The following is a 57132-nucleotide window of genomic DNA, read 5'->3' on the forward strand; positions in this document are numbered from 1 at the left end:
GGGGGAGAAGGGAAAAGCCCGGCGAGTGACATGGCCCTGTGGGAGCGGTCTCGACCGCGAAACGCGCTCGTACGACGCTCCCTTTCCCTGCGGGAGGCTTTCAGGCCACCTTTTCCCGCTGGGAAAAGGGCAGGGTCTGGGCGCTGGCCGCCAACTGGCGGGCGGCGATCAGATCGGGGTAGTCGTCGAGCTCGGCCTGCAGCCGGCGCTGCTCGCCGTAGCTCTCGATGGCGCGGCGAAAACGCATGCGCCGCTGGTCCTTGAGCTGACGCCGGGTCTTGGCGTCGAGGGCGTGGAGGTCGTCAGGTTGCCAGGACATGTGAGGGCTCCCGGTGCGTTCAGGGGAGCCCAGTCTGGCGCGGCGCGGATGACCGAACGAGGACGGCGCGATGACGATCCAGTGAAACCGGCCGAGCGTGCCTCAGCTCTCCTCGTGGGCCTTCACCGACTTGGGCGACAGGCGCAGGCTGCGCAGGCTGCGCTTGACGCTCTTGAGGTGGTTGACCAGACTCGGTCCGCGCGCCATGGCCACGCCCATGGCCAGCACGTCGATCACCACCAGGTGGGCGATGCGCGAGGTCAGCGGGGTGTAGATCTCGGTGTCTTCCTGCACGTCGATCGCCAGGTTGATGGTCGCCAGCTCGGCCAGCGGGGTCTGGCTCGGGCACAGGGTGATCAGGGTCGCGCCGGACTCGCGCACCACGTTGGCGGTGATCAGCAGGTCCTTGGAGCGGCCGGACTGCGAGATGCAGATGGCCACGTCGGTGGGTTTGAGGGTCACCGCCGACATCGCCTGCATGTGCGGGTCGGAATAGGCCGCGGCGTTGAGCAGCAGGCGGAAGAACTTGTGCTGGGCGTCGGTGGCCACCGCGCCGGAGGCGCCGAAGCCGTAGAACTCCACCCGCTCGGCCCGCGCGCAGGCGGCGATGGCCCGTTCCAGCGCTTCCGGCTCGAGGCGCTCGCGCACCTCGATCAGGGTGTGCAGGGTGGTGTCGAAGATCTTCAGCGCCACGTCCATCACCGAGTCGTCCTCGCTGATGGCGAACTGGCCGAAGCTGGCGCCGGCGGCCAGGCTCTGCGCCAGCTTGAGCTTGAGGTCCTGGAAACCCATGCAGCCGATCGCCCGGCAGAACCGCACGATCGTCGGTTCGCTCACTCCAACGGCATGAGCCAGATCGGCCATGGAGCTGTGCATGACGGCCGCCGGATCGAGCAGCACGTGGTCCGCCACTTTCAATTCGGACTTGCGCAGCGCCGGTCGGGATTGGGCGATGTGTTGCAGGAGATTCACAGTCTGGACTCGCTATGATCGTTCGTGGCAGGTTGCCGAAACGGCTACTCCAATACCTGTCAGCGGATTGTAGTGGGCTTGTAGTTATACTACATGCCTGCGCCAGCGCCCACCCACGCTTCCGAGGAGTGACGCATATGTCGATTTCCTGCGACATGCTGGTGTTTGGCGGCACCGGCGACCTGACCCTGCACAAGCTGTTGCCGGCGCTTTACCACCTGCACCGCGAAGGCCGCCTGCACGAGGACGTGCGCATCTACGGCGTGGCCCGCAGCGAGCTCGACCGCGAAGGCTACGTGGCCCTGGCCGAGCGCCATTGCCGGGCGCAGGTGGCGCGCGCCGACTTCGATGCCGACATCTGGCGCAGCTTCGCCGCCCGCCTCGACTACTTCACCCTGGATGCCTCGCAGCGCGGCGAGTTCGTCCGCCTGGCGCACTACATCGGCGCCGCCGAGGACCGTGTGCGGGTCTACTACCTGGCCACCGCGCCGAGTCTGTTCAAGGACATCGCCGCCAACCTGGAGGCCTCGGGGCTGGCCGGCCAGGATGCGCGCATCGTCATCGAGAAGCCGATCGGCCACTCGCTGGAGTCGGCGCTGGACATCAACGACGCCATCGGCCAGGTGTTTCCCGAGCAGCGCATCTACCGGATCGATCACTACCTGGGCAAGGAGACGGTGCAGAACCTCATGGCGCTGCGCTTCGCCAACGCGCTGTTCGAACCGATCTGGCGCAGCGCGCACATCGACCACGTGGAGATCACCGTGGCCGAGACGCTCGGGGTGGAGAACCGTGGCGGCTACTACGACCACGCCGGGGCCATGCGCGACATGCTGCAGAACCACCTGCTGCAGCTGCTGTGCCTGGTGGCGATGGAGGCGCCGGTGCGCTTCGACGCCAAGTCGGTGCGCGGTGAGAAGGTCAAGGTGCTGGAGGCGCTCAAGCCGCTCACCGGCATGGACGTGCAGGACAAGACCGTGCGCGGCCAGTACGTCGCCGGCCAGGTCGGCGGCCACGACGTGCCGGCCTACTACTTCGAGCAGGACGTGGACAACGACAGCGACACCGAGACCTTCGTCGCGGTGAAGGCCGAGATCGACAACTGGCGCTGGGCCGGCGTGCCCTTCTACCTGCGCACCGGCAAGCGCATGGCACGCAAGCGCTCGGAGATCGTCGTGCACTTCAAGCCGGTGCCGCACAGCCTGTTCCTCAACGGCCAGCCCAACCGCCTGGTCATCCGCCTGCAGCCGGAGGAGTGCATCAGCCTGCAGATGATGGCCAAGGCGCCGGGCAAGGGCATGCGCCTGGAGCCGGTGGAACTGGACCTCAACCTGGCCCAGGCCTTCCACCACAGCCGCCGCTGGGACGCCTACGAGCGCCTGCTGCTGGATGTCATCGAAGGCGACTCGACGCTGTTCATGCGCCGCGACGAGGTCGAGGCCGCCTGGCGCTGGGTCGACCCGATCCTCAGGGGCTGGCAGGAGTACTACCGCAAGCCGCGGCCCTACCCGGCCGGCACCGACGGCCCGGAGCAGGCCCACCAGCTCATCGAGCGCGGCGGACGGCGCTGGCGCGTGTAGGCCGCCAGCGAGCGCGCCGCCGCCTCGTCCGCCTCAATCCGTGAGTGCGCCATGCGCACCGCGATTCCACCCATGACGGGCCGGCCGGTGCGCACGGCGCCCCCTACGATCATGCGATGACAGGTGGGTTGGCTTGAGCGCAGCGAAGCCAATACGGCCATTATTTCCCACACACTTGTGAAAATAATCGAGAAATCCAAAATTTATTTTTTGGCATTTACCCATCAGGGCGATTCCTATATGAACCATTACCCCTCAATCAACTAACCTGCAAACTCTCGGTCACGTCAGTTAAATAAAACCGCCTCCGATCGGCAACCGATCACGCCAACCTCATGCTGCAAATACAAATCCAAAAAAAATCCCACGGGCCGAATTTCGATTATTTCCGAATCGCCGCAATCGCCCATGACAAAGGCGATACAGCCGGATCGGCGATGCCATGACAGGCCTGCAAGCCACGCCGGCCGGGAACTTTTGCGCCGCCGCCCGGCCTGACCCGGATACCCGTCATGACAACGGAATTAACTCTCAACCGAATCGCATGTTTCCTATCAAATCAACTTCGAATAACAACCGCTGTAACTCGGCCGTAACTTCAAACAAATCTCGCCGATATCTCTGGATCCGAACTCCCAGCGGGTTGATATGATTTTCCCGATGTGTTTACTCTGAAAAGAGCCCGTCACCACAGGAATCTGTTTTGAGTTCTGAAACCGTCAGACTCCGTCGCCCGAACGACGGCGACGGCTACAACCTCCACCAGCTGGTAGCCCGCTGCCAGCCCCTCGATACCAACTCGGTCTACTGCAACCTGCTGCAGTGTTCCGACTTCGCCGATACCGCGATCGCCGCGGAAAACCGTCACGGCGAACTGGTTGGTTTCATCTCCGGCTACTGCCCGCCCGCCCGCCCGGACACGCTGTTCGTCTGGCAGGTCGCGGTCGACGCCTCGATGCGCGGCCAGGGCCTGGCCCTGCGCATGCTGCTGGCACTGGTCGAGCGCGCCGCGGCCAACGGCGTGCGCTACCTGGAGACCACCATCTCGCCGGACAACGCCGCGTCCCAGGCGCTGTTCAAGAGGGCCTTCGCCCGCCTCGGCGCCGGCTACCGCACCCGTGTGCTGTTCTCCCGCGCGCGGCATTTCGCCGGGCGACACGAGGACGAGGTGCTGTACCGCGCCGGTCCGCTGGTGTCCGTCCATTCCCGAGAAGAACAACTCCAGGAGTCCGCATGACCGCCTTTCACCAGTTCGAACAGAACGAATCCGCCGTGCGCAGCTACTGCCGCGCCTTCCCCGTTGTGTTCAAGCAGGCGCGCGGCGCCGAGCTGATCAGCCGCGACGGCCGGCACTACATCGATTTTCTCGCCGGCGCCGGCACCCTGAACTACGGGCACAACCACCCGCGGCTCAAGCAGGCGCTGATCGACTACATCGCCACCGACGGCGTGACCCACGGCCTGGACCTGTACACCGAGGCCAAGGAGCGCTTCCTCGAGACCTTCAACCGGCTGATCCTCGAGCCGCGCGGCATGGGCGACTACCTGATGCAGTTCACCGGGCCGACCGGCACCAACGCGGTGGAGGCGGCGATGAAGCTGGCGCGCAAGGTCACCGGGCGCCGTAACATCATCAGCTTCACCAACGGCTTCCACGGCTGCAGCATCGGCGCCCTGGCGGCCACCGGCAACGGCCACCACCGCGGTGGCGCCGGCATCGGCCTCTCCGACGTCAGCCGCATGCCGTACGCCAACTACTTCGGCGACAAGGCCAACACCATCGCGATGATGGACAAGCTGCTGTCCGACCCCTCCAGCGGCATCGACAAGCCGGCCGCGGTGATCGTCGAGACGGTGCAGGGCGAAGGCGGCCTCAACGTCGCCTCGGCCGAATGGCTGAAGAAGCTCGAGAAGCTCTGCCGCCAGCACGACATGCTGCTGATCGTCGACGACATCCAGGCCGGCTGCGGCCGCACCGGGAGCTTCTTCAGCTTCGAGGAGATGGGCATCAGGCCCGACATCGTCACCCTCTCCAAGTCGCTGTCCGGCTACGGCCTGCCGTTCGCCATGGTGCTGCTGCGCCAGGAGCTGGACCAGTGGAAACCGGGCGAGCACAACGGCACCTTCCGCGGCAACAACCACGCCTTCGTCACCGCGGCCGCGGCGCTCGAGCACTTCTGGCGGGACGACGAATTCGCCGCCAGCGTGCGCGCCAAGGGCAAGCTGATCGCCTACCGCATGCAGAAGATCGTCCGTCGCCACGGTCCCGACTCGCTGCAGGTCAAGGGCCGCGGAATGATGCTCGGCATCGGCTGCCCGGACGGCGAGACCGCCGAGGCCGTGTGCCGCCACGCCTTCGCCAAGGGCCTGGTGATCGAGACCAGCGGCCCGCACAGCGAGGTGGTCAAGTGCCTGTGCCCGCTGATCATCGGCGAAGACCAGATCGCCAAGGCCATGGACATCCTCGACGGCGCCTTCGCCGCCGTGATGGGTGAAGACCAGGCCACCAGCCAAGCCTGCTGAAGAGGAGAAACCAGCATGATCGTACGTACCCTGGCCGAATGCGAGCAGACCGACCGCAAGGTCGTCACCGAGACCTGGGACAGCACCCGCATGCTGCTCAAGGACGACAAGGTGGGTTACTCGTTCCACATCACCACCATCTACGCCGGCACCGAGACGCACATCCACTACCAGAACCACTTCGAAGCGGTGTACTGCATCAGCGGCAACGGCGAGATCGAGACCCTCGCCGACGGCAGGATCTACAAGATCGAACCCGGCACGCTCTACGTGCTCGACCAGCACGACGAGCACCTGCTGCGCGGCGGCAGCGAGGACATGAAGCTGGCCTGCGTGTTCAACCCGCCGCTCAACGGCAAGGAAGTGCACGACGAAAGCGGCGTCTACCCGCTCGAGGCCGAGGCGATCGCCTGAACTTCGCCACCGGGGCGAACCCGCCCCGGCCCACAAGAGACAAGCCGGCAACAGACCGGACGGAGGACACAGGAGTGACCACGCAAGACGTCGACCTTTACCCCTCGCGCCAGCAGGGCACGCCCGGCTGGCAGGAGCGCCTCGACCCGGTGCTGTACCGCCGGGACTTCGAGAACGCGCCGATCGAACAGGCGCAGCTCGAGCATTTCGAGCGCAACGGCTACCTGGTCGTGAAGGACCTGTTCAGCGCCGAGGAAGTCGCGCTGTTCCGTGCCGAACTCGAGCGCATGCGCCAGGACGAGGCCGTGGTGCATTCCGGGAAGACCATCCGCGAGCCGCAGAGCCACGCGGTGCGCTCGGTGTTCGAAATCCACCGCGACAATCCGCTGTTCGCCCGGGTCGCGCGTGACGAGCGGATCGCGGGCATCGCCCGCTTCATCCTCGGCGGCGACCTCTATGTCCACCAGTCGCGGATGAACTTCAAGCCCGGTTTCACCGGCAAGGAGTTCTACTGGCACTCGGATTTCGAGACCTGGCACGTCGAGGACGGCATGCCGCGGATGCGCGCGCTGTCCTGCTCGATCCTGCTGACCGACAACGAGCCCCACAACGGCCCGCTGATGCTGATGCCCGGCTCGCACCGGCACTATGTGCGCTGCGTCGGCGAGACGCCGGAGAACCACTACCGGCAGTCGCTGCGAAAGCAGGAGTACGGCGTGCCGGACGACGCCAGCCTGGCCGAGCTGGCCCGCCGCTTCGGCATCGACACCGCGGTGGCGCCGGCCGGTAGCGCGGTGTTCTTCGACTGCAATACGATGCACGGCTCCAACAGCAACATCACGCCATGTGCCCGCAGCAACCTGTTCTACGTCTACAACCACGTGGACAACGCCCTGCAGGCGCCTTTCTGCGAGCGCGCGCCGCGCCCGGCCTTCGTCGCCGAGCGCAAGGACTTCTCGCCGCTCGAGATCCAGCCGGAACAGTATCTCTGATCCGCACGCGGGCCCACGCAACGGGCCCGCTCACGCTCCGGGCCTGCGCCCGGCACAGGGACGGTCCACACACCTCCATGACGGAACGCTGGGAAGACAGATGCATACCGTGGAAAAGATCGGCGGCACGTCCATGAGCCGCTTCCAAGAAGTACTGGACAACCTCCTGCTCGGCGACCGCCAGGGCACCGCGCTCTACCAGCGGGTGTTCGTCGTGTCTGCCTACAGCGGCATGACCAACCTGCTGCTGGAACACAAGAAGACCGGCGAGCCGGGCGTCTACCAGCGCTTCGCCGACGCCAGCCACGAGGACGCCTGGCTCGACGCCCTGGAAGGCGTGCGTGCGCGCATGCTGGAAAAGAATGCCGAGCTGTTCGAAGGCGAATTCGAGCGCCAGCAGGCCAACCAGTTCATCGGCAAGCGCATCGACGACGCCTGCGACTGCATGCGCAGCCTGCAGCGCCTGTGCGCCTATGGCCACTTCCAGCTCAGCGAGCACCTGATGAAGGTGCGCGAGATGCTCGCCTCGCTGGGCGAGGCGCACAGCGCCTTCAACACCGTGCTGGCGCTCAGGCACAAGGGCGTCAGCGCCCGCCTGGTGGACCTCACCGGCTGGCACATGGACGCCCCGCTGCCGTTCGACGAGATGATCGCCAAAAGCTTCGAGGACGTTGACCTCTCCCGCGAGCTGGCCGTCGCCACCGGCTACACGCACTGCGCCGAAGGCCTGATGAACACCTTCGACCGCGGCTACAGCGAGATCACCTTCGCCCAGATCGCCGCCACCACCGGTGCGCGCGAGGCGATCATCCACAAGGAATTCCACCTTTCCAGCGCCGATCCGAACCTTGTCGGCGCCGACAAGGTGGTGACCATCGGCCGCACCAACTACGACGTCGCCGACCAATTGTCGAACCTCGGCATGGAGGCGATCCATCCGAAGGCGGCCAAGACCCTGCGCCGCGCCGGCATCGAACTGCGCATCAAGAATGCCTTCGAGCCGGAGCACGCCGGCACCCTGATCAGCCAGGACTACCGGAGCGAGAAGCCCTGCGTGGAAATCATCGCCGGGCGCAAGGACGTCTTCGGCATCGAGGTGTTCGACCAGGAGATGCTCGGCGACGTGGCCTACGACATCGAGATCACCAAGCTGCTCAAGCAGCTCAAGCTGTACGTGGTGAACAAGGACTCCGACGCCAACAGCATCACCTACTACGCCTCCGGCTCGCGCAAGCTGATCACCCGCGCCGCGCGGCTGATCGAGGAGCGCTACCCGGCCGCCGAGGTCACGGTGCACAACGTCGCCATCGTCTCGGCGATCGGCTCGGACCTGAAGGTCAAGGGCATCCTGGCCAAGACGGTGGCGGCACTGGCCGAGGCCGGCATCAGCATCCAGGCGATCCACCAGTCGATCCGCCAGGTGGAGATGCAGTGCGTGGTCAACGAGGAGGACTACGCCGACGCCGTGGCCGCGCTGCATCGCGCCCTCATCGAGCCGGAGAACCACGGCGACGTGATCGCCGCCGCCTGAGCCGTGGCGATCTCGACCGCGCAACGCGCCCGCACGCCGCTTGCTTCTCACTGTGGGAGGCGCGCCCTCGCGGCAACAAAGACGGAAGCGCTCGCCCCGAAGTCGAGCCTCCCAGCCCTCATCCGGCCCTGCGGGCCACCTTCTCCCGCAGGGAGAAGGGAAAGGTCCGACGAGCGGCATGGCCCTGTGGGAGCGGTCTCGACCGCAACGCGCCCGCACGCCGCTTGCTTCTCACTGTGGGAGAAGTGAAAGGCATGGCGCGGCCTGTGATCTCGACGCCGGAGCTGACCCCTGCCTGCGACCTGGCGGGCGTCGTTCGTGGTCAAGACCGCTCACCCACCTCGCTTGGGTCGAGATGCTCAGCCCAGCCCGCCTGCGGTCTGCAACGGCGGCGTCGGGCAATCGAGCACCTCGGCGACGGCGCGGAACAGCTCCGCTTCGGCCACCGTGAGCTGCCCGTCTTCGGCGATACAGGCGGCCATCGCCTTGAGCAGCCGCGGCTTCTGTAGCGGCTTGAGTCGGCCCAGCCGGCGCAGGGCCTGCTCCAGCGGACGCAGGCCGACCTCGGCACGCCTGGGCAGCGATCCCGCGGTGCCTGGCAACAGCGCCATGGCGGTCTCGAAAGCCCGAGCCGCCGCCCCCTCGTCGGCGTGTCCGGCATGCGCCAGCACCGCCATCAGCACCCTCGCCTCGCCGCACAGCGCGGCCAGTTCCTCGGTCCCGTGCAGCGGCCTGGGCCCGGCCAGGTTTCGCTCGACGATGCGCAGCAGGCACCACTCCATCAGGCTCACCCGCCCGTCCGCGCGAATCAGCGTCGCCATCTGCCGGCGCAGTTCGAGCATCTGCCGGCGATCCAGCTGCTTGAGCGCCGGGATCGCCAGCTCCAGCAAAGGCAGGCGCTGAGACGCCTCCAGCCCCGCCACTTGCCCCTCGTGCGCCCGCAGTGCCGCGCGGACCTCGTCCGGCAATCCCGCGCCGAGCATCTCCAGCTGGCGCCGGCGCTCGTCCAGCTCCGGCGCCAGCAGCAGCGCGTACACCAGCGCCTGCGCGCCGGTACGCTCATGCGCGGCGCCATGCAGCGCCGTAGGCAGGCCGCCGAGCACCTGCCGGGCGGCCCGCAGCTGGGCCTGCCCGGGGTTGCCGACGGCGGCCAGCGCCTGCTCCAGCGAGCCCGGGCCGAGCGCCGCGACGCCCGGCGGCAGGGGCGTGGCAAGCGTGGATGCAGCGGGCTCGCCCTCCGCCCGGGACGCGATGAAGCGTCCGTCCCAGCCCGGCTCGAGCCGACGGATGCGTTCCGCCAGTGCCGGATGGGTCGCCATCCAGCCTTCCAGCGCCAGGGAGACGCCCTGGCCGAAGTACATATGGCTGAACTCCGCGGCGTTCGCGGCGGCGAGGTGTGAGCCGGGCAGATGCCCGCCGATCTTCTTCAGCGCCCCGCCGATGCCGGCGGCATTGCGCGTGTACTGCACTGCCGCCGCGTCGGCGAGGAATTCGCGCTGGCGGCTCACCGCCGCCTTGATCAGGTTGCCGAAGAAGGTGCCGGCGTAGCCGATCACCCACAGCACCGCGCCCATCAGCACGATCACCCCGAGCCCGCTGGAGCGCCCGCCGCGCGAGCGCCCCTGCAGGCCGCGCAACAGCAGGCGGCCGGTCAGCCCGAGCAGCAGGATGCCGTGCAGCACCGACACCAGCCGCGTATTCAGGCGCATGTCGCCGTGGAAGATGTGGCTGAACTCGTGCGCCACCACGCCCTGCAGCTCGTCGCGCGAGAGCCGCTCCAACGCCCCGCGGGTGACGCCGATGACCGCGTCCTGTGGCGTCAGGCCGGCGGCGAAGGCGTTGATCGCCGGCTCGTCGAGCACATACACCGGCGGCACCGCGATGCCGCTGGCGATGGCCATTTCCTCCACCACGTTGAGCAGGCGCCGTTCGGACAGGTCGCGCGGCTCGAGGTTGATCAGCCGGCCGCCCAGGCGCTCGGCCACCACCCGCCCGCCGCGGCGCAGCACCCACCCCTTGTACAGGCCACCCAGCAGCACCACGCCGATCACCAGCGCCGCCACCTTGGCCACCAGCGCCCAGTCGACCAGCGGCGCGCCGCCGAGCCCGGCCAGCGCGGCGCTGTCCGAGAAACGCAGGATCAATGTCAGGGCCAGGCTGGCCAGCGCGATCAGCGCGGCCACGGCGAGCAGCAGGAGCAGCACCAGGCGGGCGCTGAGGCGGCGCGCCCGGTCCTGGTGTTCGAAGAAGTCCATGCGGTAACGGCGGATGTCAGAAGGCGACGCGCGGCGCGGCCTGGATCGCCGCGCTGTCGTCGAATTGCAGCAGCGAGGCGTCATCCGGATGGCCGAAGCGTTTCGCCAGCAGCACCGGCGGGAAGCTCTGGCGGTAGGTGTTGTAGGCCATCACCGCGTCATTGAAGGCCTGTCGGGCGAAAGCCACGCGGTTCTCCGTACTGCCCAGTTCTTCGCTGAGCTGCTGGATGTTCTGCGAGGCCTTGAGGTCCGGGTAGGCTTCCAGCGTCACGTTGAGCCGGCCGAGAGCACCCTGCAGCCGTCCCTCGGCGCCGGCCAGCTGCGCCATGCGCCCGGCATCGCCCGGCTGTACGGCGGCGGCCGCGAGGTCGACGGACGCTTGGTTGCGCGCCGCGACCACCGCCTCCAGGGTTTCCCGCTCGTGGGCGAGGTAGGCCCTGGTGGTTTCCACCAGGTTCGGAATCAGGTCGTAGCGGCGCTTGAGCTGCACCTCGATCTGCGCGAAGGCGTTGCGGTAGCGGTTGCGCAGGGTCACCAGGCGGTTGAAGACGGCGATCAGGTAGATCACCAGCGCGGCCAGAACGGCCAGGAAGACGAGCGTGCCGAACATGCGATGTCCCTATCAGATGAGGAAGAGTGATGGCGTGATGGTAGCGAAAAGCCTGCCGGCTGCTGTGACGGCGTCGTGCCCCTGCGACAAGCTGGCCCGGGTAGTAGCGGCGCCGTGCCGGTATTATCACGCGTTTTTCGTACGGGCTTTTCGCTGCCATGACGTCCCTTTCCCGTCCCGAACTGCTGTGCCCCGCCGGCACGCTGAAGGCCATGCGCTACGCCTTCGCCTACGGCGCCGACGCGGTCTATGCCGGCCAGCCGCGCTACAGCCTGCGGGTGCGCAACAACGAGTTCGATCACGCCAACCTGGCGCTCGGCATCGCCGAGGCGCACGCCTCCGGCAAGCGCTTCTACGTGGTGGTCAACATCGCGCCGCATAACGCCAAGCTGCGCACCTTCCTCGACGACCTGCGGCCGGTGGTGGAGATGGGCCCCGACGCGCTGATCATGTCCGATCCGGGGGCGATCATGCTGGTGCGCGAGCACTTTCCGGACATGCCGGTGCACCTCTCGGTACAGGCCAACGCGGTGAACTGGGCGAGCGTCGAGTTCTGGCGGCGCCAGGGCCTGACGCGGGTGATCCTCTCGCGCGAGCTGTCGCTGGAGGAGATTGGCGAGATTCGCCGGCAGGTGCCGGACATGGAACTCGAGGTGTTCGTCCATGGCGCGTTGTGTATGGCCTATTCCGGACGCTGCCTGCTGTCCGGCTACCTCAACCGCCGCGACCCGAACCAGGGCACCTGCACCAACGCCTGCCGCTGGGAGTACCAGGCCCACGAAGGCCGGGAGAACGCGCTTGGCGAGATCGTCCGCGGCTGCGGCGGCCCGATCCCGACCCTCGGCGAGGGCGCGCCCACCGGGCGCCTGTTCCTGCTCGAGGAGACCAGTCGCCCGGGCCAGCCGATGGAGGCCTTCGAGGACGAGCACGGCACCTATATCATGAACTCCAAGGACCTGCGCGCCGTCCAGCACGTCGAGCGGCTGACGCGCATGGGCGTGCACTCGCTGAAGATCGAGGGCCGCACCAAGAGCCACTTCTACGTCGCCCGCACGGCGCAGACCTACCGCCGCGCGATCGACGACGCGCTGGCCGGCCGGCCGTTCGACCGCAGCCTCATGGATCGCCTCGAATCGCTGGCCAACCGCGGCTATACCGAAGGCTTCCTGCGCCGCCACGTGCACGACGAATACCAGAACTACGCGCACGGCTCGTCCGTCTCCAGCCGCCAGCAGTTCGTCGGCGAACTCACCGGCGCGCGCCGCGGCGCGCTGGCCGAGGTGCAGGTGAAGAACCGCTTCGCCCTGGGCGATCGGCTGGAGCTGATGACGCCGCCGGGGAACCTCGAATTCCGCCTGGAGCGGCTGGAAGACGGCGCCGGCCGCGCCATCGAGCTGGCGCCGGGCGACGGCCACCGGGTCTACCTGCCGGTCGCCGAAGACGTTGGGCTGTCCCACGCGCTGCTGATGCGGGAGCTGCCAGGAGGCTGATGGGCGGGGCCCCTTAGCCGTAGGGTGGGCTTCAGCCCACCAGCGCCCATCACCCGGTGGGCTGAAGCCCACCCTACGTGGAGCCTGACGGCGAGGCTGGTCCCTTTGTGCCCCCCGCCGGGAGAAGGTGGCCCGCAGGCACGGATGAGGGAAGCGCGCTAGCCGAGCAGCGCGACGAAGCGCTCCGCCTCCACCGGCGGGCTGAGCAGGTAGCCTTGGATCTCGTCGCAGCCCTCGGCTTCGAGGAAGGCCCGCTGCGCCGCGGTCTCCACGCCTTCGGCGACCACCTTCAACCCCAGGCCGTGGGCCAGGGCGATGATGGCGCGGACGATGGCGCCGTCCTCCCCGGCCTGGCCAAGCTCGGCGATGAACGAGCGGTCGATCTTCACGTAGTCCATCGGGAAGCGCTTGAGGTAGCTGAGCGAGGAATAGCCGGTGCCGAAGTCGTCGATCGCCAGGCTCACGCCCAGCTCGCGCAGCTGCCGGCAGGTGCTGATGGCGTTGTCGACGTCGTCCAGCAGCTGGCTCTCGGTCAGCTCCAGCTCCAGCAGGCGCGGCGGCAGGCCGGTCTCCTCCAGCACCTGGCGCACCAGGCTGACCAGATTGCCCTGGCGCAGCTGCCTGACCGACAGGTTGACCGACACGCGGATCTCGCCGATGCCTTCCTGCAGCCAGCGCCGCGCCTGGCTGCAGGCCTTGCGCAGCACGCGCTCGCCGAGCGGGATCACCAGCCCGGTGTCCTCGGCCAGCGGGATGAATTCGCCGGGCGCCACCAGGCCGCGCTGCGGATGGCGCCAGCGCACCAGCGCCTCGGCCGCCTCCAGCCGGCCGTCGGCCAGGCCCATGCGCGGCTGGTAGAAGACTTCCAGCTGGTCTTCCTCCAGCGCCTTGCGCAGTTCGTTCTCCAGCTTCAGCGAAGCCAGCCCGCCGACCTGCAGGCGCTCGGTATAGAACTGCAGGGTGTTGCCGCCGAGGTACTTGGCGTGCTGCATGGCCATGCTCGCCTGGCGCAGCAGCGCCGCCTCGTCGCTGGCGTTGTCCGGCATCAGCGTGGCGCCGATGGAGGCGCCGACCACCAGCTCGTTGCCGCCGACCAGCACCGGCTTGCGGATGACCTGCAGCAGGCGGCTGCCGAGCCGCGCCAGGTTCGACAGGCTGCCATAGCCGTCGAACACCACCACGAACTCGTCGCCGGACAGCCGCGCCAGGGTATCGGCGTCCGGCAGCTCACGGACCATGCGCGCGGCGATCTCCCTGAGCAGCCCGTCCCCGACTTCGTGGCCGAGGCTCTCGTTGAGGTTCTTGAAGCGGTCCAGGTCGATGTACAGCACGGCGACGCTGCGGGCGCTGCGCCGCGCGCGCTGGCAGGCCTGGTAGAGCCGCTCGCGCAGCAGGGCGCGGTTGGCCAGGCCGGTCAGCTCGTCGTACTGGCTGAGGTAGCGCAGGCGCTCCTCGACCTGGCGGCGCACCGTCAGGTCGGCGATGAAGCCGACGATGTGGGCGATGCGCCCCTGGGCATCGTTCACCGCGCGCAGCTGCAGCCACTGCGGGTAGCGCTCGCCGTTCTTGCGCGTCTCGGCCTGCTCGCTCTGCCAGCTGCCGTCACCTTCCAGCGCCTCGCGCATGGCGTCGTACTGCTGCTGCGAGAGGTCTGAACCGAACAGCCGGGTCGCCGGCTGGCCCAGCAGCTCCTCGCGGGCATAGCCGGACAGCGCGCAGCAGGCCTCGTTGACCGCCAGCACGCGATAGCCGGCGTCGAGGATGACGATGCCCTCGCCGGCGGCCTCGAACACCGTGGCGGCGAGCTTCTGCTGTTCGTCCTGCTGGCGCAGCGCGGTGATGTCGCGGCGCGTGCCGATCATCCGCCGGACACGGCCGTCCGGGCCGCGCTCGATGGCCTGGCCGCGGTCCTCGATCCACCGCCAGCGGCCGTCGGCGCCGCGCGCGCGGTACTGTACCGCGTAGGTATCGGTGTGGCCCTTGAGGTGCGCGACCAGCGCCCGGCGCACCGGCTCGAGGTCGTCGATGTGGACTTCCGGCCGCGCGCTGCCGGATAACGCGTCGCGGTGGTCGAAGCCGAACACCATCCCCAGCCGCGAGCGGTGCACCTCGCGCTTCTCCAGGTCCCAGTCCCACAGGCCGAGGTCGCTGGCCTCCAGCGCCAGGTTCAGCCGCGCCTCGCTCTGCGCCAGCTCGGCGGTGCGTTCGGCGACCCGCTGTTCGAGGCCGTCGTAGGCTTGGCGCAGCTCGCTCTCGGCACGCCGGCGCTGCTCGACTTCGCGTCCGAGCTCGAGATTGAGCGCCTCGGCGTCGCGGCTCGCCTGGCGCAGCCGCTCGATCAGCCGGCCGTTCTGCAGGCGCTGCTCGAGCCCGTCGCCGAACAGCCGGCTGATCTGCCAGGCGATGAGGCTGAGGGTAGCCAGGACGATCAGCGCCAGGATGCCCCAGCCGCGCTCCAGCGGCACGTCGCTGGCGCTCAGGGCCAGGCCGGCCGGCAGCAGGCAGGGCACGGCGAAGCTGAAGAAGGCCGGCAGGCTGACGGCGTAGGCGACGCTGGTGGCCAGCACCATCGAGCCGATCAGCCCGTAGACCAGCACCTGGGTGAAGAAACCGCCCGCCGGCACCAGCCAGACGCAGGCGTAGGCCAGGGCCAGCGCCAAGGCGGCGCTGTTGAGCATGAAATGACGACGCCAGCAGGGAGCGGCCTGGCGGCCGACCGGCGCCTGTTCGAGCAGGCGCACCTGATGCAGGCGCAGGCCGGCGAACAGGACGAGCCACAGCAGCCACCAGAGCAGGTGCGAGGTCGGCGACACGTCCCAGAGCAGCACCACGCAGGCGAGGCCGGTGAAGATCGTCAGCAGGGCCGGCACCCGTGAGCCCCGGAACAGCAGGCGGGTGCATTCGGCATCCCGCGCGAGGGCCGTGTCGGGCACCTCGTCGGACCTGTCCGAGCACATCGGGGAAACGGTTACCGGGTCGATCATCTGGGCCATTGTTCTTGTCGTGAACCCCGGCGATCACGACAGCCGGGCAGGTACGAAGCGGCAGGGCGCTGGCGATGATGGCATGACACTGGCCCCATGCCCCCAATAAAAGCCCATCGCCAGCGCCAGGGCAAGCGCCGCCTGGCTACCCGGCGGCCCTGGCCTCAGCCGTCGAAGCCACGGCGCGCCGCGCGCAGTACCCGCTGCAACGCCTCCGGCCGGGCGCCGACAACGCCCACCGCGGCCACGTAGTGCCCCTCGACGCGGAAGATCTCGACCGCCTCCGCCGGCTCGCCGGACGGCAGGAGTCTCACCCTCCGACCGCCGAGAACGGCCTGCCTGGCCGCATCCAGCGCACGGGTGGCGCCGTCCGCCCGGCCGCCGTCGAGGCGTATCAGACCGAACGGATGGCCCTCGGCATCGACCACCGCGATGGCCACCGCCCAGTCGTTGCGCTCGGCCTCGGCGCGCGCCGCGCGCAGCACCGCTTCGGCGTCGCGTAGTCCGAAGTCGAACGGATCGCGGCGCGGCGGCGGCCCGGCGTAGATCGCCGCCTCCACGTCCCACAGCCCGGCCAGCAGTCGACGTCCCATGGGCGCTGCGCCTCGCGTCCCGGCCGCCCGCTCAGTTGCGCACCAGGCACTGCTCGGTGACGTCCTCCACCCGGGTGACCCCGAGCAGCGCCATGTCCCGTTGCAGTTCGGCGGCGAGCAGCCCGATGGCGTGGCTCACCCCCGCTTCGCCGGCGTAGGCCGCGGCATAGTTGAACGGCCGGCCGATGAACACCATGCGCGCGCCCAGCGCCAGCGCCTTGAGCACGTCGGTGCCGCGCCGGAAGCCGCTGTCGACCATCACCGGCAGGTCGCCCACCGCCGCCACCACGCCCGGCAGCGCGCGCAGCGCCGAGACGCTGCAGTCGAGCTGGCGGCCGCCATGGTTGGAGACGATCAGCGCGTCGGCGCCGAAGTCGCGGGCCTTGCGCGCGTCGTCCGGATGGAGGATGCCCTTGACCACCAGCTTGCCGGGCCACAGCCGGCGCACCAGTTCCAGGTAGCTCCAGTTCAGGTGGCTGCGTCCGGAGAAGTCGCGCTTGACGTTGCGCGAGATCACCGCGATCCCGCGGGTAGCGTAGTTGTTCTCGAAGTGCGGCAAGCCATGATTGACCAGCGTGCGCAGGAAGGTGCCGAACAGCCAGCGCGGGCGTATCAGGCCGTCCCAGGCCAGGCGCAGGCTGGGCCGCAACGGCGAGTAGAAGCCCGAGCGGGTGTTGTTGTCGCTGTTCGGCGGCACCGGGTAGTCGACGGTGATCACCAGCTTGTCGAAGCCGGCGTTGCGCACCCGCTCGATCAGCGCCTCGATGCCGGCGTGATCGCCCGGCAGGTAGGCCTGGAACCAGTCGGTCTGGCCCTGGTTGAGCACGTCTTCCATGCGGATCAGCGAGCTGCCGCTGAGGATCATCGGGATGCCGGCCTTGGCCGCCGCCTGCGCCTGCACCAGGTCGCCGCGATAGGCCGACAGCGCGCTGATGCCCATCGGCGCGACGCCGATCGGCAGCGCGTAGCGCTGGCCGAACAGTTCGGTTTCCAGTGAGATCTTCGACACGTCCACCAGCGCGCGCGGCAGGAAGGCGTAGTCGTCGAAGGCGCTGCGGTTGGCGCGGGCGGTGTGCCCGTCTTCCGCCACGTTGGCGATGTATCCGTAGATCGGGCGTGGCAGCAGGCGCCTGGCCGCGCGATCGAGATCGTGCAGGTTCAAGATCGACGCCAAGCGTCGAGAATGCTTACCTGGCATGTCCTGGGGGTCCTACGACTGGGGTTGGGAATGGCGGATCGGCCAGGCTTCGGGGTTGACCAGGTCGCGCGGGCGCTCGCCCTGCAGGGCCTGGCACAGGTTCTCGACCGCGCAGTAGGCCATGGCTTCGCGGGTCTCGTGGGTCGCCGAGCCGATGTGCGGCAGGGTCACCACGTTGTCCATGCGCAGCAGCGGCGAGTCGGGCGAGACCGGCTCCTGCTCGAACACGTCGAGCCCGGCGCCGGCGATCAGTCCCTCTTCCAATGCGCGGATCAGCCCGGCTTCGTCGACCACCTTGCCGCGGGCGATGTTGACCAGGAAGGCCGAGCGCTTCATCGCCCGGCACTGTTCGTAGCCGAGCAGGTGCTCGGTCTCGGCGGTCAGCGGCACGGTGAGGCAGACGAAGTCGGACTCGCCCAGCAGTTGCTCGAAGCTGCGCCGCTCGATGCCCCACTCGGCCTCCAGCTCGGGCTTGGGTGAGGCGTTGCTATAGAGCACGCGCATGTTGAAGCCCAGCGCGCGGCGGGCGATGGCCCGGCCGATGCGGCCGAGCCCGACCAGGCCGAGGGTCTTGCCGTGCACGTTGCTGCCGAAGTGCGGCTCGCCGACGTGCTGGGTCCAGCGGCCCTCGCGAACCATGTTGGCCAGCTCCACCAGGCGCCGGGCGCTGGCCATGACCAGCATGAAGGCGGTGTCGGCGGTGGTCTCGGTGAGCACGTCCGGGGTATTGGTCAGCAGGATGCCGCGGCGGCTGAGCTCGGCCACCGGGAAGTTGTCGTAACCCACCGAGATGGTGGCGATGGCTTCCAGCCGCGGCGCCTCGTCGAGCATCGCCGGGGTGACCACCAGCTTGCCGCCGATCAGCCCGTGCGCCTGGCGCAGCGCGGCGGCGACCGCCTCGGCATGCTGCTCGGGCTCCTCGAAATATTCCACGTCGAACTGCTCGCGCAGGCGCTGCAGCTGCGGCTCCTTCAGGCGGCGCAGGGCGACGATGCGTTTCCTTTCCATCGGTTCGCCTCCGTCAGCCACGTTTCAGGCCGGGCATGTCGAAGCCGGCCTGGTCGAGCACGGCGAACAGGTCCTGGCGCTGCTGCGCGTTCAGCTCCACCAGCGGCGGACGCACCCGTGCCCACTGCTCGATATCGCTGTAGCGGGCGGCCGCGGCTTTCAGCGCGGGAATCATCGGGAAGCGTTCGAACAGCTTGCGGGTAGCCGTCAGCGCGGCCTGCTGCGCGTCGGCATCGGAGGCCTGCCAGGTTTTCGCCAGGGCGGCGATCGGCCCCGGGTTGACGTTGGCGGTGGCGCTGATGCAGCCGGCGCCGCCGGCGCGCAGGGTCTGCAGCAGGAAGTGCTCGCTGCCGGCGTAGACCTGGAAGCCGTCGGCGGCGAACTGCTCGATCATCGCCTGGGTGTTGCTCCAGTCGCCGGAGCTGTCCTTCACCCCGACCACGTTCTGCGGATAGGCCTTGAGCAGGCGCTCGATCAGTGCCAGCGACAGCGGCACCTGGGACACCGGCGGGATGTGGTAGAGGTAGATGCGCAGGCGCGCGTCGCCGACCCGCTCGATCACCTCGCTGAAGTAGCGGAACAGGCCCTCGTCGGAGACGCCCTTGTAGTAGAACGGCGGCAGCATGAGCACGCCTTCCACGCCCAGGGCCACCGCGTGGCGGGTCAGCGCCACGGCATCGGGCAGCGCGCAGGCGCCGGTGCCCGGCATCAGCCGTGCGGCCGGGATGCCGCCCTCGACCAGGGCGTCGAGCAGCTGGATCTTTTCCTCGACCGACAGCGAGTTGGCCTCGGAATTGGTACCGAACACGGCCAGCCCGACGTCGTTGTCCAGCAGCCAGCGGCACTGTGCGACGAAGTGCTCCCTGTCCGGCGCGAGCTCCGCGGTGAAGGGGGTGATCACCGGGGACCAGACGCGACCCGTGGCTTGACTCATGTTGTTCTCCTTTTTCTCTGTTGTCCGGCAGCCGCCAGGCTGCCGGGGCGTGATTGCTTTCAGGCCAGCTGGGTGCCGCGGCGGAAGGGCGCCAGCAGCCAGCGGAACACCGGCGTCGCCTGCAGCACCGAGAATACCGCAAGGCACAGCAGTACCACCGCGATCGGGCTGGACAGGAAGATACGGTAGTCGCCGTCACCGATCAGCATCGACTGGTGGAAACCGTTCTCCATGACCGGCCCCAGGATCAGGCCGATGACCATCGGCGCCGGCGACACCCCGGCCTTGTTCAGCCAGTAGCCGAACAGGCCGAAACCGAGCATCAGGCCGACCTCGAACAGGCTGTTGTTGATCGCGTAGGCGCCGATAATGCAGAGCGCGATGATGGCACAGGCGATGAAGCCGTCGGGAATGCGCGTCACCATCACGCTGGCCTTGGTGAACATCAGGCCGACCACCAGCAGGCCGATGTTGGCGAAGATCACCGCCCAGATCAGCGTGTAGGTGACGTCGCCGTAGTCGGTGAGCAGGTTCGGGCCGGGCAGGATGCCCTGCACCATCAGCGCGCCAAGCAGGATGGCGGTCGCCGAGCTGCCGGGAATGCCGAGGGCGATGGTGGGAATCAACGCACCGCCGACCACCGCGTTGTTCGCCGATTCGGGCGCCGCGACGCCGGCCGGATCGCCCTGGCCGAAGCGGCTCTTGTCCTTGGCGAAGCGCTTGGCCTCGTTGTAGGCGAACCAGCTGGCCGTGTCGCCGCCGGTGCCGGGGATCAGCCCGACCACGATGCCGATGCCGCTGGAGCGCAGGATGTTCGGCATCAACGACTTCAGCTCGGCGAGCTTGGGAATCAGCCGGTCGGTGATGCGGCTGGCGACCTTGGCCGGGGCGTTGGAGTTCTCCACCAGCGACAGCGCCTGGGGAATCGAGAACAGCCCGATCAGCGCCACCGTGAAGCTGATGCCGGAGAACAGGTTGATGTTGTCGAAGGTCATCCGCGGCGTGCCGGTGGTCAGGTCCATGCCCACCGTGCTCACCAGCAGCCCGACGCCGCCCGAGAACAGCCCGTTGATCACCGAGCCCTGGGCCAGCGAGCCGATGATGGTGATGCCGAGCACGGCGATGGCGAACAGCTCGATAGGCCCGAACTGCACCACCAGACTGCCGAGCAGCGGCGCCGCTATGAGCAGTGCCACGCCGCTGATCAGGCCGCCGACGAAGGAGGCGAACAGCGAGATGCCGAGCGCCTTGCCCGCCTGGCCCTGCTGCGACATGGGGAAGCCGTCGAGCACGGTGGCGGCGGCCGAGGGCGTGCCAGGCGTGCGCAGCAGGATGGCGGCGATCGAACCGCCGTAGGACGCGCCGACGTAGAGCGAGGCGAGCATGCTCAGGCCAGTCGCGGTGTCCATGCTAAAGGTCAGCGGCAACAGCAGCGCCAGCGCCATGGTGGCCGACAGGCCCGGCATGGCGCCGACGAACAGGCCGAGAAGCGTACCGCCGAGAATCGCGGCGATGTTGTACAGGGTGAACACATTGGTCAGCCCCGTCATGACGATCGAACTTTCCACGGAGAAGGCCTCGCCGAAAGATGGAAGAGGCGGCGATCAGGAGATCGCCGGCGGAAGCAGCGGAACGGGAAGGCCCAGGAACTGGACGAACACCACGCACACCACGGCGACCAGCACCACCGTGGCGATCAGCGCGAAGCGCACCGACACCGTGCGGATCACCAGCAGCGCCGCGGCCATGAACAGCACCGTCGACGCCAGGTACCCGAGCGTGTTGATGGTCGCGACGTAGGCGATCGCCAGGGCGAAGACCGCCGCGGTCGCCAGGTAGCGCGGGCGGATCGCCACCGGCTCGCCGTCTTCGGCGGCAGGCGCCGCCGCGGCGTCACTGGCCGGGCGACGCCGCAGCAGTTCCGAGGCGACCATCGCCAGCGACAGCAGCGCCACCGTCACCGAGTAGATCAGCGGCATCTCGGCCGCCGCTTGCGGGTACTTCAGCGCATTGACGAAAAACAACGCGGCCAGGGCGATGCCGAAGAGTCCCAGCAGCAATCTGTTCGTGTTCATGGTCGCCTCCCCTTGGTGTTCGGCGGATTGCTTCACTGTTGCTTCGTGCCCACTTCCTTCCAGATGCCCTGGAATTCCTTCTCCATGTTCTCGAACATCTTGCCGTAGGCGTCACCGGTGACGATGTCGATGTTCAGGGCGCGCTTCTTCGCGTCGGCGAGGAAGGCCTGGTCGTCGCGCAGCGCTTCGAAGGCGGCGATCAACTGGTCGCGGGCCTCGTCCGGGATGCCGGCCGGGGCGCTGTAGCCGCGCGAGGAGCCGGCGACCACATCGATGCCCTTCTCCTTGAGCGTCGGTACGTCCGGCAGGCTGTCGATGCGCTTGTCGGAGAACACCGCCAGCGCCTTCAAGGTGCCGTTCTGCACCTGGCTGTAGACGGTGCCTACATTGTTGAAGCTGACGTCGATCTTGTTGCCCATGGCCGCGGTGGCGGAGGGGCCGTCGCCCTGGAACGGCACCTTCTTGAACGACAGGCCGGTGGCCTTCTCGATCAGCAGGGTGGTGAAGTAGTCGTCGCCGCCCATGCCGGAGTTGCCCACGGTGACGCGCCCGGGCTTTTCCTTGGCCGCGGCGAGCAGATCCTCGATGGTGTTGTAGGGGCTGTCCTTGGCGACCACGGCGATGCCCGGGTCGGTGACCACGTTGGCGATCGGGGTCAGCTCCCTGATGTTGTAGGTGATGGCGTCGTTCATGATGTAGTTGGTCATCAGCATCGGCGTGTTGGTGATGCTGATGACCGAGCCATCCTTCTTCGACTGCTTGGCCAGACGGGTCCAGGCGATCGCCCCGGTGGCGCCGGGGATGTATTCGTTGACGAAGTTGACCCCGAGCTTCTTGCTCACGTAGGGCTGCACCAGCTGCGCCAGCACGTCGCTGCCGCCGCCCGGCTTGAAGCCCTGCAGCACGGTGACGTCCTCGCCGGCGACGTATTCGGCCTGGGCATTGATGGACAGGGATAGCGCCGTTGCGGCGGCCAGGACGGCAGCGGTCAGTTTCTTGTTGGTTTTCATTTTCTCACTCCACGCTTTCTTGTTGGATTTATGGCGTCCGGCGAACCGGACCGGGACGTGTCGGGGAGCCGTGACGCAGGCGCCGCGGACTCCCCGGGTGGTACGGCGATTCTTGCGTTCAGCGGTCCTTCTGCACGGTCAGCCAGGCGCCGCCGTTGGCGGCGATCGAGTAGCGCGCCACGGCCTGCTCGTCGAAGTCGAAGCCCAGGCCCGGGGTCTGGTGCAGCTTGATGTAGCCGTCCTCCTGCTCCAGCTGGCGGTCGATCAGGCGGCGGAAGTTGAGCACCTGGTCGTCCCAGAAGAACTCCACGTAGCGCGCGTTCGGCGTGGCGGCCACCAGCGGCGCGTGCACGTCGTGGAACCAGTGCGGGTACATCGGCACGCCGTAGCCGGCGGCCATGGCGGCGATACGGCGCCATTCGGTGATGCCGCCGCAGACCACCGCGTCGGTCTGCAGGATGGCCGCGCCGCCCTTGTCGAGCAGTTCCTTATGCCGCCAGCGGCCGACTTCCACCTCGCCGGTGGCCACCGGGATCGAGGTGGCGCGGGCCAGGCGCGCATGGCTGTCGATGTCGTCGACCAGGAACGGCTCCTCGACGAAGGCCGGGTCGTAGCGCTCGAAGCGGCGCACGTACTGCAGCGCCTCGGTGACGTCGCTCCAGCCGTTGTTGACGTCGAGCATCAGCGCGACATCGGGGCCGATGGCCTCGCGCGCCGCCGCCACCCGCGCTTCCTCTTCCTTCGGCGAGAGGCGGCCGGTCTTCATCTTCACCGCCTTGAAGCCGAGCGAGACGTAGTGCGCCATCTCCTCGCCGAGCAGCTCGGGGGTCTTGCCGTCGAGGTAGTAGCCGCCGCTGGCGTAGGCCAGCACGCGGTCGGCGCTGGCCGCGCCCAGGTAGCGGTGCAGCGGCAGGCCGGCGCTGCGCGCGTTGAGGTCCCAGAGGGCGGTGTCGAGGATGCTGATGGCGCGCATGACCACGCCGGCGCGGCCCTGCAGCAGGGCTTCTTGGTACATCTCGCGCCACAGCGCCTCGACGTCCAGCGAGTCGCGGCCGATCAGCACCGGTGCCAGCAGCTTTTCCACGGCGATCGGCAGCAGCTCGCCGCCGGCGCTGCCGACGTAGCAGAAGCCGATACCGGTCACGCCGTCCTCGGAGGTGACCTTGACCAGGCCGTAATCGCGTGCGTAGACGGTGCGGTTGGAGAACGAGGTGACCCGATCGAGCGGCACCCGGGCCGCGCAGACGGAGATGGAGCGGATGATGGCCATGCTGTTTTCCTTGTTATTCGGCGGTGGAACAGGGCCCGAAGGGCCGATGTAACCGGTTTCATCACAGCGGCGACAGGCCTCGCCAGAGGCACGAAAGGCGGTTGTCAAACACCCTGGCAAGGGCTTGTAACCGCTTACATTTGCTGCCTGATGCGATGTAACCGTTTACAAAAACCTAGTTTCGGTTTTTCCTAATGTCAACAGCCGCACAGATTCGGCGCCCTTTTCGACGACTCGCGATGACCAGCTCAGTGCCGCAAGCTCCCGCCCTCCTGTCCCGTGCCGGCCTGCGCGACGTGGCCCGCCGTGCCGGCGTCTCGACTGCCACCGTGTCGCGCGTGCTCAACGGCAGCGCGGCGGTGCGCGACGACAAGCGGCGGGCGGTGCAGCGCGCCTGCGACGAGCTCGGCTACGTGCTCAACGCCGCCGCGCGCACGCTGTCCTCGCGGCGCAGCATGACCATCGGCGCGGTGGTGCCGACGCTCGCCACCGAGACCTTCTCGCGGCCGCTGGCGGCCTTCCAGCAGACCGTACACAAGGCCGGCTACACGCTGCTGGTGGCCAGCTTCGGCTTCGACGAGCAGGTCGAGCTGAAGGAAGTGCAGACCCTGCTCGAGCACGGCGTCGACGCGCTGATGGTGGTCGGCCGCACCCACGATCCGAAGATGTGGCAACTGATCGAGCGCAAGCGCATCCCCTGCGTGCAGGCCTGGACCCAGGATCAGGAACGCCCCAGCGTCGGCTTCGACAACGTCGCGGTATCCCGTCGCATGGTCGAGCACCTGCTCGACCTCGGCCACCGGCGTTTCGCCATGCTGGTCAACGAGCCGCACTTCAACGACCGCGTCGGCGACCGGGTCATCGGCACCCGCGCGCGCCTCGCCGAAGCGGGCCTGGAAATCCCCGCGCACTGGTTCATGGAGACCACCCTGTCGCTTGAGCATGGCATCGCCGCGATGCAGCACCTGATGCGCGGCCCGGAACGCCCCAGCGCGGTGATCTGCGCCAACGACCTGCTGGCTTTCGGCGCCCTGCTGGCGGCCAGGACGCTCGGCGTGAGGGTGCCGGAGGACGTCTCGGTGGTCGGTTTCAACGACTTCGACTACGCCCGGCACCTGTCGCCGCCGCTGACCACCACCCGCGTGGAACTCGAGGAGATCGGCGCCAACGCCGGCGCCTACCTGCTCGAAGCCCTGGCCGGCAAGCCCCCCAAGGGACCGATCGAGGTCACCACCGAACTGGTGGTGCGCGGCAGCTCGGGACCGGCGCCCGGATTCTACGGCTGAGGCGATCCCGCCTCGCCGCCCTCGCGTGCCGGACGCCTCGGCACGAACAACAACAATCGAGAGGTAACGCCCGTGAACAACAACAACGACTCCGGCAACAACCCGGCCCGCGGCATGCGCAAGGGCCTGACCAACTATGGCGACGCGGAATTCTCGCTGTTCCTGCGCAAGGCCTTCATCAAGGGCGCCGGCTATTCGGACGATGCGCTGGAGCGGCCGATCGTCGGCATCACCAACACCGGCAGCGGCTTCAACCCCTGCCACGGCAACGCGCCGCAGCTGATCGAGGCGGTCAAGCGCGGGGTGATGCTCGCCGGCGGGCTGCCGGTGGACTTCCCCACCATCTCGATCCACGAGAGCTTCGCCCACCCCAACAGCATGTTCCTGCGCAACCTGATGTCGATGGACACCGAGGAGATGATCCGCGCCCTGCCGATCGACTCGGTGGTGCTCATCGGCGGCTGCGACAAGACCGTCCCGGCGCAGCTGATGGGCGCCGTCAGCGCCGGCGTGCCGGCCATCCAGCTGGTCACGGGCTCCATGCTCACCGGCTCGCACCGTGGCGTGCGCGTGGGCGCCTGCACCGACTGCCGGCGCTTCTGGGGCATGTACCGCGGCGAGGAGATCGACGCCCAGGAGATCGCCGAGGTCAACAACCAGCTGGTCGCCAGCGTCGGCACCTGCTCGGTGATGGGCACCGCCAGCACCATGGCCTGCATCGCCGAGGCACTGGGCATCATGCTTCCCGGCGGAGCCACGCCGCCGGCGGTCACCGCCGACCGCATCCGCATCGCCGAGCGCACCGGGGCGCAGGCGGTGGCGATGATCCAGGCCGGCATCACGCCGGACCGCATCCTTACCGAGAGGGCCTTCGAGAACGCGCTCATGGTGCTGCTGGCCATCGGCGGCTCGACCAACGGCATCGTCCACCTGGCGGCGATCGCCGGGCGCTGCGGCATCCAGATCGACATGGACCGGCTCGACGAACTGGGCCGCAACATCCCAGTGCTGGTCAACCTCAAGCCCTCGGGCAGCCACTACATGGAAGACCTGCACAAGGCCGGCGGGCTGGCGCCCGTGCTGCGCGAGCTCAAGCCGTTCCTGCACCTGGACGCGCTGACCGTCACCGGGCGCACCCTCGGCGAGGAACTGGACGCCGTGGCGGCCTTCCCGCAGGAGGTGGTGCGACCGCTGGACAACCCGATCTACCCGCAGGGCGGCATCGCCTTCCTGCGCGGCAACATCGCCCCCGCCGGCGCCATCATCAAGCAGTCGGCGGCCAGCACCGAGTTGATGGAACATGAGGGCCGCGTGGTGGTGTTCGACGGCCTGGAAGACCTCGCCCAGCGCATCGACGACCCGGACCTGGACGTCAACGCCGACGACGTGCTGGTGCTGAAGAACATCGGCCCGAAGGGCGCCCCGGGCATGCCGGAAGCCGGCTACATCCCGATCCCGCGCAAGCTGGCGCGCGCCGGGGTGAAGGACATGGTGCGCATCTCCGACGGCCGCATGAGCGGCACCGCGGCCGGCACCATCATCCTCCACGTCACCCCGGAAGCCGCCGAGGGCGGGCCGCTAGCGCTGGTGCAGAGCGGCGACCGGCTGCGCCTGAGCGTCAGCGAGCGCCGCCTGGAGCTGCTGGTGAGCGACCAGGAACTGGCCCGCCGCCGCCAGCAAGCCAGGCTGCCCGAGCCGCGCGAAGGCGACGAACGCGGCTACCGCAAGCTGTTCCTCGACAGCGTCACCCAGGCCGACAACGGCTGCGACTTCGATTTCCTGCGCAGCCGCGAAACGCGTGGCCGTATCCCGCAGCCGAAATGACCGCCCCCTTCGCCCGGCCCTCGGCCGGGCGGTTCACCACGACGAACCAGCCCTGGAGCCCCGAATGAGTTCAGCAGCACAGGCGAATTACCTGTTCTCCCCTTCCATTCCCAGCCTCGCCGTGGCCGGCAGCGCACAGCGCTTCCCGGTGCGGCGCGTCTACTGCGTCGGCCGCAACTATGCCGAGCACGCCCGCGAGATGGGCCACGACCCGGACCGCGAGCCACCGTTCTTCTTCACCAAGCACCCCGACAGCCTGCTGCCCGACGGCAGCGAATTCCCCTACCCGCCGGGCACCGAAAGCGTCCACCACGAGATCGAACTGGTGGTTGCCATCGGCCACGGCGGTTCGGACATCCCGGCCGAACAGGCGCTCGATCACGTCTACGGCTACGCCGTGGGCCTGGACATGACCCGCCGCGACCTGCAGGCCGAAGCGAAGAAAATGGGCCGCCCCTGGGCCGTGGCCAAGGGCTTCGACCACGCCGCGCCCTGCTCCGCGCTGGTGCCGGCGGCCGAGATCGGCCACCCGGCCGAAGGCCGCATCTGGCTCGACATCAACGGCCAGACCCGCCAGGACGGCGACCTCGCCGCGCAGATCTGGAGCGTGCCGGAAGTGATCGCCTACCTGTCGCGGCTGTTCGTCCTCGAGGCGGGCGACCTGATCATGACCGGTACCCCGGCCGGCGTCGGCCCGGTCGAGGCCGGCGACCGTCTGAGCGGCGGCGTGCAGGGCATCGGCACGCTGAATATCACGGTCGGCGGCCGCTGAGGCACCGGAGAGGCCGGCGAACGGCGTCGGCAGGCGAGGCGCCGCCCTGCTAGAATGCCGCGATGCACGACGACCTCTCCCTCCTGCTCAATTCGCTGAACGACGCCCAGCGCCAGGCCGTGGCCGCGCCGCTGGGGCGGCAGCTGGTGCTGGCCGGCGCCGGCTCCGGCAAGACCCGCGTACTGGTGCACCGCATCGCCTGGCTCAACCAGGTCGAGCGTGCCTCGCTGCACTCGATCCTCGCCGTCACCTTCACCAACAAGGCCGCTGCCGAGATGCGCCAGCGCATCGAGCAGTTGCTCGGGGTCAGCCCGCAGGGCATGTGGGTTGGCACCTTCCACGGCCTGGCCCACCGGCTGCTGCGCGCGCACTGGCGCGAGGCCAGGCTGGTGGACAACTTCCAGATCCTCGACTCCGACGACCAGCAGCGGCTGGTCAAGCGGGTGATCCGCGAGCTCGGCCTCGACGAGCAGCGCTGGCCGGCGCGCCAGGCGCAGTGGTGGATCAACGGGCAGAAGGACGAGGGCCTGCGCCCGCAGCACATCCAGCCCGCCGGCGACCTGTTCCTCGCCACCATGGTGAAGATCTACGAAGCCTACGAGGCGGCCTGCGCGCGCGCCGGGGTGATCGACTTCTCCGAGCTGCTGCTGCGCGCGCTGGACCTGTGGCGCGACCACCCGGGCCTGCTCGAGCACTACCAGCGGCGCTTCCGCCACGTGCTGGTCGACGAATTCCAGGATACCAACGCGGTGCAGTACGCCTGGCTGCGCCTGCTCGCCAAGGGCGGCGAGAGCCTGATGGTGGTCGGCGACGACGACCAGTCGATCTACGGCTGGCGCGGCGCGCGGATCGAGAACCTGCAGCAGTTCAGCCAGGACTTCCCCGACGCCGAGCTGATCCGCCTGGAACAGAACTACCGCTCCACCGCCTGCATCCTCAAGGCGGCCAACGCGCTGATCGCCAACAACCAGGGCCGCCTGGGCAAGGAGCTCTGGACCGAGGGCTGCGAGGGCGAGCCGATCAGCCTGTACGCCGCCTTCAACGAGCACGACGAAGCGCGCTACGTGGTCGAGAGCATCGAGAGCGCGATCAAGAAGGAAGGCCTGGCACGTAGCGAGATCGCCATCCTCTACCGTTCCAACGCCCAGTCGCGGGTACTGGAAGAGGCGCTGCTGCGCGAGAAGATCCCCTACCGCATCTATGGCGGCCAGCGCTTCTTCGAGCGCGCCGAGATCAAGAACGCCATGGCCTACCTGCGGCTGATCCAGACCCGCGACAACGACGCGGCGCTGGAACGGGTGATCAACGTGCCGGCGCGCGGCATCGGCGAGAAGACGGTCGAGACGCTGCGCGAATTCGCCCGCAGCCACGACCTGTCGATGTGGGCCGCGCTGCACCAGGCGGTCGGCACCAAGGCGGTGGCCGGCCGCGCCGCCAGCGCGCTGAACGGCTTCGTCGAGCTGGTCGACAGCCTGGCGCTGAAGACCGAAGGCATGGCGCTGGCGGCAATGACCCAGCTGGTGGTCGAACAGTCCGGCCTGCTCGCCTTCCACCGTGACGAGAAGGGCGACAAGGGCCAGGCGCGGGTCGAGAACCTCGAGGAACTGGTTTCCGCCGCGCGCGCCTTCGAGAACTACGACGAGGACGACTACGCCTCGCCGCTGGCCGCCTTCCTCGACCACGCCTCGCTGGAGGCCGGCGAGCAGCAAGCCGGCGACTTCGAGGACAGCGTCCAGCTGATGACCCTGCACAGCGCCAAGGGCCTGGAGTTCCCGCTGGTGTTCCTGGTCGGCATGGAAGAGGGCCTGTTCCCGCACAAGATGAGCCTGGAAGAGCCCGGCCGCCTGGAAGAGGAACGCCGCCTGGCCTACGTCGGCATCACCCGCGCCATGCAGCAGCTGGTGCTGACCTACGCCGAGACCCGCCGCCTGTACGGCAGCGAGACCTACAACAAGGTCTCGCGCTTCGTCCGCGAGCTGCCGCCTTCGCTGGTCAAGGAAGTGCGCCTGAACAACACCGTCAGCCGCAGCTTCGGCAGCCGCGCCAGCGTCGCCTCGCTGTTCGACGGCGCCGGCGTGCCGGAGACGCCCTTCAGCCTCGGCCAGCGCGTGCGCCATTCGCTGTTCGGCGAGGGCACCATTCTCAATTTCGAAGGATCCGGCGCGCAGGCGCGGGTCCAGGTCAATTTCGAGGACGAAGGCAGCAAATGGCTGATGCTCAGCTATGCCAAACTCGAAGCGCTCTGACGCCAGGAACCATAACCCGCTTGCGACCGGTACCGACCGGCGACACGCCGCTTTCACGAGGAGCGCGTAAAGACGGGCGCCACCCCGCGCCCGTTTCGGCCCACGGCCTGTGAGCCACCCCCAGACAGAACCAGAAGAGATCACACCGGAGACATCATGAATCGCCGCCAACTGTTCGGCGCTGCCGCTGCCTTGCTTGCCACCCTCGGCCTCGCCGGCTGCAACGAGGACAAATCCACCCCCGACACCAAGCCGCAGACCGAAGCCGCCGCGCCCAAGACCTACACCTGGAAGATGGTCACCGCCTGGCCGAAGAACTACCCGGGCCTGGGCACCGGTGCCGAGCGCATCGCCGAGCGCATCACCGCCCTGAGCGGCGGCCGCCTGACCGTCAAGGTGTATGCCGCCGGCGAGCTGGTGCCGGCGCTGGAAGTGTTCGATTCGGTGTCCCGCGGCACCGCCGAGATGGGCCACGGCGCCGCCTACTACTGGCGCGGCAAGGTGCCGGCGGCGCAGTTCTTCACCTCCATCCCGTTCGGCCTGTCGACCCAGGAAATGAACGCCTGGCTGAACAAGGGCGGCGGCCAGCAGCTGTGGGAGGAGGCCTACGCCCCCTTTGGCGTGCTGCCGCTGGCGGCCGGCAACTCGGGGATGCAGATGGGCGGCTGGTTCAACAAGGAAATCAACAGCCTGCAGGACCTGCGCGGCCTGAAGATCCGCACCCCCGGCCTCGGCGGCGAAGTCCTGACCCGGCTCGGCGCGACCACCGTCAACCTGCCCGGCGGCGAGATCTTCACCGCCCTGCAGACCGGCGCCATCGACGCCACCGACTGGGTCAGCCCGTACAACGACCTGGCCTTCGGCCTGCACAAGGCGGCCAGGTACTACTACTACCCGGCCTGGCAGGAACCGCAGGCGGTCATCGAGATGCTGGTCAGCAAGAAGGCCTTCGAGGCGCTGCCGGCCGACCTGCAGGCAATCGTCCGCGAGGTGGCGCTGGCCTCCAACCAGGCGATGCTCGACGACTACGTCTACAACAACGCGCTGGCGCTCGAGGAGCTGAAGAAGCAGGGCGTGCAGCTCAAGCGCTTCCCCGACCCGGTGCTGGCGGCGATGAAGGAGCAGTCCGAGGCGGTGCTCGGCGAGCTGGCCGCGCAAAACGAGCTCAACGGCCGCATCTGGGCCTCGCTCAAGGCCTTCCAGGCGCAGTCCACGCCGATGCTGGAACTGACCGAGAAAGAGCTCTACAACTGGCGCTGAAACGCCCAGGGCAGGCGCTCGCCGCCTGCCCGTCCTTCGCCGCCGCGTGAGCCGACAACCGCGGCGGGGCAAAAGCTCGAAACACATCGCAACTGGCCAAGCCCCGCCGCCCTCGGCAACATGCGGACGTAGCACAACTTCCGGGAAATCCGTATGCAACGCGTCCTGTCCGTATTCATGGTCCTGTGCCTGGCCTTCTCCTTCAGCCTCGAGGCGCATGCCAAGCGCTTCGGCGGCGGCAAGAGCTTCGGCGCAGCCCCCAGCCACCAGACCCGCCAGGTCCAGCAGCAGCGCAACGACGCCGCCATGGCGCCCCAGGCCGGTCGTCAGCAGCCGGCGGCCAGCGGCGCCTCGCGCTGGCTCGGCCCGCTGGCCGGCATCGCCGCCGGTGGCCTGCTGGCCTCCATGCTGATGGGCGACGGCTTCGAAGGCCTGCAGCTGTTCGACATCCTCATCTTCGGTCTCATCGCCTTCCTGCTGTTCCGCTTCCTCGCCGCCCGCAGGCGCCAGCAGCAGCCGGCGGTGGCCGGTCATGCGCCCATGCAGCGCGAGGCCGCGAACCCGACCCCGATGTTCGGCGGCAGCCGCGCCGCGGCCCCGGCGCCGGTGATCAACGCACCGGCCTGGTTCAACGAGCAGCGCTTCCTGGAAGCGGCCCGCGAGCATTTCCTTTCGCTGCAGCAGCACTGGGATGCCAACGAGATGGACAAGATCGCCGAATTCGTCACCCCGCAGCTGCTGGAATTCCTCAAGCAGGAGCGCGCCGGCCTCGGTGACGGCTACCAGTCCACCTACATCGACGACCTCGACGTGCAGCTCGACGGCGTGGACGACAGCGCGGACAAGACGGTGGCCACGCTGACCTTCGCCGGCGTCGCCAAGACCTCGCGCTTCGACCAGGGCGAGCCGTTCAGCGAAAGCTGGCGCATGGAGCGCGCCCAGGGCGAGAACCAGCCCTGGCTGGTGGCGGGGATCCGCCAGAACGCCTGATCAGACGAACCGGCCCCTCAGGGGCCGGTTTCGTAATTGCAGGAAGCTATCGCCCCGATAGAGCAACGTTCAAAATTTTTGGTCTACCTTGCACTGATGAACCCGGCGTGTAAGGAGACTCTGCAATGTTGGCTTCACTGCTTCCAACCCTGCGTGAGCTTGACCTGCCCCTGCGCTTGCGCCTCTGGGACGGGCAGGAGATGGACCTCGGCCCTTCGCCGACGGTGACCCTGACCCTCAAGGACCCCAACCTGATCCCGCAGCTGGCCCACCCCAGCCTGGATCTGCTCGGCACCGCCTACGTCGAGGGCCAGATCGACCTCGAGGGCTCGCCGGCCGAGATCATCCGCATCGGCGACGCCATCAGCCAGCGGCTCGGCGAGGACGACCTCACCCTGCCGGCGCGCGAGGCGCACGACAAGGACACCGACGCCCAGGCGATCTCCTATCACTACGACCTCTCCAACGACTTCTACCGGCTGTGGCTCGACCGCGACATGGTCTATTCCTGCGCCTATTTCGAGACCGGCAGCGAGGACCTCGACCAGGCCCAGCAGGCGAAACTGCGCCACCTGTGCCGCAAGCTTCGGCTCCAGCCCGGCGACCGGCTGCTCGACGTCGGCTGCGGCTGGGGCGGCCTGGCGCGCTTCGCCGCGCGCGAGTTCGGCGCCGAGGTGTTCGGCATCACCCTGAGCAAGGCGCAGCTGGCGCTGGCCCGCGAACGGGTGGCGGCCGAGGGCCTGCAGGACCGGGTGACCCTCGAGCTGATGGACTACCGCGACCTGCCGCAGGACGAGCGCTTCGACAAGGTGGTCAGCGTCGGCATGTTCGAACACGTCGGGCATGCCAACCTGCCGCTGTACTGCCAGACCCTGTACGGCGCGGTGCGCCCCGGCGGCCTGGTGATGAACCACGGCATCACCGCGCGGCACACCGACGGCCGCCCGGTCGGGCACGGCGCCGGCGACTTCATCGACCGCTACGTGTTCCCCCACGGCGAGCTGCCGCACCTGGTGAACATCGGCGCCTGCATCAGCGAGAGCGGCCTGGAGATCGTCGATGTCGAGAGCCTGCGCCTGCACTACGCGCGCACCCTGTCGCTGTGGAGCGAACGGCTCGAGGCGCGGCTCGGCGAGGCCCGGGCGATGGTCTCCGAGCGCGCCCTGCGCATCTGGCGGGTGTACCTGGCCGGCTGCGCCTACGGCTTCCAGCGCAACTGGATCAACCTGCACCAGATCCTCGCCAGCAAGCCACACGCCGACGGCTCGCACGAACTGCCCTGGACCCGCGCCGACCTGTACCGCTAGGCGGCAGGAAGGCTCGGCGCTTGCCGTCCCGAACAACGGGCGGTAGCGTGCGAGCACCATTCGCCCCGAGCCTTCCATGTCGTTGCCGCCCATCCGTGCCCGCGTTGTCCTGATCGCCGCGCTGATCGTCGCGGGGCTGGTGCTGAGCATGGTCTGGGCCGGACGCATCGCCGAGCGCCACGCCTGGGTCGAGCGCGGCCAGGAGGCGCGCGGCCAGCTGGAGCTCTACGCCCAGGCGATCCACACCCTGGTCGAACGCTTTCGCTCGGTGCCGGCGCTGCTGGCGCTGGACAGCGACATCCGCGAACTGCTGCGCAGCCCGGACGACGGCACGCTACGCCAGCGGCTCAACGAGCGCCTCGAGCAGCAGAACCACGCCGCCGGCTCGGCGGTGCTCTACCTGCTCGATCGCCAGGGCAACACCCTGGCGGCGAGCAACTGGCGCGAATGGAGCAGCTTCGTCGGCAACAACTACGGCTTCCGCCCGTATTTCCGCGACGCCCTGGCCGACGGCGCCGGCCGCTACTTCGCGGTCGGCGTCACCACCGGCATCCCCGGCTACTTCCTCTCGCAGGTGGTGCACGACGAGGCCGGCCGGCCGCTCGGCGTGCTGGTGGTCAAGCTGGAGCTGGAGGCGCTGCAGCGCGAATGGGTCGGCCAGGCCGGCACCCTGCTGGTCGCCGACTCGCTGGACATCGTCATCCTGACCAACCGCCCGGCCTGGCGCTTCCGCTACCTGCAGCCGCTGAGCGACGCCACCCGCGAACGGCTGGTGGCGGCCCGTCGCTACGCCGAGCAGAACCTGCGGCCGCTGCCTTCGCAGCGGCTCGAACGCCTCGACGAATACAGCGAGCGGGTACGCGTCGACGGCCCCGACGGCCACCGCGACTACCTCTGGCAGCGCCTGTCCCTGCCCGAGGAGGGCTGGACGCTGCACCTGCTGCAGGAACCGCAGGCCGTGGCCGATGGCGTGCGCGGCTATCGCCTGGGCGCCGCCGGCGTGTGGATGACCCTGGTGTTCCTGCTGCTGTTCCTCGCCCAGCGGCGCAAGACGCGGCAGATCGAGCGGCGCAACCGCAGCGAGCTGGAACGCCTGGTGCAGGCGCGCACCGAGCAGCTGCGCACCGCCCAGGAAGAACTGGTGCACGCCGCCAAGATGGCCGCCCTCGGGCAGATGTCCGCGGCCCTGGCGCACGAGATCAACCAGCCGCTCACCGCGCTGCGCATGCAGGTCGGCAGCCTGCGCCTGCTGCTGGACAACGACCGGCCGGACGACGTGCGCCAGGGCCTGGCCAGCGTCGAGGGGCTGATCGAACGCATGGCTGCCCTCACCGGCCACCTGAAGACCTTCGCCCGCAAGAGCCCGGCCGGCCTCAGCGAGCGCCTGAGCCTGGCGCACGTGGTCGACCAGGCGCTGCAGCTGCTGGCGCCGCGCATCCGCAACGAGCAGGTGGCGGTCGAACTGGCGCTGACGCCGGAGGCCGAGGTCAACGGCGACGCCATTCGCCTCGAGCAGGTGCTGATCAACCTGCTGCACAATGCGCTGGACGCGATGGCCGACCGCGAGCCGCGCCGGCTGAGGATTCGCAGCCGACGCGCCGGCCGCGACTGGCTGCTGAGCATCGCCGACAACGGCGGCGGCATCGCGCCGGAGCACCTAGACCAGGTCTTCGAGCCCTTCTTCACCACCAAGCCGGTCGGCCACGGGCTCGGACTCGGGCTGGCGGTATCCTACGGCATCGTCCACGACCTGGGCGGCAGCCTGGAAGCCGGCAACGACGCGCAGGGCGCGGTCTTCACCCTGCGCCTGCCGGCCGTGCGCGGGCCCCGCGCCGATGGCCAGCAGCCCGCCGGGCAGCATGCGCGGCACTTCGACACCAGCCAACAGGAGCAGTGATGAACGGCGAGGTGATCTTCATCGACGACGAGGCGGCGATTCGCCAAGCCGTGCAGCAGTGGCTGGAGCTGTCCGGCTTCTCCGTGCGCACCTGCGACAGCGCCGCCCAGGCCCTGCGCCTGGTCGACAGCCGCTTCGCCGGCGTGGTCGTCAGCGACGTGCGCATGCCCGGCGTCGACGGCCTGGACCTGCTTCAGCAGTTGGTCGCCCTGGACCCTGAGCTGCCGGTGATCATGGTCACCGGCCACGGCGACGTGCCGATGGCGGTACAGGCCCTGCGCAACGGCGCCTACGACTTCATCGAGAAGCCCTTCACCCCCGATCGCCTGCTCGAGAGCGTCCGCCGCGCGCAGGACAAGCGCCGACTGGTGTGCGAGAACCGCCAGCTGCGCGAGCAGTTCCAGCGCAAGGACCGCGTCGAGTCGCAGCTGCTCGGCGTGTCGCGGGCGATGGACACGCTGCGCCGGCAGGTGCTGGAGTTGGCCGGCACCTCGGTCAACGTACTCATCCATGGCGAAACCGGCAGCGGCAAGGAACGGGTCGCCCGCTGCCTGCACGACTTCAGCCCGCGGGCGGGCAAGCCCTTCGTCGCCCTCAACTGCGCAGCGATCCCCGAGACCATCTTCGAATCGGAACTGTTCGGCCACGAGAGCGGCGCCTTCACCGGCGCGCAGGCCAAGCGCATCGGGCGCATCGAGCATGCCGACGGCGGCACGCTGTTCCTCGACGAGATCGAAAGCATGCCGCTGGCGCAGCAGGCCAAGCTGCTGCGCGTGCTGCAGGAAAGGACCCTGGAGCGCCTGGGCTCGAACCGCAGTATCCAGGTCGACCTGCGGGTGATCAGCGCGGTCAAGCCGGACCTGCACGACGAGGTCCGCGCCGGGCGCTTCCGCGAGGACCTGCTGTACCGGCTGAACGTCGCCGAGCTGCACATCCCGCCGCTGCGCGAACGCCGCGAGGACATTCCGCTGCTGTTCGACCACTTCGCCGCCGAGGCCGCCGAACGCCACGGGCGCGAGGCCCCGCCGCTGAGTCCGGCGGAGCTGGCGCAACTGCTGTCGCACGACTGGCCGGGCAACGTCCGCGAGCTGATCAACGCCGCCGAGCGCCACGCCCTGCGCCTGACCCGGGCGCCAGCCGGCACCGCCGAGGACCAGTCGCTGGCCGCGCAGATGGAGGCCTTCGAGGCGCAGTGCCTGCATCGCGCGCTGCAGCAATGCCGCGGCAATATCAGCGAGGTCATGGCGCTGCTGCAGCTGCCGCGGCGCACCCTCAACGAGAAGATGCAGCGTCACGGCCTGTCGCGGCTCGACTACCTGCCCGACGGTGCCGAGGACGACTGAGCAGAATCGGCAAGAATCCGCTCACGTCGAAGGAACTGTGAGCAAGAATCCGCTCACAGGTTCCCGTTCGTGTACCGTAGCGAGCGTCTGGAAGAGGTATCAGTGTGCTGGCACGGCATGTGCTACGACCACTGAGCCGCCCGTGCGGCCAGAACAAGAGAGAACCGACCAGCCTGCCGTCTCTTCGTCCGCCTTGGTGAGGAATCGCCAGGCGTGTCGTCTCTCAGTGCTACCCGTTACGCCCAGCCGCACATTTGCCAACGGGCCGTGTCCGCGGGACACAGTGCCAATAACAATGAGACGGAGACATCCATGAGACTGACCAAGCGCATTTCGCTGTTCGCCGCCGCTGCCGCCTTCACCGCGAGCACCGCAGCCGTCGCCGCGCCGACCTTCATCAACATCCTCACCGGTGGTACCAGCGGGGTCTACTACCCGATCGGCGTCGCCCTGTCGCAGATGTACAACGGCATCGAGGGTGCGAAGACCTCCGTACAGGCCACCAAGGCCTCGGTCGAGAACCTCAACCTGCTGCAAGCGGGCCGTGGTGAACTGGCCTTCTCCCTCGGCGATTCCGTGTCCGACGCCTGGAACGGCGTGGAAGACGCCGGCTTCAAGAAGCCACTGAAGAAGCTGCGCGCCATCGCCGGCATCTACCCCAACTACATCCAGATCGTCGCCAGCAAGGAATCGGGCATCAAGACCCTGGCCGACCTCAAGGGCAAGAGCATCTCCGTCGGCGCGCCCAAATCCGGCACCGAGCTGAACGCCCGCGCCATCTTCAAGGCCGCCGGCATGTCCTACGATGACATGGGCAAGGTCGAATTCCTGCCGTATGCCGAGTCGGTCGAGCTGATCAAGAACCGCCAGCTGGACGCCACCCTGCAGTCCTCGGGCCTGGGCATGGCCGCCATCCGCGACCTGGCCGCGACCATGCCGATCACCTTCGTGGAGATCCCGGAAGCCGTGGTGCAGAAAATCGGCAACCCGGTCTACCAGTCGATGGTCATCCCGGCCGATACCTATGACGGCCAGACTGCCGACGTGAAGACCGTGGCCATCACCAACTTCCTGGTGACCCACGAAGACGTCTCCGAGGAAGTCGCCTACCAGATGACCAAGCTGATGTTCGACAACCTCGAGCGCCTGCGCAACGCCCACTCGGCCGCCAACGACATCGACGTCAAGGCCGCGGCGAAGAATCTGCCGATTCCGCTGCACCCGGGCGCCGAGCGCTACTACAAGGAAATCGGCGCACTCTAACCAGCGCCCGCGCGGGCCGGCACCGAATGCCTCCCGCACACGAGCCGGCGCCCGGCGTGCCCTTCGGCACCGCCGCGGCGCCTTTTCCTCGGCGCTCGGCAACGTCCTTGCAGTGAGAGAGTGATTCCAATGAGCGAGAGCCAAGGGCTGCAAGGCAGCCCCAACGAATGGCCGAAGGCGGTGTTCTACGTCGCCCTGGCGTTTTCGGTCTACCAGATTGTAACTGCCGCATTCCACCCCTTTACCAGCCAGGTGCTGCGGGCCGGGCACGTCGGCTTCCTGCTGCTGCTGGTGTTCCTCTGCTACCCGGCGTTCGGCAAGAACCGCCCCTGGCAGCCGGCCGCCTGGCTGCTCGGCTTGGCCGGTATGGCCACGGCGCTGTACCAGTGGTATTTCGAGGCCGACCTGATCCAGCGTTCGGGTGACCTGACGACCGCCGACATGGTGATCGGCCTGGTGCTGATCGCGCTCGTGTTCGAGGCGGCCAGACGCGTGATGGGCATCGCCCTGCCGATCATCTGCGCGATGTTCCTGGCCTACGGGCTGCTGGGCGAATACCTGCCCGGCGACCTGGCGCACCGCGGCTACGGCTTCGACCAGATCGTCAACCAGCTGTCGTTCGGCACCGAGGGCCTCTACGGCACCCCGACCTACGTGTCGGCCACCTACATCTTCCTGTTCATTCTGTTCGGCGCCTTCCTCGAACAGGCCGGGATGATCAAACTGTTCACCGATTTCGCCATGGGCCTGTTCGGCCACAAGCTCGGCGGTCCGGCGAAGGTCTCGGTGGTTTCCTCGGCGCTGATGGGCACCATCACCGGCTCCGGCGTAGCCAACGTGGTCACCACCGGCCAGTTCACCATCCCGCTGATGAAACGCTTCGGTTACCGTCCGGCCTTCGCCGGCGGCGTCGAGGCGACCTCGAGCATGGGCAGCCAGATCATGCCGCCGGTGATGGGCGCGGTGGCCTTCATCATGGCCGAGACCATCAACGTGCCTTTCGTCGAGGTGGCCAAGGCGGCCCTGATTCCCGCGCTGCTGTACTTCGGCTCGACCTTCTGGATGGTTCACCTGGAAGCCAAGCGCGCCAACCTGCGCGGTCTGCCGAAGGACCAGTGCCCGAGCGCCTGGAACGCCGTGAAGGAACGCTGGTTCCTGCTGATCCCGCTGCTGGTGCTGGTCTACCTGCTGTTCTCGGGCCGCACGCCGATGTTCTCCGGCACCATCGGCCTGGCGCTGACCGCGATCGTGATCCTCGGCTCGGCGATCATTCTCAAGGTGTCCTCCACCGCGATGCGGATCGCCTTCTGGGTGGCGCTCGGCGTGCTCTGCGCCGGCTTCTTCCAGCTCGGCATCGGCGTCATCTTCGCCGTCATCGGCGTGCTGGTGGTGGCCTGCTGGTTCATCAAGGGCGGCCGCGACACCCTGCGCATCTGTGTGCATGCACTGGCCGAAGGGGCGCGTCATGCGGTGCCGGTGGGGATCGCCTGCGCCCTGGTCGGCGTGATCATCGGCATCGTCTCGCTGACCGGCGTGGCCTCGACCTTCGCCGGCTACATCCTGGCGATCGGCAAGGACAATCTGTTCCTGTCGCTGGTGCTGACCATGATCACCTGCCTGGTGCTGGGCATGGGCATTCCGACCATTCCCAACTACATCATCACCAGCTCCATCGCCGCTCCGGCGCTGCTGGACCTCGGCGTGCCGCTGATCGTCTCGCACATGTTCGTCTTCTACTTCGGGATCATGGCCGACCTGACACCGCCGGTGGCGCTGGCCTGCTTCGCCGCCGCGCCAATCGCCAAAGAACGCGGCCTGAAGATCAGCCTCTGGGCGGTGCGCATCGCCGTGGCGGGCTTCGTCGTGCCCTTCATGGCGGTCTACTCGCCGGCGCTGATGATGCAGGGCGACAGCTGGCTGGCGACGATCTACATGCTGGTCAAGGCGGCCTTCGCCATCGGCCTGTGGGGCGCGGTATTCACCGGCTACCTGCAGCGCAGCCTGAGTTGGTGGGAGCGCATCCTCGCCTTCGTCGCCGGTGCCAGCATGATCCTGGCCGCACCGGCGACCGATGAGGTCGGCTTCGCCCTGGGTGCGATCTTCCTCGCCCAGCACTACTGGCGCGCCCGTCGCGCCGAGCCGGCGATCGCATGATCGGCCTGTGCATGGGCTTGGCGGGGGCGGTGTGGGCGCAGTTGCCCCTGCCCGCCTTCACCCTGGCCTGGACGCACACGATCGAGAAGATCCGATGGGAAGAGGATTACCGCGTGACGCCGAGCGGGCTGCTGCTCGGCGAAGCACGGATCAAGGGTACCGGCGCCGGCATGGAAGTTCCGGATGGCGCGGTCCTGCGCGACGGATCCTGGCATTACCAGAACCAGGTTCCCCCGTTGCAACCCCTGCGGGTCGGGCGAACCCCCGAAGCCGGGGATTACCAACTGTGCTATGACCAGCGTTGTCACGCCCTGAGCGAATGGCTCGGCCCGCCAAAAGCGAGCCAGCCCGCGCTGGAACTGTGGAGCTGCTCCGTCTCGGCGGACGGCCTCGCAGGTCACACCGTCAACGGCTACCCGGCCTACGCCGGCACCGCTCGTTGACCGCCAGCCCGGGCCTGGTTCCACGTGGAACCGGCGCCCGGATCACTGGTCGCCCTCCTCCCAGCGCCCCTGGCTCTGCGTCTCGCACGCCGGCTGCAGGTAGCGCGCATCGCTCGCCACGCCGTAGTAGTGGATGTCCTGCCGATAGGGCAGATTCGACACCTGCGCATTGCGACACACCCCGAACGCCCCTTCCGGACAGGCCTCGACGAAAGTCACCTCGACCGTCTGCCCCGGCATCTCCGGCTGGCAGAAGCCGCTGCGGAACAGTTCGTCCGGGATGCTGATGTTCGACTGGCAGAGCTTTACCTCGATGCGCTCGTCATGGCTGTGCACGACGCAGGCTTCGCCGTGCGCCAGCCCGGCGGCGGAGGTCAGAAGGATCAGGGTCAGCAGGCGCGAAACGGTCATCGGGGCTCTCCGGAACGGCACACGACTCTAGCATGGCCGTGCACCGGCACCTGTGACCGCCGCCCGCGAACGGTTCCGCCGCATGGCGGTCGCCGGCTAGACTGCGGGCTTCCGCTTTCGGTGGCCGCCATGAACAATTCCGCACGCCTGACCGGCATTCCCACCCACCTGCTCGCCGGCCCGCTCGGCGCCGGCAAGACCAGCACCCTGCAGGCGCTGCTGGGCCAGCGTCCGGCCGACGAGCGCTGGGCGGTGCTGATCAACGAGTTCGGCCAGATCGGCCTGGATGCGGCCCTGCTCAGCGAACAGGCCGGCGAGGACGTGCATCTCGCCGAGGTTGCCGGCGGCTGCCTGTGCTGCGTCAACGGCACGCCCTTCCAGATCGCGCTCGGTCGCCTGCTGCGCCAGGCCCGGCCACAGCGCCTGTTCATCGAACCCTCCGGCCTCGGCCATCCACAGAGCCTGCTCGAGCAACTGCGCGCCGCGCCCTGGCGCGGGGTGCTGGCGGTGCAGCCGCTGGTGATGGTGCTCGACGCACAGGCCCTGGCCGACGAGGTACCGCTCGCGCCGAGCCAGCAGGCCACGCTGCCCGAGGCCGGGCTGCTGGTGCTGAACAAGAGCGAGGCGCTCGATGCGGCACAGCGACAGGCCCTGCTGAGCAGGCTGCCGCACACTCGGGTGTTCTGGACTCACCACGGCCGGCTGCCGCTGGTCCATTTGCCAGGCGCGGACGCTCTCCCGGGGCCGGTAGACGAGGCAGCCGTACCGGAAGCGCCTCCCGCGCTGCCGCGACTGTGGCGCGACCCGGGCGAGCCGGAGTGCCGCGCCCAGGGCACGGCGGACGGCTGGAGCATCGGCTGGCGCTGGCACCCGAGCCAGCGGTTCGACCTGGCCCGGCTCGATGCCTGGCTGGCGACGCTCGACTGGACACGCGCCAAGCTCATCGTGCAGACGGCGCAGGGCCCGCGCTCGACGAACCGGCTCGGGGCAAACGATGCGCCGTGGCGCGACAGCGAATGGCGGCGCGATTCGCGGTTCGAACTGATCTTCGCCGAGGAGCGTGACGCCGAGGCCCTGCAACGCGCCGTACAGGCCTGTCGCGAGTCGAGCTGAGACTTACTGCCCGGAGCGCCGGCGCCAGTCTTCCAGCCGGATGACCTGGCCGCGCTGTGGCTGTGGCTGTGGCTGTGGCTGTGGCTGTGGCTGTGGCTGAAAGGCTATCTCCGGCTCGGCCGGGGCCACGAACGGATGCGGCGCCAGCTCGATGCGGCCGACGTGCGAGCCGAACAGGGTGACGCTGCCGCTGTGGCGCTGCTCGCCGGTGACGGTGAACTCGAAGGCGTAGACGCGGGCGAAGCGGCGTCTGCCCTGGGCGTCGCGAACCAGCCGGTAGCGGCCGAAGGCGACGTTGCCGTCCAGCAGTTCGACCCCCTGCTGCTGGCAATGGCGTTGCACGGCGGCCAGGGCGCGCTCGCGCAGGCCGTGGCCGTGCCACAGCCAGGCCGCCGCCGCGGCGATCGACAGGAAGAGGAACAGGTTGCCAAGCGTCAACATGGTTCGAGGGTTCGACGATTCGGGAAAGGGAGCTGGCCAGCTTACTCCATCCCCGTGCCGGCGGAAGCGACATCCGATCGCAGATCGCCGACACGCCCGCCGGGTGACAGTCGACGGCCAGGCCCGCTAGCATCGCTGCATCTTCCGACAGGACCTGTCCGTGCTCGATCGACGCCTTCACCGCTGCGGCACCTGGCTGGGCCTGTTCGCCCTGTGGCTGCTGCTGGCCGGCCCGCTGCTGTCGCAGAGCCTGGCGTCGCGTCCTGGCGACGGGCACGGCCACGCCCACGCGAGCATGCCGCAGCATGCGGCGGAGCCGTCGCACCACCATGTCGCAGGGCCTTCGCACGCCCATGCCGACGAAGCGCTGTGGGCCGCCTGCGGCTACTGCACGCTGCTGTTCAGCTGCCCGGCGATCCAGCCGCCGGCGCTGCTGACCGGGCTGCCGCCGTTCGCCGGCGCCGCCCCGCCGACCCAACGGGCACAGGGCTTCCCACGTCCGGCCGCCATTCCCGGGGCGCGACCGCGGGCGCCACCGCCGACCCTCGCCTGATCGCTTTGCACGGCAGTCGCCGACCCGGCGGCTGCGATCACGCGTATTCGTCTGCGGAGCTCCCATGTCTTCGTTCTATTCGCTCGCCTGGCGCTGGCATTTCTACGCCGGGCTGTTCGTCGCACCCTTCATGATCCTGCTGGCCCTGACCGGGATCATCTACCTGTTCAAGCCGCAGCTCGACCCGCTGCTCTACGCCCACCTGATGCAGGTCGAACCGGCCGGCCAGACGCTCGACGCCGACGCCCAGCTGGCGCGCGTGCGCGAGGCCTACCCGGGAGCGAACCTGCAGCAGTACCTGCCGCCGATCGCCGCCGACCGCAGCGCGCAGTTCCTCGTCGCGCAGAACGGGCGGACGCTAGGGGTCTTCGTCGACCCCTACCGCGGCACGCTGCTCGGCACCCAGGACGCCCGCTACAACCTGCAGGCGGTGGCCCGCGCGCTGCACGGCGAGCTGATGATCGGCCCGCTCGGCGACCGCCTGATCGAGCTGGCCGCCGGCTGGGGCATCGTCCTGCTGGCCACCGGACTCTACCTCTGGTGGCCGCGCGGGCGCGGCTGGAAGGCCGTGCTCTGGCTGCGCCCGGGCAGCCGCGGCCGCGCCCTGTGGCGCCAACTGCATGGCGTGGTCGGCTTCTGGGGCGCACTCGGCCTGCTGTTCATGCTGCTCAGCGGGATGACCTGGACCGGCTTCTGGGGCCAGCAGTTCGCCGACGTCTGGAACCGCTTTCCGGCCGCCATGTGGAACGAGGTGCCGCAGTCGCAGCGGCTGGCGCGCGCGCTCAACTCGGCCGAGCGCCAGACCGTGCCCTGGGCGGTGGAGCCCACGCCGCTGCCGCGTTCCGGCGGGCATGCCGGGCACGCTGCCGGCCACGCCCACGCGCAGCCGGCGAGCGAGCCGCGCATCGGCTTGCAGCAGGTGGTCGACGCGGCCCATGCGCGCGGCGTCGCCCCCGGCTACAGCATCACGCCGCCGGCCGATGCCGAGGGCGTCTACACCGTCTCGCTGTTCGCCGACGACCCGCGCGACGACGCCACCCTGCACCTGGACCAGTACAGCGGCGCGGTGCTGGCCGAGGTGCGCTGGGCCGACTACGGGCCGGTGGCGCGTACCGTCGAGACCGGCGTGAAGCTGCACGAGGGCAAGCTGTTCGGCTGGCCCAACCAGTTGGCCATGCTGCTGGTGTGCCTGATGATCCTGTTCTCGGCGCTCAGCGGCCTGGTCATCTGGTGGCAGCGGCGGCCGCGCGGACAGCTCGGCGTGCCGCCGCTGCCGGCCGACCTGCCGCGCTGGAAGACTGGCGTCGCGGTGATGCTGGCGCTGGCGGTGGCCTTTCCGCTGGTAGGGCTCTCGCTGCTGGCGGTGGCACTCCTGGACCGGCTGCTGCTGGCGCCCTGGCGCAGGCGCGGACCGGGCGCTCCGACCCTCGGCAACCCATGAGTGACTGTGGGAAAACAGGACGCGCCGTGCAGGTGCATCCGCGGTCGAGACCGCTCCACGGGATGCCGCGGCGGACACGCAGCGGCGTAGGGTGGATGACGGCGCAGCCTCATCCACGCGTCAGGTTCGGCTCATGCATGTGCCGGGAAGCGTGGTGGAAACGCTGCGCGGTTTTCCGCCCTACGTCCGGCACGACCTCGCAGGCCTCGTTCCCCGTCGGGCCAAAAGCTCTGCGGCCAAGCCCCCACGGGGGTGCTTTCCGGAAAAGAGGGCCTTTCTGTTCAAATAATGAACAAATGGTTGCGCGACGTTCCTTTGTCTACTAATGTTGTAGACAAAGGAACAGAAAGGATCTTCCATGCCAACCGCCACCCTGCACAGGCTCACGCCCGAGCTGTCCTCCGAGGACGAGCGCCGCGACCTCGCGCGGGTCGTCGCCGCGCTCTTCGAGCGCTGGCAGCTGGACACCGAGCTGCAGATGCAATTGCTCGGCATGAGCCCCAAGAGCCGCAAGCAACTGCCCAAGTACCGCGCCGGCGAGCACCCGCTGCCCGGCAGCCGCGACACCCTGGACCGGGTCGGCTACCTGCTCGGCATCCACAAGGGCCTGCGCCTGCTGTTTCCCGAGGACGAGCAGTTGCGCTTCTCCTGGGTGCACCGGCGCAACCGCGCGCTGGAAGGCGCCACGCCGCTGGAGGTGATGGTGCGCGACGGCCTGCTCGGCATCGCCCGCGTCGCCCGCCTGGTCGACTTCCAGCGGGGTCGCTGATGGCCCTGCTGGACACCGCCTGCGACTTCTCCGGACCGGTCTATCGCAACATCGTCTCGCTGCGGGTGTCGGCCAACCTGTTCGACGACCTGGTGCCCAATGCCCGCGCCCAGGACGTCGCCAACGCCGCCGAGATGCGCGTGCGCCACGTCGGCCCCGGGGTGATCGAACGCGGCCTGGGCTACAGCGAGGCGATCGGCTATCCGTTCGAGGCCGACGCCAGTGTCGCCAGCCGCTACGGCGATGGCAGCATCCGCGTCTGGTACGGCGCGCTGGACGAGGCCACCGCGCTGGCCGAGACCTGCTACCACCAGATCCAGATGCTGCGCGACATCGAGGGCTTGGACCGGGTGGTGACGCGCTACCGCAAGGTCTGGCAGGTGCAGGCCGCCGGGCTGTTCATCGACCTGCGCGGCAAGCTCGCCGAACACCCGAAACTGGTCGCCGACGACTACGCCGCCACCCAGGCGATCGGCAAACGCCTGGCCCACGAGGGCCTACCCGGCGTGCTCTACCCCTCCGCACGCTGGCCCGGCGACTGCCTGGCGACCTTCCGCGCCGACCCGCTGAGCCAGCCATCGCAGCGCTACGACCTGACCTACCACATCGACCCGCTGGCCGGCGCGGTGACGGTCGAGCGCGAGCCCGGGCGCACCTGGTGCCGCCTGACCCTGGCCGAGCTGCACCGCTGAGAACCTGCTCAGGCCTGGGTCAGGTACCAGCGCCAGTCCTGCTCGCCGACCTCGCCCATGAACTGCCGGTATTCGGCGCGCTTGATCGCCAGGTAGACGTCGAGGAAGGCGCCGCCCAGCGTCTCGCGCGCCCAGGCCGAGTGTTCCAGCGCGCAGAGCGCGGTGTGCCAGTCGGTCGGCAGCGGCTCGCCGGCCTGCGCATAACCGTTGCCGACCACCGGCGCGCCCGGATCGAGCCCCTCGCGCAGGCCGCGCCGAACGCCCGCGAGAATGGCCGCGGCGGCCAGGTAGGGGTTGGCGTCGGCGCCGCAGATGCGGTGCTCGATGTGCCGGCTGGCGGCCGGGCCGCCGGGCACGCGGAACGACACCGTGCGGTTGTTGACGCCCCAGCTGCGTGCCAGAGGCGCATAGCTGTTGGCCTGGAAGCGGCGGAAGGAATTGGCGTTCGGGCAGAACAGCGCCAGCGAGTCGGCCAGGGTCGCCATCATCCCGCCGATCGCCTGGCGCAGCAGCGGCGTGCCGGCCGGATCCTCGCTGGCGAACAGGTTGCGCCCCTGCGCATCGGCCAGGCTGAGGTGCAGGTGCAGGCCGTTGCCGGCCAGGTCGCCGAAAGGCTTGGCCATGAAGCAGGCCTGCAGCCCGTGGGCGTTGGCCACGCCCTTGACCAGGCGCTTGTAGCGCACGCCCTCGTCCATCGCCTGCAACGCGTCGAAGCGGTGCTCGAGGGTGATCTCCAGCTGCCCCGGTGCATACTCGGAAATTGCCGTGCGCGCCGGCAGACCCTGGGCCTCGCAGGCGGCATAGAGGTCGTCGAGGAACGGCTGCAGCTGCTCCAGCTCGTAGATGCCGTAGACCTGGGTGGCATGCGGCCGCGCACCGTTCACCTGCCGCGCCGGCAGCGGCCGGCCGTGGGCGTCGCGCTCGCGGTCGAGCAGGTAGAACTCCAGCTCCACCGCCATCACCGGATACAGGCCGTCGGCCTGCAGCGCTTCGATGGCCCGCGCCAGCAGGTGCCGCGGATCGGCCACCGCCGCCGGCAGGCCATGTTCGGGGTGCATGCTGACCTGCACCTGGCCGGTCGGCTGCCGACGCCAGGGCTGCAGGCAGAGGCTGCCCGGCAGCGGGAAGGTCCAGCAGTCGGCATCGCCGACGTCCCAGACCAGCCCGGTCTCGTCGACGTCCTCGCCGTTCACGGTCAGGCCGAGAATGGTACTCGGCAGCGGCCGGCCGTGTTCGAACACCGCGCGCAGCTCGTCGCGGTGCAGCAGCTTGCCGCGCGGCACGCCGCACGGGTCGATCAGGAACAGTTCGATATGGCGCACCTCGGGGTGCGCGGCGAGGAAGGCTTCGGCCTCCCGGGGATCGGCGAATCGCATGGGGCATCCTCTGGCTGACATCGGAAACGCGGGCGCAGCCCGCGGGGAAACCGGCGTCAGCGCCCGGGTGCGATGCCGGAAGGGTAGCGGGCCATGTTCAGTCCTCGCGCGCGCCGGGCAGCGCCAGCAGTTCGCCGAGCCCTTCATCGAGGGTGGCCAGCAGGCGGTCGATGTCCGCCGCGGTGGTGTCCGGGCAGCAGAGCGTCATGTTGTGGAACGGCGTGATCAGGATGCCGCGGTTGATCAGGTACAGATGCAGGGCCATCTGCAGGCTGTCGTGGAAGGCCGCCTCGGCCTCGGCGCCATTGCGCGGCGGCCGTTCGCAGAACTGGAATTCGCAGCGCGCGCCGAGCTCGGTCACCGTCCAGCGCAGGCGGTGACGGCCTATCACCTGGCGCAGGCCCTCGGCCAGCCGCGCCGCCTGCGCGTGCATGTGGGCGTAGGCGGCATCGGTCATCACCTCTTCGAGGTTGGCGCGCATGCAGTGCATGGCCAGCGCGTTGGCCGACAGCGTGGTGCCCATGCCGCTGTGGCCGTGCCCGCCCGGCGCCTCGGCGGCATGCGCGCGGGCGATCCGCATGGCCTCGGCCATCGCCGCGCTGCAGCCGTAGACCGAACAGGGCACGCCGCCGGCGATCGGCTTGCCGAGAGTGACGAAGTCCGGCTCCAGGCCCCAGGCGCGGGTGCAGCCGCCGGGGCCGGTGGAGATGGTGTGGGTCTCGTCGACGATCAGCAGGCTGCCGTACTGCCGGGTGAGCCGGCGCAGGGCGTCGAGGTAGCCGGGCTCGGGCAGCACCATGCCGATGTTGGTCATCGCCGGTTCGCAGAGCACCGCCGCCACGTCGCCAGGGGCCAGCGCCGCCTCCAGCGCCGGCAGGTCGTTGAACGGCACCGCGCGGCTGGTCTTGGCCAGGTTGCGCGCCTGGCCGATCAGCCCGGGGCGATGCACGGTGCGGCCGTCGCGGTCGCGGACCATCACGTCGTCGACGGTGCCGTGGTAGCAGCCGTCGAACACCAGCAGCACCTTGCGCCCGGTGATCGCCCGCGCCCAGCGGATGACGAAGCGGTTGGCGTCGGTGGCGGTGGTCGCCACCTGCCAGTAGGGCAGGCCGAAGCGCGCCGCCAGCCGCTCGCCGCAGACCACCGCGTCCTCGCCCGGGAGCATGGTGGTCAGGCCGTTGCCGGCCTGCTCGGCGATAGCGCGGGCGATGGGCGCCGGCGAATGGCCGAACATGCTGCCGGTGTCGCCAAGGCAGAAGTCGAGGTAGTCGTGCCCGTCGACGTCGTGGAAGCGGTTGCCGCGGGCGCGCTCGACGAACAGCGGGACCGGCGTCGACCAGTCGCTCATCCAGTGCATCGGCACGCCGCCGAAGAGGGAACGTCGGGCCCGTTCGGCCAGGGCGACCGAACGCGGGTTGTGCTGCAGGAAGCGCTGCCGTTCGCCGGCGGCGAAGGCTTGGACGGCGGACTCGGCGATGCCACTGGCGGTCATGTTGAACGTCTCGTTCGTTTTAACGAACACATCATTGGCGTTCCGCCGGGTTCGCGCAAGTACCGCCCCGTCCGGCCGCGTTCAGCTTTCCAGCCAGACGTCGCGCGCCCAGTGCCAGACCGAATCCCAGCTCTCGTCGGTCAGCTCCTCGCTGTCGCCGTCCCAGAGCAGCACCTGGCCCTCGGCATCCACCGCGTAGTAATCGGCGCCGTCCTGGCACAGCGGCACCAGGTCGCGCGGCAGGCCGGCGTCCCAGGCGTTGGCGGCGACCTCCGGCAGGTAGGTGTGCGACTGCGGGTCGGTGACCGTGACCGGCTCGAGGCGTCCGTAGACCACGTCGCTGACCTTGAGCAGGAATTCGCGCAGATCGAACGGCAGGCCGATCAGCAGCTCCTCTTCGATCTCCACCAGCAGGTCGTCGTCCGGCAGCTCCAGCGGCACCGGCACCGGCTCGTTGCGTTCGCGCAGCTCGTCGATCACTTCTTCCATGGCATCTCCCCCATTGCGACCCGCTCACCGAATGCGGGAATGGCAGCAGCATAAGACCGGCGCCAGTCGAATGACAGCCATCTAGTTCAACGCGTCGAGCAGCGCACGGTGGAAACGTTCCGGCGCCTGGATCTGCGGCGAATGGCCGAGGTCGGGAAAGGTCACCAGGGTCGCCTCGGGTATCCGCCCGGCCACCTGCGGCGCCAGCGCCCGGTAGTTGCCGAGCGTCTTGCGCACGCCCTCGGGCGCCGCGTCCTTGCCGATCGCGGTGTTGTCCTGCTCGCCGATCAGCAGCAGCGTCGGCACCTGCAGCCGGTCGATCTCGTGGATCACCGGCTGGGTGTAGACCATGTCGTAGGTTAGCGCCGAGTTCCACGCCACGCGCTCGTGGCCAGGGCCGCGGAACAGCCCGGCCTGCATCTCGACCCAGCGGTCGTATTCGGGGCGCCACTGGCCGGCGTAATAGGTGTTCTGCTGGTAGGCGCGGATGCCCTTGGCGCTGGTTTCCAGCTCGCGGGCGTACCACTGGTCGATACTGCGGTAGGGCACGCCGAGCGCCTTCCAGTCCTCCAGGCCGATGGGATTGACCAGCACCAGCCGCTCGACCCGGTCCGGGTAGAGCAGCGCGTGCCGCACCGCCAGCATGCCGCCCATGGAGTGCCCCATCACCGAATAGCGCTCGATGCCCAGATGTTCCATCAGCGCCTGGGTGTTCATCGCCAGTTGTTGGAAACTGTACTGGTAATGGTCGGGCTTGCTCGAGCGGCAGAAGCCGATCTGGTCCGGCACCACCACCCGGTAGCCGGCCTCGACCAGCGCCCTGATGGTGCCTTCCCAGGTGGCGCCGCAGAAGTTCTTGCCGTGCAGCAGCACGAAGGTCCTGCCGCTGTCCTGGGCGGGGCGCACGTCCATGTAGCTCATCTCCAGGGTCTGGCCCTGGGTCTGGAGCGTCAGCACCCGGCTCGGATGTGGGTAGTCGAAGCCCTCCAGGCGCTCGCCGTAGCGGGCGGGCGCCTCGGCCAGGGCCTGGCCGGAGAGCGACAGCAGGATGATGGCGAGACAGCGCTTGCGCATGCGGCGACCCCCGTTTTCCTCGGTTCTGCTTCAGAGGCGCCGATCCCCTTTCGGTTCGCCGGCAGGAAGATTTTTTGTTGCCCGATGCCGCCGCCGCCAAGTGGCCAGGGCGCAGACGACACGCTAAAGTGGCCAGCCAGCCGAAACCTGCGCGTTGCCGAAGTGCCCTCCGCCGCGTCCGGCTCAGGAAGAACATTCGGCCGGAACCTGCGACCCATCCGTCGTCCGGTCTTGAAGAGGAGGCCTCGTGGCCACTGTGCAAGAGCCAGCCGCGCCGTTCGACCCTATCGCCCAGTGCGCCGATGAACCCATCCAGATTCCCGGCAGCATCCAGCCGCACGGGTTCCTGTTCGTCGTCGACGAGCCCCGGCTGACGCTCGTCCAGGTCAGTCGCAACGTCGAACAGTGGCTCGGGATCGCGGCCGAGGCGCTGCTCGGCCTCCCGCTCGGCGAGCTCGTCCCCGACCCGGAGGTAGGCGAGCGGTTGCGCCAGCTGACCGAAGGCGATCCGAATCCGTTCCACCTGCGCGACCTCAGCCTGCGGCTCGGCACCCGGCAGAGCGAGACCTTCGCGCTCATGGGCCATCGCTACGCCGGGCGGCTGATCGTCGAATTCGAGCGCGCCGGCGATCCCCGCCAGGCCTACGACGACCTCTACCCGCTGATGCGCACCTTCGTCACCCAGCTGCAGGACGCCGACGGGGTGGCGTGCCTGTGCGAGCTGGCGGTACGCGAGGTCAAGCGCATGACCGGCTTCGGCCGGGTCAAGGCCTATCGCTTCGACGCCGAGGGCAACGGGCTGGTGCTCGCCGAACAGGCCGACGACGGTTACCCGCGCTACCTGGGCCTGAGCTTTCCGGCCTCCGACATCCCGCCGCAGGCGCGCCGGCTTTACTGCGACAACCTGATCCGGATGATTCCAGACGCCAACTACCGGCCGGCAGCGCTGGTGCCACCGTCCGACCCGCGCACCGGCGCGCCGCTGGACCTGAGCTTCGCCTCGCTGCGCAGCGTGTCGCCGGTGCACCTGCAGTACATGCGCAACATGGGCACGCTGGCCTCGATGTCCATCTCCATCGTCATCGGCGGCCGCCTGTGGGGACTGATCTCCTGCCACGACGCACAGCCGCGCCAGGTCAGCTACCAGACCCGCACCGCCTGCGAACTGCTCGGCCGCGTGCTGGCCCTGCAGATCGAGGCCAAGGAGGCGCGCGCGCTCGACCGCCGCAAGCTGGAGCTGCGCCAGCAGCTGGTGCACCTGCTGGCGGCGATGGCCGACTGCGACAGCCTGGTCGAAGGCTTCAAGAGCGTCAGCGACGCCGTGCTCTCTTTCGCCCGCGCCGGCGGCGCGGCCATCATTGCCGGCGCCCAGTGCGAAACCGCGGGCGAGGTCCCGCCGATCGCGGACATCCTCGCCCTCACCCGCTGGCTCGGCGAGCGGCCCGAACAGCCCTTGTTCCACAGCGACAACCTCGCCCGCGACCTGCCGCACCTGCCGCAGCTGGCCGGGCACTCGGCCGGCGTGCTGTGCCTGTCGATCTCGCGGCTGCATCCGCACTACCTGATCTGGTTCCGCCCCGAGCGGATCAAGACCGTGCACTGGGCCGGGCAACCGGAGAAGGACCTGCGCTCCGACGGCACGCTCGGCCCGCGGCACAGCTTCGAACGCTGGCAGGAGACCGTCCGTGGCCACTCGCTGGCCTGGGAGCCGGTGGAGCTCGAACTGGCCCTGGAGCTGCGCAACGCAGTGCTCGGCATCGTCCTGCGCAAGGCCGAGGAGCTGGCCCAGCTGGCCGGCGAGCTGAAGCAGACCAACAAGGAACTGGAGGCTTTCTCCTACAGCGTCTCGCACGACCTGCGCGCGCCGCTGCGGCACATCGCCGGCTACGCCCAGCTGCTCGGCGAGCTGGAAGGCGGCAAGCTGTCCGAGCGTGGCCGGCGCTTTCTCGACAACATCGGCGATGCCGCGCGCTTCGCCGGCACCCTGGTGGACAACCTGCTGAGCTTCTCGCAGATGGGCCGCTCCGCCCTGCGCCTGTCGGACGTCAACCTCGAGGCGCTGGTCGAGTCGATTCGCCAGGAGATGGCTCCCGACCTGCAGGGCCGGCACATCGACTGGCGCCTGCAGCCGATGCCGATCGTGGTCGCCGACGCCGCCTTCATCCACCTGGCGCTGCGCAACCTGCTGTCCAACGCGGTGAAGTACACGCGCCCGCGCGAGCAGGCGGTGATCGAGATCGGCGCCGAAGAGCGTGCCAACGAGGTGATCGTCTACGTACGCGACAACGGCGTCGGCTTCAGCATGCAGTACGCCGGCAAGCTGTTCGGCGTGTTCCAGCGCCTGCACCGCATGGAGGAATTCGAAGGCACCGGCATCGGCCTGGCCAGCGTGCGGCGCATCGTCGAACGGCATGACGGGCGTGTCTGGGCCGAGGGCGAGCCGGACCGGGGTGCCACCTTCTACTTCGCGCTTCCGCGCCTGAACTATTCCGCCTCTGCCTGACCGAGAGACGTCGATGCTCAAACCCATACTGCTGGTCGAAGACAACCCCCACGATCTGGAACTGACCCTGGTGGCGCTGGAGCGCAGCCAGCTGGCCAACGAGGTGGTGGTCCTGCGCGACGGCGCCGAGGCGCTCGATTACCTGAACCGCCGCGGGGCCTATGCCGAACGGGTCGATGGCAACCCGGCGGTGATGCTGCTCGACCTCAAGCTGCCCAAGGTCGACGGGCTCGAGGTGCTCAAGGCGGTGCGCGACAGCGCCGAGCTGCGCAGCATCCCGGTGGTCATGCTCACCTCCTCGCGCGAGGAGCCCGACCTCAAGCGCGCCTACGAACTGGGCGTGAACGCCTACGTGGTCAAGCCCGTGGCCTTCCGCGACTTCGTCGCCGCCATCGCCGACCTGGGCGTGTTCTGGGCCGTGCTGAACGAGCCGCCGCCCGGTTCCCTGCGACTCGAGCGGCGCACCGGCCGCGCGGGCGACTGATCGGCGATGGCCGCCTGCACCCCGCCTATGGAAAGGTTATGACCGCATCCAGACCCATAAGCGTGCTCTTCGTCGAGGACAGCCCCCGCGATGCCGAACTGGCGCTGGTCACGCTCGAGCGCAACGGCTACCAGATCGATTCGCGGATCGTGTTCGATCGGGCAGGAATGCTCGAGGCACTGACGGAGCGGGTCTACGACCTGATCCTGGCAGACTTCATCCTGCCCGGCTTCTCCGGCGCGGAGGCGCTGCAGGAAGCCCGGCGGCTGGCGCCGCACACGCCCTTCATCTTCCTTTCCGGGGTGTTCGGCGAAGAGCATGCGGTGAGCATGATGCGCTCCGGCGCTATCGACTATGTGCTAAAGCACAACCTCGGCTTCCTGCCCAAGGCGGTCGACCGGGCGCTGGCCGAGGTGCGCGAACGCCACGGCCGGCAGCGCGCCGAGCAGGCGCTGCAGGAAGTCGAGGTGCGTGCCCGCCTGGCGATCGACGCCGCGCGCCTGGGCATGTGGGACTACGAGCCGCCAAGCGGCACGCTGGTGTTCGATCAGCGCTGCAAGACGATGTTCGGGCTGCCCGCAGACCTGCCGGTGACCATCGCCGGTTTCGAGGAACGCTGCCATCCGGCGGACAAGCAGCGCCTGCGCGACGACGTGGGGCGCGCCATCAGCTCGCCGAGCGAGCGCGAGTTCAGCGCCGAGTACCGCATCGTCCTGCCCGACGGCCAGCTGCGCTGGGTGGAGATCCGCGGCGAGGCCTTCTTCGAGGACGAGCGCTGCAAGCGCTTCATCGGCGTGGCGATGGACATCACCTCGCAGAAGCTCGCCACCGAATCACTGGAGCGGCTCAACGAAGCGCTCGGCGAGCGCGTCCAGGAGCGCACCCGCGAGCGCGACCGCACCTGGGAACTGTCGCGCGACCTGCTGGCGGTGATCCGTTTCGACGGCCGCCCCGCCGCTCTCAACCCGGCCTGGGAAGCCACCCTCGGCTGGCCGTGCGAGGAGCTGATGCAGGGCCCGCTGTGGGAGCGGGCCCATCCGGACGACCTTGCCGCCACGCTCGAGGAGCAGGACAGCCTCCGCGAAGGCCGGGTCACCCACCGCTTCGTCAACCGCATGCGGCACCGCGACGGCAGCTACCACTGGCTGTCCTGGACCGCGGTGCCGGACAACAACGTCATCTATGCCGCGGCGCGCGACATCACCAGCGAGATCGCCGCGATCGACAAGCTGGCCAACGCCAACCGCCAGCTCACCGAGCAGATCAAGGAACGCGAGCGGGTCGAGGCGACCCTGCAGCAGATGCAGCGGCTCGAGGCGGTCGGCCAGCTCACCGCCGGGGTCGCCCACGATTTCAACAATCTGCTGACGGTGATCCTCACCAGCACCAGCTTCCTCACCCGCGACCTGCAGCAGCTGCCGGTGCCGGGCAAGCTGCTGCAGCGCCTGCAGGGCATCCGCGAGGCCGGCGAGCGCGGCGCCAAGCTGACCGGCCAGCTACTGGCCTTCGCCCGCCGCCAGCAGCTGGCGCCCAAGCCGGTCGACCTGAACGACACCGTGGTCGGCATGCTCGACCTGCTGCAGAGCACCCTCGGCGGCAGCGTGACCATCGAGACGGACACCGCCTGCGGCCTCTGGCATGCGCTGGTGGATCCGACCCAGATCGAGCTGATCATCCTCAACCTGGCGATCAACGCGCGCGACGCCATGGAGGTCGGCGGCCGGCTGGTGGTCGGCACCGCCAACGTGGTGGTCGACCGGCCGCCGCTGCGCGCCGAGGACCCGGAGCCCGGCGAGTACGTGATGCTGTCGGTGAAGGACACCGGCAGCGGCATGGACCCGGAAGTGCTGGAAAAGGCCTTCGAACCCTTCTTCACCACCAAGGAAGTGGGCAAGGGCTCCGGGCTGGGGCTGGCCCAGGTGTTCGGCTTCGCCAAGCAGTCCGGCGGCGGCGCGCGTATCGAGACGGCGCTCGGCGTCGGCACCACCGTGATGGTGTTCCTGCCGCGCGTGCAGCCGCCGGAAGCGGCGCCGGCCCGGCAGCAGCCGGGGCTGGCCGCGGCCATGGCCGGCGAGCAGCGCAGCGTGCTGCTGGTCGACGACGACCACAGCGTGCGCGAGGTGACCTGCGCCATGCTGCAGGACCTCGGCTTCGCGGTGGTGGAGGCCGACAGCGGCGAGCGGGCGCTGGCCCTGCTCGAGCGGCACGAGGTCGACCTGCTGCTCGCCGACTTCGCCATGCCCGGCATGAACGGCGGCGAGCTGGCCCGCGCGGTGCGCGTCCGCCATCCCGGCCTGCCGGTGGTATTCATCACCGGCTATGCGGAACTCCAGGACCTGGGCATGGACGGCACGCCGATCGTCCAGAAGCCGTTCCGCGAAGAAGATCTGCTGCAGCAGTTGCTCGCCGCGCTCAACGAAAGCAGCCCCGCATGAGCCTGCGCCAGTGGCTGAGGCAGGCCAGCGGGCCGCTGCATGCGCGGGTCGACGAGGCCTTCGGCGCCTTCGCCCTCGACAGCCGCGAGGGTTACCGGCGTTTCCTGCGCGCCCACGGCCGGGCGCTCGGTACGCTGGAGCCGGCCCTGGAAGCGGCCGGCGTCGACCGGCTGCTGGCCGACTGGCCGCAGCGCCGGCGGCGCATGGCCTTGCGGGACGACCTGGCGCAGCTCGGCGAACCGATGCCGGCTCCGCTGGCCGCCCCGGCGATCGGCGGCGAGGCCTGGTGCTGGGGCGCGGTCTACGTGCTGGAAGGCTCGCGACTCGGCGCACGCGTGCTGACCGCCCGGGTACGCCCGGCCGAACCGCTCGGCTACCTCGGCCACGGCGCCGGCCAGCCGCTCTGGCCGGGCTTCCTGCAGGCCCTGGAAAGCGGTGCGCAGGCGCTCGACCCGGCGCAGCTGCAGGCCGGTGCCGAGGCCGCGTTCGCGCTCTTCCTGCAGGCGGCCGAGGCCGAGCGGGCAGCCTGACCTGCGCGGGCCGCCGTGGACGCGGCGGTCGCCCAGCCGATGGTCGGTTGCGCACCCGGCGCACGAGACGCCGGCGACCCCGTCTAAACGCAAAAATGGCTAACAGGAGGTGGACATGCTCGAGCCGCTCGAGGCCCAGCCACTCCCCGGCCTGCTGTGGCTGCCGGACGCCCCGGCGCCGGCCGGCGGCTGGCCGCTGATCGTCTTCCTGCACGGCTACGACGAAGCCGCCCCGGCACCGCTCGAACAGGCGCTGACCCGACACGGTCCACTGCATCCGGGAAACCCGCCGGCGGTACGCCGTGATTTCATCCTGGTCGCCCCGCAGCTGCCGCAGGCCGGCGACCACTGGCTGCGTTTCGACGCCGCGCTGCTGCAGATCCTCGAATGGGTGCTGGCCGCGCATCCGGCCGACCCGGCGCGCTGCTACCTGTCGGGCTTCAGCTTCGGCGGCAACGGCGTGTTCGACCTGGGCATCGCCCATCCGCGCCGCTGGGCCGCGCTCTGGTCGGTCGACCCGACGCGGCTGCCGCGCAGCCCCGTCGTCACCCCGCTCTGGCTGTCGATCGGCCAGGTGGCACGGCGGCTGGAGATGCGCTTCATCGAGTCACTGGAGCTGAGCCCCGCGGGCAGCGAGCCGCAGGGCGAACGCCTGTACCTCGACGAGGGCGCCGACCACGTCGGCTCGGCACGCCTGGCCTACCGCGACCCGCGCATCTACGCCTGGCTGCTGGCGCACCGCCGCGGCGACTTCGGCTAGGCGCTCCCGGCGAAGCGGATCGATCC

Annotated in this window: 48 protein-coding genes; 29 read left to right on the top strand and 19 right to left on the bottom strand. The window is 69.0% G+C overall.

All coding sequences use genetic code 11. From position 1 onward, the window contains the following. Positions 1 to 100 precede the first annotated feature (100 nt). Both H610_RS0106230 and hexR read right to left on the bottom strand, forming a co-directional pair. Complete coding sequence (locus H610_RS0106230; protein ID WP_028238885.1) at positions 101 to 319, bottom strand: PA3496 family putative envelope integrity protein; 219 nt, start codon at positions 317 to 319, stop codon at positions 101 to 103. 102 nt (positions 320 to 421) lie between these two features. Beyond that, positions 422 to 1291, bottom strand: a complete 870-nt coding sequence (hexR, locus tag H610_RS0106235; RefSeq protein ID WP_028238886.1) for a transcriptional regulator HexR — start codon at positions 1289 to 1291, stop codon at positions 422 to 424. Positions 1292 to 1428: 137 nt separating this feature from the next. On the opposite strand from hexR, the gene zwf reads away from it, so the two are divergent. From zwf to H610_RS0106265, 6 genes are all read left to right on the top strand, one after another. Next, a complete protein-coding gene (zwf, locus tag H610_RS0106240; RefSeq protein WP_028238887.1) occupies positions 1429 to 2871 on the top strand; it encodes a glucose-6-phosphate dehydrogenase in 1443 nt (480 codons plus the stop codon). A 703-nt stretch (positions 2872 to 3574) separates the two neighbouring features. Continuing rightward, positions 3575 to 4108, top strand: a complete 534-nt coding sequence (ectA, locus tag H610_RS0106245) for a diaminobutyrate acetyltransferase (protein WP_028238888.1) — start codon at positions 3575 to 3577, stop codon at positions 4106 to 4108. Next, a complete protein-coding gene (gene ectB / locus H610_RS0106250; protein ID WP_028238889.1) occupies positions 4105 to 5394 on the top strand; it encodes a diaminobutyrate--2-oxoglutarate transaminase in 1290 nt (429 codons plus the stop codon). Before ectA ends, ectB begins: the two co-directional genes overlap by 4 nt. 15 nt (positions 5395 to 5409) lie before the next feature. Further along, positions 5410 to 5808, top strand: coding sequence for an ectoine synthase (locus H610_RS0106255; protein WP_028238890.1), 399 nt, complete (start codon positions 5410 to 5412; stop codon positions 5806 to 5808). Between the two features lie 74 nt (positions 5809 to 5882). After that, positions 5883 to 6800: an ectoine hydroxylase gene (gene thpD / locus H610_RS0106260; protein ID WP_028238891.1), complete on the top strand. Its 918-nt coding sequence runs from the start codon at positions 5883 to 5885 to the stop codon at positions 6798 to 6800. A gap of 100 nt (positions 6801 to 6900) precedes the next feature. Next, positions 6901 to 8331 carry an aspartate kinase gene (locus H610_RS0106265; RefSeq protein WP_028238892.1) on the top strand — a complete coding sequence of 477 codons (1431 nt, stop codon included), beginning with the start codon at positions 6901 to 6903 and terminating at the stop codon, positions 8329 to 8331. A gap of 359 nt (positions 8332 to 8690) precedes the next feature. Here H610_RS0106265 and H610_RS0106270 read toward each other — a convergent pair whose 3' ends face one another. Together H610_RS0106270 and H610_RS0106275 are read right to left on the bottom strand one after the other, a co-directional pair. Then, on the bottom strand, positions 8691 to 10586 hold the full coding sequence (locus tag H610_RS0106270) for a M48 family metallopeptidase (protein ID WP_028238893.1): 1896 nt from the start codon (positions 10584 to 10586) through the stop codon (positions 8691 to 8693). A 16-nt stretch (positions 10587 to 10602) separates the two neighbouring features. After that, the gene (locus H610_RS0106275; RefSeq protein ID WP_028238894.1) at positions 10603 to 11196 is read right to left on the bottom strand and encodes a LemA family protein; all 594 of its coding nucleotides are present in this window, start codon (positions 11194 to 11196) and stop codon (positions 10603 to 10605) included. Positions 11197 to 11354: 158 nt separating this feature from the next. On the opposite strand from H610_RS0106275, the gene trhP reads away from it, so the two are divergent. Further along, a complete protein-coding gene (gene trhP / locus H610_RS0106280; RefSeq protein WP_028238895.1) occupies positions 11355 to 12686 on the top strand; it encodes a prephenate-dependent tRNA uridine(34) hydroxylase TrhP in 1332 nt (443 codons plus the stop codon). A gap of 158 nt (positions 12687 to 12844) precedes the next feature. Here trhP and H610_RS0106285 read toward each other — a convergent pair whose 3' ends face one another. The 9 genes from H610_RS0106285 to H610_RS0106325 form a co-directional block, all read right to left on the bottom strand. After that, positions 12845 to 15670 (bottom strand): putative bifunctional diguanylate cyclase/phosphodiesterase, encoded by a 2826-nt coding sequence (locus tag H610_RS0106285; RefSeq protein ID WP_028238896.1) that lies wholly within the window; start codon positions 15668 to 15670, stop codon positions 12845 to 12847. Positions 15671 to 15834: 164 nt separating this feature from the next. Further along, entirely contained in the window at positions 15835 to 16263 is a 429-nt protein-coding gene (locus H610_RS23325; protein ID WP_051231530.1) for a heme-binding protein, read from the bottom strand. Between the two features lie 31 nt (positions 16264 to 16294). Beyond that, complete coding sequence (locus tag H610_RS0106295) at positions 16295 to 17425, bottom strand: alpha-hydroxy acid oxidase (protein WP_236614272.1); 1131 nt, start codon at positions 17423 to 17425, stop codon at positions 16295 to 16297. Positions 17426 to 17473: 48 nt separating this feature from the next. After that, positions 17474 to 18469, bottom strand: a complete 996-nt coding sequence (locus H610_RS0106300; RefSeq protein WP_028238898.1) for a 2-hydroxyacid dehydrogenase — start codon at positions 18467 to 18469, stop codon at positions 17474 to 17476. Positions 18470 to 18482: 13 nt separating this feature from the next. After that, the gene (locus H610_RS0106305) at positions 18483 to 19403 is read right to left on the bottom strand and encodes a dihydrodipicolinate synthase family protein (protein WP_028238899.1); all 921 of its coding nucleotides are present in this window, start codon (positions 19401 to 19403) and stop codon (positions 18483 to 18485) included. A gap of 59 nt (positions 19404 to 19462) precedes the next feature. Next, positions 19463 to 20971: a tripartite tricarboxylate transporter permease gene (locus tag H610_RS0106310; protein WP_201768351.1), complete on the bottom strand. Its 1509-nt coding sequence runs from the start codon at positions 20969 to 20971 to the stop codon at positions 19463 to 19465. Between the two features lie 36 nt (positions 20972 to 21007). After that, entirely contained in the window at positions 21008 to 21478 is a 471-nt protein-coding gene (locus H610_RS0106315) for a tripartite tricarboxylate transporter TctB family protein (protein WP_028238901.1), read from the bottom strand. A 32-nt stretch (positions 21479 to 21510) separates the two neighbouring features. Continuing rightward, positions 21511 to 22488, bottom strand: a complete 978-nt coding sequence (locus tag H610_RS0106320; protein ID WP_043237791.1) for a tripartite tricarboxylate transporter substrate binding protein — start codon at positions 22486 to 22488, stop codon at positions 21511 to 21513. 118 nt (positions 22489 to 22606) lie between these two features. Then, complete coding sequence (locus H610_RS0106325; protein ID WP_028238903.1) at positions 22607 to 23758, bottom strand: mandelate racemase/muconate lactonizing enzyme family protein; 1152 nt, start codon at positions 23756 to 23758, stop codon at positions 22607 to 22609. A gap of 239 nt (positions 23759 to 23997) precedes the next feature. Here H610_RS0106325 and H610_RS0106330 point away from each other — a divergent pair, with 239 nt between their 5' ends. The 12 genes from H610_RS0106330 (at position 23998) to H610_RS23335 (ending at position 40543) form a co-directional block, all read left to right on the top strand. After that, complete coding sequence (locus tag H610_RS0106330; protein ID WP_051231532.1) at positions 23998 to 25044, top strand: LacI family DNA-binding transcriptional regulator; 1047 nt, start codon at positions 23998 to 24000, stop codon at positions 25042 to 25044. Positions 25045 to 25158: 114 nt separating this feature from the next. Then, entirely contained in the window at positions 25159 to 26868 is a 1710-nt protein-coding gene (locus H610_RS0106335; protein ID WP_051231542.1) for an IlvD/Edd family dehydratase, read from the top strand. Positions 26869 to 26932: 64 nt separating this feature from the next. Next, positions 26933 to 27640: a fumarylacetoacetate hydrolase family protein gene (locus H610_RS0106340; RefSeq protein ID WP_043237792.1), complete on the top strand. Its 708-nt coding sequence runs from the start codon at positions 26933 to 26935 to the stop codon at positions 27638 to 27640. 62 nt (positions 27641 to 27702) lie between these two features. Beyond that, positions 27703 to 29886 (top strand): DNA helicase II, encoded by a 2184-nt coding sequence (uvrD, locus tag H610_RS0106345; protein ID WP_028238907.1) that lies wholly within the window; start codon positions 27703 to 27705, stop codon positions 29884 to 29886. Positions 29887 to 30042: 156 nt separating this feature from the next. Continuing rightward, entirely contained in the window at positions 30043 to 31146 is a 1104-nt protein-coding gene (locus H610_RS0106350; RefSeq protein ID WP_028238908.1) for a TRAP transporter substrate-binding protein, read from the top strand. Between the two features lie 153 nt (positions 31147 to 31299). Beyond that, entirely contained in the window at positions 31300 to 32136 is an 837-nt protein-coding gene (locus H610_RS0106355; protein ID WP_028238909.1) for a Tim44 domain-containing protein, read from the top strand. A 125-nt stretch (positions 32137 to 32261) separates the two neighbouring features. After that, a complete protein-coding gene (cfaB, locus tag H610_RS0106360; RefSeq protein ID WP_028238910.1) occupies positions 32262 to 33443 on the top strand; it encodes a C17 cyclopropane fatty acid synthase CfaB in 1182 nt (393 codons plus the stop codon). A 76-nt stretch (positions 33444 to 33519) separates the two neighbouring features. After that, on the top strand, positions 33520 to 35340 hold the full coding sequence (locus H610_RS23330) for a sensor histidine kinase (RefSeq protein ID WP_051231534.1): 1821 nt from the start codon (positions 33520 to 33522) through the stop codon (positions 35338 to 35340). Further along, a complete protein-coding gene (locus H610_RS0106370; protein WP_028238911.1) occupies positions 35340 to 36683 on the top strand; it encodes a sigma-54-dependent transcriptional regulator in 1344 nt (447 codons plus the stop codon). The genes H610_RS23330 and H610_RS0106370 overlap by 1 nt, the downstream gene beginning before the upstream one ends. Positions 36684 to 36995: 312 nt before the next feature. After that, positions 36996 to 37946 carry a TAXI family TRAP transporter solute-binding subunit gene (locus H610_RS0106375; RefSeq protein ID WP_028238912.1) on the top strand — a complete coding sequence of 317 codons (951 nt, stop codon included), beginning with the start codon at positions 36996 to 36998 and terminating at the stop codon, positions 37944 to 37946. Between the two features lie 129 nt (positions 37947 to 38075). Then, positions 38076 to 40100: a TRAP transporter permease gene (locus H610_RS0106380; RefSeq protein ID WP_028238913.1), complete on the top strand. Its 2025-nt coding sequence runs from the start codon at positions 38076 to 38078 to the stop codon at positions 40098 to 40100. Then, entirely contained in the window at positions 40097 to 40543 is a 447-nt protein-coding gene (locus H610_RS23335) for a DUF1850 domain-containing protein (RefSeq protein WP_051231536.1), read from the top strand. Before H610_RS0106380 ends, H610_RS23335 begins: the two co-directional genes overlap by 4 nt. A gap of 42 nt (positions 40544 to 40585) precedes the next feature. On the opposite strand, the gene H610_RS0106390 is transcribed toward H610_RS23335, so the two are convergent. Then, complete coding sequence (locus tag H610_RS0106390; protein ID WP_028238914.1) at positions 40586 to 40954, bottom strand: hypothetical protein; 369 nt, start codon at positions 40952 to 40954, stop codon at positions 40586 to 40588. A gap of 129 nt (positions 40955 to 41083) precedes the next feature. On the opposite strand from H610_RS0106390, the gene H610_RS0106395 reads away from it, so the two are divergent. Continuing rightward, positions 41084 to 42067, top strand: a complete 984-nt coding sequence (locus H610_RS0106395; protein ID WP_028238915.1) for a CobW family GTP-binding protein — start codon at positions 41084 to 41086, stop codon at positions 42065 to 42067. 3 nt (positions 42068 to 42070) lie between these two features. Here the strand turns inward: H610_RS0106395 and H610_RS0106400 are convergent, their stop codons facing one another. Next, positions 42071 to 42508 (bottom strand): DUF3301 domain-containing protein, encoded by a 438-nt coding sequence (locus H610_RS0106400; protein WP_028238916.1) that lies wholly within the window; start codon positions 42506 to 42508, stop codon positions 42071 to 42073. Positions 42509 to 42668: 160 nt separating this feature from the next. On the opposite strand from H610_RS0106400, the gene H610_RS0106405 reads away from it, so the two are divergent. The 4 genes from H610_RS0106405 to H610_RS23340 all read left to right on the top strand — a co-directional run bounded on the left by H610_RS0106405 (position 42669) and on the right by H610_RS23340 (position 45963). Next, positions 42669 to 43061 (top strand): DUF2946 domain-containing protein, encoded by a 393-nt coding sequence (locus H610_RS0106405; protein ID WP_028238917.1) that lies wholly within the window; start codon positions 42669 to 42671, stop codon positions 43059 to 43061. A gap of 64 nt (positions 43062 to 43125) precedes the next feature. Further along, positions 43126 to 44502 carry a PepSY-associated TM helix domain-containing protein gene (locus H610_RS0106410; RefSeq protein ID WP_028238918.1) on the top strand — a complete coding sequence of 459 codons (1377 nt, stop codon included), beginning with the start codon at positions 43126 to 43128 and terminating at the stop codon, positions 44500 to 44502. A 358-nt stretch (positions 44503 to 44860) separates the two neighbouring features. Beyond that, positions 44861 to 45271, top strand: a complete 411-nt coding sequence (locus H610_RS0106415) for an MbcA/ParS/Xre antitoxin family protein (RefSeq protein ID WP_043237795.1) — start codon at positions 44861 to 44863, stop codon at positions 45269 to 45271. Continuing rightward, positions 45271 to 45963 carry an RES family NAD+ phosphorylase gene (locus tag H610_RS23340; protein ID WP_051231538.1) on the top strand — a complete coding sequence of 231 codons (693 nt, stop codon included), beginning with the start codon at positions 45271 to 45273 and terminating at the stop codon, positions 45961 to 45963. Before H610_RS0106415 ends, H610_RS23340 begins: the two co-directional genes overlap by 1 nt. A gap of 8 nt (positions 45964 to 45971) precedes the next feature. Here the strand turns inward: H610_RS23340 and H610_RS0106425 are convergent, their stop codons facing one another. The 4 genes from H610_RS0106425 to H610_RS0106440 all read right to left on the bottom strand — a co-directional run bounded on the left by H610_RS0106425 (position 45972) and on the right by H610_RS0106440 (position 50394). Next, complete coding sequence (locus H610_RS0106425; RefSeq protein ID WP_028238920.1) at positions 45972 to 47339, bottom strand: glutamine synthetase family protein; 1368 nt, start codon at positions 47337 to 47339, stop codon at positions 45972 to 45974. Between the two features lie 97 nt (positions 47340 to 47436). After that, positions 47437 to 48831 (bottom strand): aspartate aminotransferase family protein, encoded by a 1395-nt coding sequence (locus H610_RS0106430; protein ID WP_028238921.1) that lies wholly within the window; start codon positions 48829 to 48831, stop codon positions 47437 to 47439. An 81-nt stretch (positions 48832 to 48912) separates the two neighbouring features. After that, on the bottom strand, positions 48913 to 49320 hold the full coding sequence (locus tag H610_RS0106435) for an SMI1/KNR4 family protein (protein ID WP_028238922.1): 408 nt from the start codon (positions 49318 to 49320) through the stop codon (positions 48913 to 48915). Positions 49321 to 49401: 81 nt separating this feature from the next. Beyond that, positions 49402 to 50394, bottom strand: coding sequence for an alpha/beta fold hydrolase (locus H610_RS0106440; protein WP_028238923.1), 993 nt, complete (start codon positions 50392 to 50394; stop codon positions 49402 to 49404). A gap of 247 nt (positions 50395 to 50641) precedes the next feature. On the opposite strand from H610_RS0106440, the gene H610_RS0106445 reads away from it, so the two are divergent. The 5 genes from H610_RS0106445 to H610_RS24525 all read left to right on the top strand — a co-directional run bounded on the left by H610_RS0106445 (position 50642) and on the right by H610_RS24525 (position 57106). Continuing rightward, complete coding sequence (locus tag H610_RS0106445; RefSeq protein ID WP_408054990.1) at positions 50642 to 52897, top strand: ATP-binding protein; 2256 nt, start codon at positions 50642 to 50644, stop codon at positions 52895 to 52897. Between the two features lie 13 nt (positions 52898 to 52910). After that, positions 52911 to 53381 carry a response regulator gene (locus H610_RS0106450; RefSeq protein ID WP_028238925.1) on the top strand — a complete coding sequence of 157 codons (471 nt, stop codon included), beginning with the start codon at positions 52911 to 52913 and terminating at the stop codon, positions 53379 to 53381. Positions 53382 to 53419: 38 nt separating this feature from the next. After that, positions 53420 to 55816: a hybrid sensor histidine kinase/response regulator gene (locus H610_RS0106455; protein WP_028238926.1), complete on the top strand. Its 2397-nt coding sequence runs from the start codon at positions 53420 to 53422 to the stop codon at positions 55814 to 55816. Next, positions 55813 to 56346 carry a biliverdin-producing heme oxygenase gene (locus tag H610_RS0106460; protein ID WP_028238927.1) on the top strand — a complete coding sequence of 178 codons (534 nt, stop codon included), beginning with the start codon at positions 55813 to 55815 and terminating at the stop codon, positions 56344 to 56346. The genes H610_RS0106455 and H610_RS0106460 overlap by 4 nt, the downstream gene beginning before the upstream one ends. A 115-nt stretch (positions 56347 to 56461) precedes the next feature. After that, the gene (locus tag H610_RS24525) at positions 56462 to 57106 is read left to right on the top strand and encodes a carboxylesterase family protein (RefSeq protein ID WP_051231540.1); all 645 of its coding nucleotides are present in this window, start codon (positions 56462 to 56464) and stop codon (positions 57104 to 57106) included. The last annotated feature ends 26 nt before the right edge of the window (positions 57107 to 57132 follow it).

It is taken from the genome of Stutzerimonas azotifigens DSM 17556 (genome assembly GCF_000425625.1).
GTDB classification, from domain to species: Bacteria; Pseudomonadota; Gammaproteobacteria; order Pseudomonadales; family Pseudomonadaceae; genus Stutzerimonas; species Stutzerimonas azotifigens.

Excerpts from the sequence above, each read along its gene's own strand:
- H610_RS0106230 (WP_028238885.1), bottom strand. The coding sequence starts at position 319 with ATGTCCTGGCAACCTGACGACCTCCACGCCCTCGACGCCAAGACCCGG.
- zwf (WP_028238887.1), top strand. The coding sequence starts at position 1,429 with ATGTCGATTTCCTGCGACATGCTGGTGTTTGGCGGCACCGGCGACCTG.
- ectB (WP_028238889.1), top strand. The coding sequence starts at position 4,105 with ATGACCGCCTTTCACCAGTTCGAACAGAACGAATCCGCCGTGCGCAGC.
- H610_RS0106255 (WP_028238890.1), top strand. The coding sequence starts at position 5,410 with ATGATCGTACGTACCCTGGCCGAATGCGAGCAGACCGACCGCAAGGTC.
- H610_RS0106265 (WP_028238892.1), top strand. The coding sequence starts at position 6,901 with ATGCATACCGTGGAAAAGATCGGCGGCACGTCCATGAGCCGCTTCCAA.
- H610_RS0106270 (WP_028238893.1), bottom strand. The coding sequence starts at position 10,586 with ATGGACTTCTTCGAACACCAGGACCGGGCGCGCCGCCTCAGCGCCCGC.
- H610_RS0106275 (WP_028238894.1), bottom strand. The coding sequence starts at position 11,196 with ATGTTCGGCACGCTCGTCTTCCTGGCCGTTCTGGCCGCGCTGGTGATC.
- trhP (WP_028238895.1), top strand. The coding sequence starts at position 11,355 with ATGACGTCCCTTTCCCGTCCCGAACTGCTGTGCCCCGCCGGCACGCTG.
- H610_RS0106285 (WP_028238896.1), bottom strand. The coding sequence starts at position 15,670 with ATGATCGACCCGGTAACCGTTTCCCCGATGTGCTCGGACAGGTCCGAC.
- H610_RS23325 (WP_051231530.1), bottom strand. The coding sequence starts at position 16,263 with ATGGGACGTCGACTGCTGGCCGGGCTGTGGGACGTGGAGGCGGCGATC.
- H610_RS0106300 (WP_028238898.1), bottom strand. The coding sequence starts at position 18,469 with ATGGAAAGGAAACGCATCGTCGCCCTGCGCCGCCTGAAGGAGCCGCAG.
- H610_RS0106305 (WP_028238899.1), bottom strand. The coding sequence starts at position 19,403 with ATGAGTCAAGCCACGGGTCGCGTCTGGTCCCCGGTGATCACCCCCTTC.
- H610_RS0106315 (WP_028238901.1), bottom strand. The coding sequence starts at position 21,478 with ATGAACACGAACAGATTGCTGCTGGGACTCTTCGGCATCGCCCTGGCC.
- H610_RS0106320 (WP_043237791.1), bottom strand. The coding sequence starts at position 22,488 with ATGAAAACCAACAAGAAACTGACCGCTGCCGTCCTGGCCGCCGCAACG.
- H610_RS0106325 (WP_028238903.1), bottom strand. The coding sequence starts at position 23,758 with ATGGCCATCATCCGCTCCATCTCCGTCTGCGCGGCCCGGGTGCCGCTC.
- H610_RS0106330 (WP_051231532.1), top strand. The coding sequence starts at position 23,998 with ATGACCAGCTCAGTGCCGCAAGCTCCCGCCCTCCTGTCCCGTGCCGGC.
- H610_RS0106335 (WP_051231542.1), top strand. The coding sequence starts at position 25,159 with ATGCGCAAGGGCCTGACCAACTATGGCGACGCGGAATTCTCGCTGTTC.
- H610_RS0106340 (WP_043237792.1), top strand. The coding sequence starts at position 26,933 with ATGAGTTCAGCAGCACAGGCGAATTACCTGTTCTCCCCTTCCATTCCC.
- uvrD (WP_028238907.1), top strand. The coding sequence starts at position 27,703 with ATGCACGACGACCTCTCCCTCCTGCTCAATTCGCTGAACGACGCCCAG.
- H610_RS0106350 (WP_028238908.1), top strand. The coding sequence starts at position 30,043 with ATGAATCGCCGCCAACTGTTCGGCGCTGCCGCTGCCTTGCTTGCCACC.
- H610_RS0106355 (WP_028238909.1), top strand. The coding sequence starts at position 31,300 with ATGCAACGCGTCCTGTCCGTATTCATGGTCCTGTGCCTGGCCTTCTCC.
- cfaB (WP_028238910.1), top strand. The coding sequence starts at position 32,262 with ATGTTGGCTTCACTGCTTCCAACCCTGCGTGAGCTTGACCTGCCCCTG.
- H610_RS23330 (WP_051231534.1), top strand. The coding sequence starts at position 33,520 with ATGTCGTTGCCGCCCATCCGTGCCCGCGTTGTCCTGATCGCCGCGCTG.
- H610_RS0106370 (WP_028238911.1), top strand. The coding sequence starts at position 35,340 with ATGAACGGCGAGGTGATCTTCATCGACGACGAGGCGGCGATTCGCCAA.
- H610_RS0106375 (WP_028238912.1), top strand. The coding sequence starts at position 36,996 with ATGAGACTGACCAAGCGCATTTCGCTGTTCGCCGCCGCTGCCGCCTTC.
- H610_RS0106380 (WP_028238913.1), top strand. The coding sequence starts at position 38,076 with ATGAGCGAGAGCCAAGGGCTGCAAGGCAGCCCCAACGAATGGCCGAAG.
- H610_RS23335 (WP_051231536.1), top strand. The coding sequence starts at position 40,097 with ATGATCGGCCTGTGCATGGGCTTGGCGGGGGCGGTGTGGGCGCAGTTG.
- H610_RS0106390 (WP_028238914.1), bottom strand. The coding sequence starts at position 40,954 with ATGACCGTTTCGCGCCTGCTGACCCTGATCCTTCTGACCTCCGCCGCC.
- H610_RS0106395 (WP_028238915.1), top strand. The coding sequence starts at position 41,084 with ATGAACAATTCCGCACGCCTGACCGGCATTCCCACCCACCTGCTCGCC.
- H610_RS0106400 (WP_028238916.1), bottom strand. The coding sequence starts at position 42,508 with ATGTTGACGCTTGGCAACCTGTTCCTCTTCCTGTCGATCGCCGCGGCG.
- H610_RS0106410 (WP_028238918.1), top strand. The coding sequence starts at position 43,126 with ATGTCTTCGTTCTATTCGCTCGCCTGGCGCTGGCATTTCTACGCCGGG.
- H610_RS0106415 (WP_043237795.1), top strand. The coding sequence starts at position 44,861 with ATGCCAACCGCCACCCTGCACAGGCTCACGCCCGAGCTGTCCTCCGAG.
- H610_RS23340 (WP_051231538.1), top strand. The coding sequence starts at position 45,271 with ATGGCCCTGCTGGACACCGCCTGCGACTTCTCCGGACCGGTCTATCGC.
- H610_RS0106425 (WP_028238920.1), bottom strand. The coding sequence starts at position 47,339 with ATGCGATTCGCCGATCCCCGGGAGGCCGAAGCCTTCCTCGCCGCGCAC.
- H610_RS0106430 (WP_028238921.1), bottom strand. The coding sequence starts at position 48,831 with ATGACCGCCAGTGGCATCGCCGAGTCCGCCGTCCAAGCCTTCGCCGCC.
- H610_RS0106435 (WP_028238922.1), bottom strand. The coding sequence starts at position 49,320 with ATGGAAGAAGTGATCGACGAGCTGCGCGAACGCAACGAGCCGGTGCCG.
- H610_RS0106440 (WP_028238923.1), bottom strand. The coding sequence starts at position 50,394 with ATGCGCAAGCGCTGTCTCGCCATCATCCTGCTGTCGCTCTCCGGCCAG.
- H610_RS0106450 (WP_028238925.1), top strand. The coding sequence starts at position 52,911 with ATGCTCAAACCCATACTGCTGGTCGAAGACAACCCCCACGATCTGGAA.
- H610_RS0106455 (WP_028238926.1), top strand. The coding sequence starts at position 53,420 with ATGACCGCATCCAGACCCATAAGCGTGCTCTTCGTCGAGGACAGCCCC.
- H610_RS0106460 (WP_028238927.1), top strand. The coding sequence starts at position 55,813 with ATGAGCCTGCGCCAGTGGCTGAGGCAGGCCAGCGGGCCGCTGCATGCG.
- H610_RS24525 (WP_051231540.1), top strand. The coding sequence starts at position 56,462 with ATGCTCGAGCCGCTCGAGGCCCAGCCACTCCCCGGCCTGCTGTGGCTG.